The following is a 54,691-nucleotide window of genomic DNA, read 5'->3' as shown; positions in this document are numbered from 1 at the left end:
TGGCAACCGCATGCCCCTTGCCGTTGAAAACATGGATGCCGTCCTCGGCGGTCATGATGCGGAAGTTGGCGTCGCGCACCTCCGCAGCAAGTGCTGCGATATCCTCGGTCGAGGCGGTGAACGGCTTGCGGTCGTGGACCTGCAGCAGCCCTGGATGGTAACTCCGCGGCAGCGCACCGTCACTCTTCGCGGCAAACAGAATGCGGCGGGCAATATCGTGCTCCTCGATGGTTCGCAGCGTGTGCGGGCTGACATGCACGGCAAGCACGTTTCGGATCTGAAGTTCCGAGCAGAGCCCGGCCAGAACCGCGGTAACGCCGGAACTGTCGGCGTCGGTCAATTCGGTGAGATTGCCGGTGCCCATCAGCAGTTCGACCTCAGGCCAGCGGCGGCGCGCCTCGATGAAACGCCCGAGTGAGGCGGCAAAGCCGAAATGGATCGGGTCGAGCACGGGATCGGCGATGAAGGCGACGCCGGCCTTCTGTGCCGCTTCGATGGCCCGGCCGAGCGAATCCAGGTCGCCGGGCGTGGACGGGATCAGCACTGGTACGGCCTTGTGGTCGAAGGCCAGCGGCAGCGAGTTCTCATCGAGGCTGAGAAGATAGTCCGCACCGGCGCGCGCGCCGATCGACAGTTCGTCGGTGCTGGCCGAATCGACACTGACCAGAAATCCTTGTGCCTTCAGCTCGCGCACCGCCTCTTCCAGCAACGGAAACGGCGTTTCCGGCAAGCAGCCGAGATCGACGACGTCGGCGCCGGCCGCGGCCAGCGTCCGTGCCCTCGCCACCAGCGCCTCGACCGACAGCATCGGCGCATCGACGATTTCGGCGAAGATGCGCATGTCGTGACGCGAAAGGTCAGGCGGCTCGCCCGCCCGGCCGAGAAAGCCCGGCAGATCGGCGATCTCGTCGGGGCCGCGCACGAAGGGTACGCCGAAATGGTCCGATAGATGCTCGATGTCACCGCGATAGCGGCCGGGCAGGATGACGCGATCGGCGGCGCCTGCCAGGCTAAGCCGCCGCTTGATGATGTCTTCGCTCATCAGCGCCGCGACCTTGACGCCGATGTCGATGATCTCCCAGGCAAATTCGGTTTCGCCCAGTCCGGCCAGCAGCCTTTCCAGCCGGACCTTGGCCAGATGGCCGGTAAGAAAGACCAGCCGCTCAGCCATGGCTTGCGAGTTCGGCGTGGCGCCGTCTGACCGAGGCTTCGAGATCGGCAAGCGACTCGACCACCTGGGTTCGCTCAAAACTCTTCAGCTGGTTGGTATTCTCCAGGTCGATCCTGCGCGGATAGACCTTGACCAGCCCATGCGGCGCCATGGTTTCGAGTTCCGGCGCGGTGTCGCAGGCAAAGACGATGGCCGGCACCCGGCATTTTCCGGCCTGGGCAAAAACGTTGGTGGCGAGCGTGTCGGAAATGCCGTGCACGCATTTGGCGACCGTGTTGGAACTGGCCGGCGCCACCACCACCGTATGATAGACACCGTGATAGAATTCTCCGACCGGGATCGCGCTCGCCGTCTTGTCGTGCAGCACGCGCGTCGTCTCCGGGAAATCCAGCTTGAGCTTGTACATGCGCAGCACTTCGTTGGCGGCTTTCGACACGAAGACATCGCAATGCTCGAGCTGGTGAATGAGTGCAAAACTCTCCGTAAAAAAATGACCGGAACCGGTCAAAACCCATGCCCAGCGCGGCGTATGCAGCGTCGCCATCGCCTACCCTGCTTTTCTTGCCGACCGGATCGGAGCCGCGATCGCAATGCCGGGCAGATTGCCCGCTGCGAGCAGCGCCCCGGCCTCGACGGCATCTTTCGGGCCGGCGAGATGGACATCGACACCGTCGGGCAGCATGGCGGCGAAGCCGGCGTCGACGATGCCTCTGACTGCCAGGCTGTCGATCGTGTCGCTGCCGGAGAAGGCGACGGTCTGCTTGATCAAGAGCAGCGCATTTGCGCCGAGCTTGCCGGCAAGCCAGGCGGCAAGGGAATCGGAGGTAACGTCCCAGGACGCCGGAATGTCCGGCGCCGGCAGCGCCAACGACGACGGCAGCCACACCGGGACCTTCCCCGCGTCCAGCGCCCGCCCCATTTCTTCCAGCGACCGTGCCGGCGCCAGCCTTTCGTCTCGGTCGAGGATGACCTGGCCGAACTGCTCCATGGCGAGGATCGCCATGGCGTGGGCGGCGGTGTCGGAAAAATCCATGTAAATCTGCGTCTCGCGCACCTGGTCGGCAAAACGGCCGCCGCCGGGCACGATGACGATCGGCAGCTTGGAGCCCGCCAGCGCCGCGATCCAGCTTTCCAGTTCCGCCGCATGGACGGTGCTGCCGCCAAGCTTGACGACGGACGGCTTGACGACGGCTCGCCTGACGGCGTCGGGCCTTTCCGGTCGCGGCCGGGAAACGGCGCTTTGGTCTTTTCGGCCGGCAGGGCCGGAGGCAACGCCGCGGCCTGCAGATTGGCGCTTGCGTTCGATCTCGACGCCGACGCCGCCCGGGCCGAGTTCGAGTTTTTCCACCCTTACCGTGACGCGCACGACGCGCGGGTTCTCCAGGATGTAGGTCGCCACCTGCTCGGCCAAGGCCTCGCTAAGCTGGATATGGCCCCGTGCGACGATGGTGCGAATGCCGTCCATGATGATGTCGTAGGAGAACACATGGCGCATGTCTTCGGGATGGTCGGTGACCTGCAGCACGTCGGCGATCACGTCGAAACGCACTTTTTGGGTATGGCCGTGCTCAAAACTGTAGGCGCCGATCTGGACCGGCAGGACAAAGTCGCGCACGAAGATCTTGTCGGTGCCCAGTGTCGGGTCGGTGCCCGGCGAATAGCCCCTCGCCGCCAGCAGGCGGTAGTCGACGCTCGACGCGCCGCCGGCCCGGGATGCTTCCGGGATCAAGTCGCGGATCTGCGCAACCGCCTCGGCGCTGATCGAACCCACGCGGCCGGAATGGCCGCACAGCGCCCCGCGAAAGCCGAGAAAATCGGGAGCGAAGGGCAGTAGGCGCGGAATATCAGGGGCTTCCAGCGATCCGCTCAGCCCAACCATGAGGCCGAGCGATTTCGCTCGATCGATGAATCCCGGGATACGCTCGGGCGGCAGATGGTCGAGCAGCCGCCCGTTGTCCTTGTTCGCCGTGTCCACCATGGCGCCATGGAAGCGATGTTTGGCAAGCATCGGCAGAAGCTCGAAATCCGGCGCCAGGTCGGCGAAAAGCACCGCGATCAGTTTCGTTCGCGCGGCGAGCGGCGCGAGCGCTGCAGCACAGGCCGCGACATCTGCCGACGGAAACAAGCCTATCTTGACGTAATCGACGCCGGTTGCGGCGATCTCTTCGGCCTTGGCGCGGATCGTCTCGGGTTCCATCGGCAGGTCGCCGCAGACCGCGCTGACCGGCGCCCGGCCGGCGATCAGTGAAATCGTCCGGCGGATGGTCTGCGTGGACACCGCGCCCAGCGCTCCCGCCTTCGGATCCTTCAGGTCGACGATGTCGGCACCGCCAGAAAGCGCGATCTCCGCCTCGTCGGCGCCGGTGACGCTGGCCAGCATTCTGGTCATTGACGGACTTTCTCCGGCATGAGGAAAAGGACGCTTTTGGGCCCGAATACCGAGTTCCGCTCGGTTGCCGTTCCGGCGAGCAGGCATGGCACTAAAGCAGACGTGAGAAGTCCACTTTCAGGGTTTGATAAAATTTGCCGGTCAGCTAAGCTCATCACGGGCACCTTGACTTCGCGCCGCTCCGACAACAATCGGACTTTAGCGCAAGAACGGGTAATTTCATCGATGACGAGCGCGGTGCCGGGCACTCTGGCGGCCTTTTTGTGCTTTTTTTCCCTGACCGTCAACGTTCCGGGCGCGCTCGCCCAGGAAGCGACGGGCAGGCAGCCGGCCGCAACGGCCAAGCCGGAAAAAAAGCTGACCGAGATCAAGATAGGCTATTTGCGCGCCTATGCGCCGCGGCTGGCCTTGTCGGTGCTCGACGTCCCGCCGCGCGATGAAGGCGTTGCCGGCGGCAATGTGGCGATTGCCGACAACAACACGACCGGCAGCTTCCTCGGCCAGAAATTCAGCCTCGACGTGACCGAGGTGAAGCCGGATGACGATGTCGTCCCGGCCTTCAAGGAGATGATCGCCAAAGGCAACCGCTATGTGGTCGCGGACCTCTCGGCCAGGCAGTTGCTGTCGATCGTCGATCTTGCCCGCGACAACGGCGTCTTGATCTTCAACGCCGGCGCCACCGACGACAGACTTCGCGAGGAGGAATGCCGCGCCAACATCTTCCACACCATCCCGACGCGCAGCATGCTGGCCGACGGGCTGGCGCAATATCTCATCTGGAAGCAATGGCGGCGCTGGGTGCTGATCTACGGCTCGCACGAGCGCGACCAGCTTTTTGCCGAGGCGCTGCGCCGGGCGGCGACGCGCTTCGGCGGCGAGATCGTCGGCGAAAAGCTGTTCGAGGATACCGGCACGGCACGACGGACCGATTCCGGCGTCGTCCAGATCCAGCGGCAGATGCCTGTCTTCACCCAGGACCTGCCGGAGCACGATGTGCTGCTGGTCGCCGACGAAAGCGAGGTGTTCGGCACCTACGTTCCGTTCCGCACCTGGATTCCGCGGCCGGTCGCCGGCACCGCCGGCCTCACCCCGTTGGCCTGGCATCCGGCCAGCGAGCAATGGGGCGGCACCCAGATCCAGAACCGCTTCGCCAAGGCAAACGGCCGCCGCATGGTGTCGAAGGACATGGCGGCGTGGACCGCGGTGCGCATCCTCGGCGAGGCGGCGACCCGCACGCAGGGCGCCGACCCGCGCAAGATGGCCGATTTCATCCGCTCCGACGATTTTTCGATCGCCGCCTTCAAAGGGCAGAAACTGACCTTCCGCAAATGGAACCAGCAGTTGCGGCAGCCGATCTTCCTCGGCGACACTAGGTCGGTCGTCTCGACATCGCCGCAGGAGGGATTTTTGCACCAGCTGTCGGAGCTCGATACGCTCGGGGTCGACGAGCCGGAAACAAAATGCGTGCTTAAGTAGAAAAGTTTGGGAGGAATTTCAGTGCAGAGACGAGCTTGCGCACTCGCCATAGTTGCGACCGGCTTCATGGCCGGTCCGGCGTCGGCCTACATGGCCTATGTCTCCAACGAGAAAGACAACACGATGTCCGTCGTCGACACCGCGACGATGCAGGTGGTGAAGACGGTTAATGTCGGGCAACGTCCGCGCGGCATCACCATCTCGCATGACGGCAAGCACATTTATCTCTGCGCCAGCGACGACGATTCGATCGAGGTCATCGACACGGCAACCCTGGAGATCGTCGATACCTTGCCCTCCGGGCCTGACCCGGAGCTCTTCGTGCTCTCGCCTGACGGCAAGACGCTCTATGTCGCCAATGAGGACGACAATCTCGTCACCGTCATCGACATAGACAGTAAGAAGGTGCTGTCTGAGATTCCGGTCGGCGTCGAACCGGAAGGCATGGGCGTCAGCCCGGACGGCAAGACCATGGTCAATACGTCGGAAACGACAAACATGGCGCATTTCATCGATACGACGACCCACGAGATCACCGACAACGTGCTGGTGGATACGCGTCCGCGCTTCGTCGAGTTCACCCCCGACGGCAAGCAGGCCTGGGTGAGCGCCGAGATCGGTGGCACGGTTTCGGTGATCGACAATCAAACGCGCGAAGTCGTCCAGAAGATCACCTTCGAGGTTGCCGGCCTGAGGCCCGAATCCATCCAGCCGGTCGGTGTGCGCATCACCGCCGACGGCAAGAAGGCCTATGTGGCGCTCGGACCGGCCAACCGCGTCGCGGTGATCAACACGCAGACGTATGAGGTCGAGAAATACATGCTGGTCGGCCAACGCGTCTGGCAGCTCGCTTTCACCCCGGACCAGAAGACCATCATCTCGACCAACGGCGTGTCGAACGACATCACCTTCATCGACGTGGCGACCGACGAGCCGGTGCAGTCGGTGACCGTCGGCGCCTTGCCGTGGGGGGTCGTCGTCTCTCCCAAATGAATTCCGCCAAATGAACCATTGAATAAACCAAGTGAATCAAGCAGGCAGAAAAACAGCACAAGGGCAGGAAATCATGCGGAAATTTCGGGCAGTCGCTTTCGCCGCGCTGGTGGGCATGGCGCTCACCCAGGGTCAGGTCTCGGCGCAGGACGGCGACGACGATGACGATAACGCCGCCGCCGGCGCGGCCGCCAGCACGGAGGCCAGTCCGCAGGCCGAGAAAGCGACCCGGGCCAGCAAGGACGTGCCGGAACTTATCCTCGGCAGCAAGCAAGACCAGTTCTCCGCCAGCCAGAAAGACTTCCAGCTGATCGCCGGCCAGGGCTATCGTTGGAAGATCACCGCGGCGGGCGGGCTGGAATACAAATTCCACACCGACCTGTTCCGCAATGTGTGGAACAACCAGATCGTCATCAACGATCTCGAGGTGCACATGGACGGCGCACCCGCATGGCTCGAATTCGACGCCGACGGCACCATCCAGGTACAGTTCAGCACCGTGAGGCCCGGCATCTACACATGGTCGGTGCCCGACCTCGCCGACAAGGGCATGAAGGGCACGATCACGATCAAGTAAGGTCACTTTGAAAGCAGGACCCTGCGCGATCGCGCCCCGAGGGCCAGACTTGGGCTAGACTATTGTCGACGACAAGGGAGCCAGACGGCGTGCAGCATGTGAGGACAAGCGGACCGGGAGATCAGGTGGCGGCGCTCGACGTCGCCGCCGTCAGCCACTCCTATGGTTCGAAGCCGGCGCTCAACGACGTCTCGTTCTCGATCGCGCCGGCGACGTTCACCGTTCTTCTCGGTCTCAACGGCGCCGGCAAGACAACCCTGTTCTCGCTGATCAGCCATCTCTACGACACCCGCCGCGGATCGATCCGCATCTTCGGCCATGACGTCAGCCGCGCCTCGGGCGAAGCGCTGAGGCGTGTCGGCATCGTGTTCCAGGCGCGCACGCTCGACCTCGATCTCAGCGTCCACCAGAACCTCTCCTACCACGCCGCGCTGCATGGCATCGGCGGACGCGAAGCCCGGCAGCGCATTGCCGCGCTGCTCGATATCGTCGACATGCCAGGTCGGCAGCATGACAAGGCGCGCAGTCTTTCCGGCGGCCAGATGCGGCGCATCGAGATCGCCAGGGCACTGCTCCACCGCCCTTCGCTGCTGCTGCTCGACGAGGCGACGGTCGGTCTCGACATCCAGTCGCGCGCCGGCATTCTCGCCACCATCCGCAAGCTCGTCGAAACCGAGGGCATCGGCGTGCTGTGGGCAACGCATCTGATCGACGAGGTTGACGACGGCGACCATGTCGTCGTGCTGCGGCAGGGCGAACTGGTCGCCAAGGGCAAGGTGGCCGATGTCGTCAGGACGAGCGGCGCCGGCTCGATCCGCGACGCCTTTTCGAGGCTGAGCGGCATCGAGGCGGCCGGCACCGCGGAGCTATCGCCATGAGCGCTCCGGCAATGCCTGACAAAGTCGCCGGCGTCATTCCGGTGAAGTTCGAGAAATTCGGCCTGCGCCACTATCTCATTTGCCTCAAAGGCGTCGTCCTGCGGGAGTGCCTGCGCTTCCTGCACCAGCGCGAGCGCTTCATTTCCTCGCTGGTTCGGCCGCTCATCTGGCTGTTCATCTTTGCCGCCGGATTCCGGCAGGTGCTCGGCGTGTCGATCATCCCGCCCTACAAGACCTACGTGCTCTACGAGGTCTACATCACGCCGGGCTTGTGCGGCATGATCCTGCTGTTCTCAGGCATGCAGTCTTCGCTGTCGATGGTTTATGACCGCGAGATGGGCAACATGCGCACCCTGTTGGTCAGCCCCTTCCCACGCTGGTTCCTGCTGGTGTCGAAGATGCTCGCCGGCGTCTCCGTATCGATCGCGCAGGTCTATGCGTTCCTGATCGTTGCCTGGTTCTGGGGCGTCAAGGCGCCGCCGATCGGCTATCTCACGGTGCTGCCGGCGCTGTTCCTGTCGGGCATGATGCTTTGCGCGCTCGGCATGCTTTTGTCGTCGATGATCAAGCAGCTCGAAAATTTCGCCGGCATCATGAACTTCGTCATCTTTCCCGGCTATTTCGCCTCTCCGGCGCTCTATCCGTTGTGGCGCATCCAGGAGGCGAGCCCGCTGCTCCACAAGATCTGCCTCGCCAATCCGTTCACCTATGCCGTCGAACTGATCCGTTTCGCCTTCTACGGCCAGATTGAGTGGCTGTCGCTGGGCGTCGTTGCCGGCTGCACTGTTCTGTTCCTTGCCGCCGCCATCATCGCCTACGACCCTTCGCGCGGCCTGGTGACCCGCAAACAAGACACCGGAGGAAATGGCTGATGGCACGAATGAGCCTTGTTCGCAGCCTGGCTGTGGTTGCCATGCTCGCGCCGGGCGTGAACGCCAGGGCGGCGAATACCGATCCGGACTGGCCCTGCATACAGCGCAAGGTGCCGCAACTCTCGCTCGGCCAGATCTGGAACGGGCCGGAGCTTCCGCCAGCGGCGAAGGATTTTTTGAAGGACCCTGCGGTCTCCGGCCTGGTCGAGGAGGTGGCGGCACGGCGGATGCCGATTGCCGACGCCAAGAAGAAGATCAAGGATTTCGCCGCCTCGCTGCCAGCCGAGCAGCTTGCGCCGAAAATGGCGATGCTGGTGCAAGGCATGTTCGATCACATGGACGCCGAGCGTTCGCATGTGATCTCAGGCATTTCCCGTTACGCCCACAAGCAGCTCGAAATGGCCGCCGCGTTGCGCAAGGAAGCGTCCGCCGTCGATGCGTTGCGGGCAAAGCCGGATGCGAACCCCGACGAGGTCGAGCGGCGAACCGAACAGTTGAAATTCGCAACGCGAATTTTCAACGAACGCGTCCAATCACTGACTTACGTCTGTGAAGTGCCGACGATCATCGAGCAGCGGCTTTATCAATTGTCCAAGGTCGTCTCGGAAACGCTCGCCGCGAAGAAGTAGAACCTCATTCGCTCTTCGCGGCGGATCTCACGATCCCCGGCCGGGCAGCACGCGCCAGCGCTGCACGAAATAACCGGGATGCGTCTCGATCCAGTGGGCGACCAGCGGCTGCGCCTGCATGAAGGCGGTCCCGGGATTCATTGCCAGGCCGTCCACCATCTGTTCGCGTTGTTCACAGGTCTGCGGCACATCCGTCAGGCAGACCATCATAACCAGCGTGTAAAGCATTACCCCTTGTCCCCATCGAATCCCGAACCCCATGCCCGGGAGTTTCAGTGATACCGACCAGATTGCAGGGGTCGCACATACAGATTGCTTACGGGTTTGAAAGGACGTGGCCCCCGCTCTTTCGCACTGCAACATAACATATCGGTTATCTAACGCCAACAACCGCCGGCCGTTTTCCAGAGCAATCGCGTCAGGTTGCGCCGCGCCAACGTGGCGCCGATGTTTCCAGCGCCGATCATTCCGATCTTCACGGGGTGTCGTCGATGTCGTCAGACCGGCAACCCGTTCTGCTTACGCAGGCTCTTGTCGAATGCGGATGCGGGGACGAAACGGCGCAGGAGACTGACTTGGCGGGCCATTTTTCCCGCCGCATAGCGCCTCTTCGGAGCGCGATCGGTCGCAGCCACCAAAACCGTCTTGGCTACCACTTCGGGTGAATCGCCTTTTTCCATTGCTTTCCGCACGACTGCGTTCATGCCAGCGCGCGCAGCGTCATAGATATCAAGCAACTGGTCCGGCTTGGCGAGATTATCTTCGAAGGACGTGCGGGTATAGGCGGGTTCGACCAATGCAACGCGAATCCCGAACGGGCGCAGTTCATGGTCGAGCGATTCGGAATAGCCTTCGATGGCATGTTTGGTCGACGCATAAAGCGCGAAATAGGGAGCTGGAATGAACCCCTGCACCGAACTCAAATTGACGATTCTACCCCTGCCCTGGCGGCGCATTATCGGCAGGACCGCGTTGGTCACGCGGAGCACGCCGAAGACGTTCACATCGAACAGTGCCTGAGCCTGGACCATTGACGACTCTTCCGCGCCACCAAACAGACCCACGCCGGCATTGTTGACGAGCAGGTCGATGCGCCCGGTTTCGGCCAGCACGTCATCGACCAGTTTCGCCACGGACGCGTCATCGGTCACGTCACAGGCCAGCATGCTCAGGCCGTCGGAGTTTTTGGCTGCGCGACGGCTGGTGCCGAACACGCGGAAACCAGCGCTTTGCAAAGCTATAGCCGTCGCGCGCCCGATGCCGGAGGACGCCCCGGTCACCAAGGCGACGCCAGGATTGGTCTTGTTCATGGAAATCATCTCTTTCTCTGGGGTTGGACTGATTTTGGATTGGCATGGAAGAAGCACGAAAGGTCGGAGTCAGTGATGAGCGCCTCTGGCGTTCGCACCGGCCGACTCGTCCGTCCAGCGCTGGAATAGCGCGCTGGCGTTGACGCCGCCAAAGCCGAAGCCGTTTGATATCGCGTAGTCCATTGCCATCGGCCGGGCCTGGTTGGCGACGAAGTCGATGCCGTCGCCGGCTGGATCCGGCGCGCCCAGATTGAGGCTTGGCGGCGCCACCTGATCCCTGAGCGCCAAAATTGCGAAGATGGCTCCAAGCCCGCCGGCGGCTCCGAGCAGGTGTCCGGTCGCCGATTTCGTTGCGCTGACGGCGATGGTGGAATCTGCGCCGAAGAGTGTTTTGATCGCCGCGATTTCCCCGAGATCACCAATCGGCGTGGAGGTCGCGTGCGCATTGAGGTGGCGAACCTCACGCGGCGAAATGCCGGCTTGGTCAATTGCGATCTGCATGGCACGGCGCGCCCCGGCGCCGTCCTCGGGACCGGAGGTGACGTGATGCGCATCCGCCGTCGTGCCGTAGCCGACGAGTTCGGCGAGCGGTTTCGCACCGCGCGCCAGCGCGTGGCTCAACGCCTCGATGACCAGCATGCCGGCCCCTTCGCCCATGACGAAGCCGTCCCGCGACACGTCGAAAGGCCGTGACGCCTGAGCCGGCGCCCAATTGAAACCGGTTGAAAGAGAGCGTGCGGCAGCAAACCCACCGAGACTGACGATGTTCATGCAGGCTTCCGTTCCGCCGCACACGGCGATATCGGCTTCGTTGGCGCGGATGAGGCGAGCCGCATCGCCGATCGCCTGGATGCCGGCTGCGCACGCCGTCACCGGCGCGCCGAGCGGCCCCTTGAAGCCATGGCGGATCGAGATGTGGCCCGCCGCGAGATTCACCAGGAAGGACGGTATCGTAAACGGCGAAAGACGCCGGACGCCGCGCTGGTCGACCGTGCGCACCGCCTCGGTTATGGCGGGGAAACCGCCGATGCCGGAGGCGATGATCGTGGCCGTGCGCAGGCGATCCGCTTTCGAGACGGGCGCCCACCCTGCTTGCGCGAGGGCCTCTTGTGCAGCGGCGAGCCCGAAGATGATGAACCGGTCTACCTTGCGCTGGTCCTTTGGCGCCAGGACGGCATCCGGATCGAAACCAGCGGCCGGATCGTCTTCCAGCGAGGGAACCACCCCGCCGATCTTGGCCGGGAGGTCTCCCACCACATCGTCCGGAAGCCTGCGGATGCCTGAGCGACCGGCCAGCAGCCGCGACCACGACGCTTCGACATCGGCAGCAAGGGGCGTGACCGCTCCCATGCCTGTAACAACAATCCGTCGCATCTATTTTCCTATCGATTTGGCTGCGCCGCCGGCGCTGCGCACGCCGTTCAAGCGGCGGCTGCTTCGCGAACCTGTTCGGTCGCCGCGTCCAGGAAGGCCTGGGCGAGGTCCGGATCGTTGACCACGCGCGATAGCGTCAGCGCGCCGACCATCGTCGAGAGAATGGCCATGGCCTTTCTATCGGGCTGCTCAGCATTGGCCTCGGCAATGAAACGGCTGAGGATTTCAAGATGCTCCTTGATCCCGGCTTCGAACGACGCTTTGACGTCGCTGCCCTGCCTGGCGGCATCCGAGCCGAGCGCGACAATCGGGCAGCCGTCCATCTTTTCTCCGCGATGGTCCATACTGAGGTAGAATGCGATCACCGCGCCAAGCGGATCCTCGGATTTTGCCGCAGTCGCGGCCGACCACCGCAGCGTGGCGCTCTCCATCGCCCGCTTCGACGCCTGCACCGCCAGATCGTCCTTCGAGGCGAACTGCTTGTAGAACGCGCCCTGGGTCAGCCCGGCAGCCTGCATCAGGTCTTTTAGGCCGATGCCGTCAAAGCCGCGCTCCCGAAAAAGCCGGCTTGCCACATTGATCACGGTTTCGCGGTTTTCCGCCGCCTGAACGCGACTCACACGCATGTCGACCTCCTTAAATTAGCTTGCGTTCGACATCTATAGCAGCTATAGAATTCGAACGCAATCTAATTTGGCTGCGCGCGGTGGCCTCGGTCACGCATCGAACAAATTTGGAGGAGAGATGAAATGCTATATAGTTATATCGTCGAGAAATCGATCCGGCAGAGCTTCGACCACGTCAACAACCATCGCTGGGATGAGGCGGTGAAAGCACTCGTGCCGCATGTCCATCACCGCGTTTCCGGCGCCCACGCGCTTGGTGGTGAGCGCCACGACAAGCAAGCCGTGCGCCGCTGGTTTGAGCGCCTCGGCCGCGTCCTGCCCAATCTCCATCTCACGATCAACCACGTCTGGGTGAAGGGCTGGCCGTGGCACACCACCGTATTCGCCCAGTGGGACGGCACCGCGACGCTGCTCAACGGCGACGCGTCCTACGTCAACAGTGGTCTGCACGTTTTCACCCTGCGATGGGGCAAGGTCTATGCACTTGAGGAATTTTACGATTCACAAGCAGCGGCCCGCGGTCTTGCCGCCCAGGCGGCAACTGGCCTCGAAGAAGCTGTCGCCGAACCAATTGCAGGCTAGCAGAAGCGCAGTCAGCGGCCGCAGCGTAACCGCGGGTACGCCAGCTCGTGGCCATGCCGGGCATCGCCCGCAGACGACACCATCAGCACGCTCTCGCCGCTTGCAGGAACCGCTTCGACAGCCGCTCGTCGGTGACGGTCCGCGAGACCACCGGCGGGTGGCGCTCTCCATCGCCCGCCTGGACGCCTGCGCCGCCAGATCGTGCTTGGATGCGAACTGCTTGTAAAACGCGCCCGATTGACCGCCGTTTCGCAGTTTTCTGCAGCGCCTCCCACGCATCATAAGTTTTTTCATTTTTTAGATTGCATTCATAATCTAAGTGATATAGAGTTCGAATGCAATCTAAACAAAGGAGATACGAGATGATCCGCAAAACCCTGAGCGCCTCGGTTTTGGCCGCGCTGTTTCTTGCCGCCCCGGCGTTTGCCGAGGACGCCACCATAGGACGCCCTATCGAAGCCGGCAGCCTGCACGAGGGACACCTCGACTTGGTCGTCTACTACGTCCCGGTCGAGGGCGACCTCCTGGAGGTCACCGCCACCTTCGCGCCAAAAATCGGCGGCGATCCGCAGCGCGTCGTCATGGGCCTCGCCGACGGCGATTCCGTCGCCTTTTCGATGCCGGGCCACCGTGGCCCGCTCTACGCGTTCTCGAGGTCCGGCGACGAGGTGACGGTGTCGTCCGAGACCGGCATGCGCGCCGACGCCAATGCACTGACCCGCCTTGCAGACGGCAGCCTGCTTGCTGCTGGCCAAGAGCTCGCCGTGGGGCCGATGTAAAGGTCGAACGCAATCTTTTTTGAGAGGCGACGAACGTGAAAAAGAGACCCGCTGTTGTGCTGGGGGGCGTGCTGATAGCGATGTCAGGAGCGGCGGCATTCGCCACACTTGCCATTCCTACGCAGGGGGCCTCCGCCGTAGGCGACCCGAGGCAGGAACCGCTGATCGTCAGACTGGTGAAGGCAGCGCCGGTGAAAGTATCCGAACGCGGGTTCACCGGTATTGTCGGGGCAAGGGTGCAGAGCGATCTCGGCTTTCGCGTCCCCGGCAAAATCGTGGAGCGGCTCGTGGATGTGGGTCAGGAGGTCAAAGCTGGTCAGCCACTGATGCGCATCGACGACACCGACCTTCGCCTCGCGCTCACGGCGAAGCGCAACGCCGTTGCCGCAGCGCGCGCAACAGTCGTTCAGACGGAACCGGATGAACGGCGATACGCCAGTTTGCTCAAGGATGGATGGGTCCCCCGACAGCGCTACGAGCAGGCGAAGGCCGCGGTCGATACGGCCGAGGCGCAACTCGCCGCCGCCGAAGCCGACGCACGGGTCGCCGAGAACGAAGCGATCTACGCGGTCCTGCTGGCGGACGCGGATGGAACGGTGGTCGAAACGCTTAGCGAGCCGGGACAGGTCGTCTCCGCCGGCCAGACAGTGGTCCGGATCGCCAAGGCCGGCTCGCGCGAAGCGGTGGTCGCGCTTCCCGAAACGATCCGGCCGGCGATTGGGTCGGCGGCCGAGGCCAGCGTGTATGGCGGCGATGGGCGTCGTTATACGGCACATCTCCGGCAATTATCGAACTCCGCCGATGCCCAGACCCGTACCTATGAGGCCCGTTATGTGCTCAACGGTGAGGCCGCGGCAGCACCGCTTGGTGCGACGGTAACCATTCGGCTTGCGGGCCAGGCACGCCAGCGGGAAGTCCAGGTGCCGCTGGGAGCCGTGCTCGATGACGGCGAGAAGACTGGCGTTTGGGTCCTGGACAGCGCCACCTCGACCGTACAGTTTCAGCCCGTCAAGCTTGTTCGTGTGACCAGCGAAACCGCTGTGGTCTCCGGACTGAACTCCAGCGATCCGATTGTTTCGCTCGGCGCCCATCTCCTGCACGAGGGCGCTCGCGTCAGGACTGCGTCCGAAAGCGGGGGCAACTGATGATGAACCTAAATCTCTCCGCGATCGCCGTTCGCGAACGCGCCGTTACCCTGTTCTTCATCCTCCTGCTGGTGGCCGCCGGCGCCTACGCTTTCGTCATGCTCGGGCGGGCGGAGGACCCCAACTTCACCATCAAGACCCTGACGGTCACGACGGCATGGCCGGGCGCAACGGCGCGCGAGATGCAGGACCTCGTCGCCGAACCGTTGGAGAAGCGGCTTCAGGAGATGACCTGGTACGACCGGGTCGAGACGACCACACGTCCGGGTTACGCGTATATGACGGTCACGCTGAAGGACAGCACACCGCCATCTGTCGTGCAGGAGGAGTTCTACCAGGCTCGCAAGAAGCTCGGGGATGAAGCCCGCAACCTGCCGTCCGGCGTGTTCGGGCCCTTCGTCAACGACGAATATTCGGATGTAAGCTTCGCCCTTTACGCGCTGAAGGCCAAGGGCATGCCGATGCGTGAGTTGGCGAGACAGGCCGAGGCGATCCGCCAGGACCTCCTGCACGTCCCCGGCGTCAAGAAGATCAACATCCTTGGTGAACGTCCCGAACAGATATTCGTCGAATTTTCCTACGCCAAGCTGGCTACCCTCGGCGTGTCGGCACAGGACATCGTCGCCGCCTTGCAGCGGCAGAACACCCTCACGCCGGCAGGCTCGATCGACACCCAGGGGCCGCGGGTCTTCATCCGGGTCGACGGCGCTTATGACAGCGTACAGGCGATCGCCGACACGCCGATTGCCGCGGCGGGGCGGACGCTGAAGCTCTCCGATATCGCCGAAGTCCGGCGCGGCTATGAAGATCCTCCCACCTACCTCATCCGACGTCAGGGTGAGCCCACCATCATGCTCGCGGCTGTCATGCAGGAGGGCTGGGATGGTCTCGCGCTCGGCAAGGCGCTGGAGGACAGGACAGCAGCCATCACACAGACACTGCCACTTGGGATGACGCTCGACAAGGTCACCGACCAGGCCGTCAACATCACCTCTGCGGTCGACGAATTCATGATGAAGTTTGCGATGGCGCTCGGTGTGGTGCTCTTGGTGAGCCTGTTGAGCCTCGGCTGGCGCGTCGGCATCGTCGTGGCGGCTGCCGTCCCTCTGACGCTAGCCGTCGTGTTCCTCATCATGCTGGAGACCGGCCGGTTCTTCGACCGCATCACGCTCGGCGCCCTCATCCTGGCGCTCGGTCTTCTCGTGGACGACGCCATCATTGCCATCGAGGTGATGGTGGTGAAGATGGAAGAAGGCATGGACCGCATCAAGGCGGCGGCCTATGCGTGGAGCCACACTGCGGCGCCGATGCTGTCCGGAACGCTCGTGACGATCGCCGGCTTCCTGCCGGTGGGCTTCGCGCGCTCGACCGCCGGCGAATACGCCGGCAACATCTTTTGGGTCGTAGGGTTCGCCCTCATCGTCTCCTGGATCGTCGCGGTGGTGTTCACACCTTACCTCGGCGTCAAGATGCTGCCCACGATCAAACCGGTCGAAGGCGGTCACCACGCGATCTATGACACACCCAATTATCGGCGCTTGCGGCGCCTCATCATCTTCGCCGTGCGCCACAAGTTCATAATCAGCGGTATCGTCGGCATCGCCTTCGTGCTTTCCGTTGTCGGCATGGGGTCTCTCAAACAGCAGTTCTTTCCGACATCCGACCGCCCCGAAGTGCTGGTGGAGGTTCGCCTGCCGGAAGGCACCAGCATCGAGACGACGACCGCTACGGTCGAGAAGCTCGAAGGCTGGCTGGACGACCAAGCCGAGGCCAAGATCGTCACCAGCTATGTCGGTCAGGGCGCACCCCGCTTCTTTTTCGCAATGGCGCCGGAACTGCCTGATCCTGCCTTCGCCAAGATCGTCGTGCTGACCAAGGACGCCGAGGCGCGTGAGGTGTTGAAGCACCGCCTGCGCGAGGCGGTGGCAGAGGGGCTTGCACCCGAGGCCAATGTCCGCGTCACGCAACTGGTGTTCGGCCCCTACACGCCATTCCCGGTCGAGTTCCGGATCATCGGACCTGATCCCGCGCAACTCTACAGCATATCCGAGAAGGCGCTCGACATCATGCGGGGCGTCCCGGACGTGCGTCAGGCCAACCGCGATTGGGGCAATCGCACACCCGTGCTCCGCTTCGTCCCGGATCAGGATCGACTGAACCTGATCGGCCTGTCGCCGGCGGAGGTAGGCCAGCAACTCCAGTTCTTGCTCACTGGCATCCCCGTTACGCAGGTTCGCGAGGACATCCGCAACGTCCCCATCGTCGCACGCAGCGCCGGCGGCGAGCGGCTGGATCCGACACGTTTGGCGGATTTCTCACTGATGAGCCGCGACGGTCGCCCGATTCCGCTCGACCAGATCGGCCATTCGGAAATCCGTCTGGAAGAGCCGATCCTGAAGCGCCGCGATCGCACGCCTGTCATCACGATCCGCTCGGATGTCAACGAAGCGACTCAGCCTCCAGAGGTTTCCAAGGAGATCGTGAAGGCCCTTCAGCCGCTGATTGCATCCCTTCCAGCCGGCTATCGCATCGAATTGGGCGGATCGATCGAGGAGGCCGAAAAGGCCAATACCGCGCTGACTAAAGTCTTTCCGGCAATGATAGCCGCCATGCTGATTGTTATCATGCTGCAGGTGCGATCCTTCTCAACGATGTCCATGGTGATGCTGACGGCACCGCTTGGTCTTGTCGGCGTCGTGCCGATGCTGCTCACCTTCAACCAGCCCTTCGGATTCAACGCCATTCTGGGCATGATAGGACTGGCCGGCATCCTGATGCGCAACACGCTGATCCTGACCGAACAGATCAAGGAGAACCGAGCTGCCGGCCTTGACGACTATCACGCCGTGATCGAGGCCACGGTGCAACGCACGAGACCCGTGATCCTGACAGCACTCGCCGCCGTGCTGGCCTTCATCCCGCTCACGCACTCCGTCTTCTGGGGATCGATGGCCTATACGCTGATCGGCGGCACGGCGGTCGGCACGGTGCTGATCCTGCTCTTCCTTCCCGCGCTCTACGCCGCGTGGTTCGGCATCAAGCCGACTGCTGACGAGGTCCGTGAGGGCGCGGCGGAGGAACTGGAAATGCACCCGGCAATTGCTGCTGAATAGGGCCCTGTTGCCGAGCAGGCGGATCAAGATTTCGCCGCTGGCTTTGCCTGAACATACGCAGGGCCAGTCGCACGACCTTACCGCTTGCAAATGATCCTGAAAGCTCTCGGCAAATCGGACTAGGCGTCCTGGTAGGTGGCTGCCAGCGGCATTCCGCCCTCGATTCAGGCGCGACCTCCAATGTCCGGTCCTTCGTGCGGATAGAGCTTGCCGAACAGGGGCAGGTACATCGCGCCCTTGCGCATCAGGAAATCGTGGAACGTCGCCATCGCCGGCGAGATCGCGTGATCGCTGCGCATCACCGAAAACCATTGCCGGCGGATCGGCATGCCGACGACGTCGAGGATGACCAGCCGGCCGGCTTCGGTTTCGGCGGCGATGGTGTGGGCAGAGATGAAGGCAATGCCGAGCCCGGCCATCACCGCCTGCTTGATCGTCTCGTTCGAGCCCATCTCGACGCCGAGATCGTCGATGCGGCCGGGCACGTCGCTGAGGAATATTTCCAGCGAGATGCGCGTGCCGGAGCCGGGCTCGCGGATGAGGAAATGCTCTTCGGCGATCCGCTCCTTGGATATCTCGCGCACTGAGGCCAGCTTGTGGTCGGGCGGCGCGATGATGACCAGCGGGTGATCGCCGAACACCGACGCACGCACCGGGACTTCCCTCGCCGGGCGTCCCATCAGCGCGATGTCGATGTCGTGGTTCTTCAGACTGTTGATGGTTTCGGCGCGGTTGCCGATGGCGAGCCGCATGTCGATGTCGGGATGTTCCTTCATGAAGCCGGCCATCAGCCGCGGCGCAAAGTATTTGGCCGTGGAAACGACGCCGAGCCGCAAGCTGCCGATGCGCACGCCCTTGATCGCATCCATCTTGTCTTCGAGCAGGCGAAGCCGCTCCTCGATCGCCTGCGCCGTCTCGACGAAGGCCAGACCTGCGGCAGTCGGACGCATGCCGTCCGACGTCCGGTCGAACAAGGCCAGCTGGAACTCCTCCTCGACCTGCCGCAACTGGATCGTCACCGCTGGAGGAGACAAGCCTAACACCTTGGCCGCGCTAACAATTTTTCCATGGCTGATGATGGCCTGAACGGTCTTGAATTGCTTGAGCGTGAGGTTTCTCATACGCCATACTAAATTTTTTTTAGCATGAAAGTAAAGTTATTGAATTTTACTTATCCAGCGCCGTTTGTTCTCATTCCCCAATCCGGCCGGAGGAGTTGCGGCTGGTTCGGGAGGTTACGATGCCAGCGGCAACGCTCGACGCATTTCTGAATTCCTATCTCGGCCCGCCCGACGAACTGCGTTCGGCAGTCGTCGCCACCGTCCGTCAGCTGACGCAGGCCGCCACCAAGGTCCGCAACACCATCAATCAGGGGGTGCTCGGCACGGCCTTTGCCGGGACGCGCAGCGCCAATGCCGACGGCGACATCCAGAAGGATCTCGACATCTTCGCCGACGACATCTTCCTCGATGCCATGCGCCACGCTCCGGTCGCGCTCTACGCCTCCGAGGAACTGGAGCAGCCGGTCCTGCTCGACAGCCAGGCGCCTCTCGCCATCGCCATCGACCCGCTCGACGGCTCTTCCAACATCGACACCAACGTGTCGATCGGAACCATTTTCTCGCTCCTCCCTGCAACTGGCGCGCCGGATGCGAATCCGGCCGCCGCTTTTTTGCAGGCGGGCGTGAACCAGCTGGGCGCCGGTTTCTTCATCTACGGGCCGCAGCTGGCGCTGGTTCTGTCGCTCGGCAGCGGCACGCATGTCTTCGTTCTCTCGACCAGGCTCGGCACCTTCGTCCAGGCCTACGAGAGCCGGATCATCCCGCAGCGTACCCAGGAGTTCGCCATCAACGCCGCCAACTACCGGCATTGGGACGAGGCGGTGCGGCTCTACATCGACGATTGCCTCGAAGGCACTGAAGGCCCACGCGGAAAGGACTTCAACATGCGCTGGATCGCCTCCCTGGTCGCCGACTGCTACCGCATATTGATGCGCGGCGGCGTATTCCTGTATCCAGGCGACAAGCGCAAGGGTTACCGCCAGGGACGGCTGCGCCTCGTCTACGAGGCCAACCCGATCGCCTATCTCATCGAACAGGCGGGCGGCGCCGCCACCGACACCATCACCCGCATCCTCGAAATCGAACCCGAGAGCCTGCACCAGCGCGTGCCCGTGGTGTTCGGATCGGCGCGCGAAGTCGCACGCATCACCCGCTACCACACCGAGCCCAGCGCGATCGGCGAGCGTGCACCGCTGTTCAGCCGCCGCGGCCTGTTCAGGGCCTGAGCATCATGTCGGCAAAGCACCCCATCATCACCATCACCGGGTCGTCAGGCGCCGGCACCACCTCGGTCAAGCGCATCTTCGAGCTGATCTTCCGGCGCGAGAACATCGACGCCGCCTTCATCGAGGGCGATGCCTTTCACCGCTACGACCGCGCCACGATGAAGGTCAAGGTGGCCGAGCAGGAGAAGGCCGGAAATCCGAACTTCACCCACTTCCATGCCGAGGCCAACGAGCTCGCAATCCTCGAAGAGGTGTTTGAGGAATATGGCCGCCGTGGAACCGGCAAGACCCGCACCTACATCCATGACGAGGACGAGGAGAAGCAGTACGGCACGCCGCCGGGACAATTCACCGAATGGCGCGAATTCCCGCCGAGCGACCTGCTCTTCTACGAGGGCCTGCATGGCTGCGTCGTCACTGACAAGATAGACCTGGCCAGGCACGCTGACCTCAGGATCGGCGTGGTGCCGGTCATCAATCTCGAATGGATCCAGAAGATCCATCGTGACCGGGCAACCCGCGGCTATTCCACCGAGGCGGTGATGGACGTCATCCTGCGCCGCATGCCGGACTATGTCCGCTACATCGTCCCGCAGTTCTCGCAGACCGCCATCAACTTCCAGCGCGTGCCGATCGTCGACACGTCCAACCCGTTCATCGCCCGCTGGATCCCGACGCCCGACGAATCGATGCTGGTCATCCGCTTCGCCAATCCGCGCGGCATCGATTTCCCTTACCTGCTTTCGATGATCCACGACTCCTTCATGTCGCGGCCGAATTCCATAGTGGTGCCAGGCAACAAGCTCGATCTTGCCATGCAGCTGATCCTGACGCCGCTCATCCTGCAATTGATCGAACGCAAGAACCGAGTGTCGTGAGGAGGACGCCATGAACAGCCAAGCAGCAGCCCTGAAGCCCGTCGCCGCCGTCTCGGAGCGCGATATGGCAAATGCCATTCGCGCATTGGCGATGGACAGCGTCCAAAAGGCCAATTCCGGCCATCCGGGCATGCCGATGGGCATGGCCGACGTCGCGACGGTGCTGTTCGGCCGCTTCATCAACATCGATCCGTCGGCGCCCAACTGGCCTGATCGCGACCGCTTCGTGCTTTCGGCCGGGCACGGCTCGATGCTGCAATATGCGCTGCATTACCTGCTCGGCTACGAAGACATGCCGATCGAGCAATTGCAGCGGTTTCGCCAGCTGGGCAGCCGCACCGCCGGACATCCCGAATATGGCCATGCGCTTGGCATCGAGACGACGACCGGTCCGCTTGGACAAGGCATCTCGACCGCCGTCGGCATGGCGCTGGCCGAGCGCATGCTTGCTGCCCGCCACGGCGCCGATCTCGTCGACCATTTCACCTACGCGATCGCCGGCGACGGCTGCCTGCAGGAAGGCATCAGCCACGAGGCGATCGACCTTGCCGGTCACCTGAAGCTCGCCCGGCTGATCGTCTTCTGGGACGACAATGCGATCTCGATCGACGGACCGACTTCGCTGTCGACATCGATGGACCAGCCGGCCCGGTTCGAAGCCGCTGGATGGCATGTCCAGTCGGTGGACGGCCACGACACCGAAGCCGTCGCTGCGGCAATCGAATCCGCGCAGCAGTCGGACCGGCCGTCGCTGATCGCCTGCCGCACGGTGATCGGCAAGGGCGCGCCCAATCTGGGCGGCTCGGAAAAGACGCATGGCGCGCCGCTGGGCGATGCCGAGATCGCCGCGACGCGCGAGAACATCGGCTGGGCCTGCGCGCCGTTCGAGGTGCCGGACGACATCCTTTTCGCCTGGCGCGAAATTGCCGAGCGCGGGCAAGCGGCGCGGCACGCCTGGGAGCAGCGGCTTGCCGCTTCGCCGCAGCGCGAGGCCTTCGAGCGTGCGGTCGCCGGCGCCCTGCCCGACGCGGTCTTCGAAGCGCTCGGCGCTTTCCGCAAGGAGCATGTCGAAAAGGCGACCAAGGTCGCAACGCGAAAAGCCTCCGAAATGGCGCTCGCCGCCATCAACGCCGCAACCGAGCTGACCGTCGGTGGCTCCGCCGATCTGACGCATTCGAACCTGACGATCACCAAGGGGATGGATCGCATAGCGCCTGGTGCCTATGCCGGCCGCTACATCCACTACGGCATCCGCGAGCATGGCATGGCCGCGGCCATGAACGGCATCGCGCTGCATGGCGGCTTCGTGCCTTATGGCGGCACCTTCCTGTGCTTCGCCGACTATGCGCGCGGCGCGATGCGGCTTTCGGCGCTGATGGGCCAGCGCGTCATCTATGTGATGACCCATGATTCCATCGGTCTCGGCGAGGACGGCCCGACCCATCAGCCGATCGAGCACCTGGCGATGCTGCGGGCGACGCCCAACCTCAACGTCTTCCGTCCGGCCGACATCATCGAGACGGCGGAGTGCTGGGAACTGGCGCTGAAGAGCAAGAACCGGCCGAGCGTGCTGGTGCTCTCGCGGCAGAACCTGCCGATGCTGCGCCACACACATAGCGACGAGAACCGGTCGAGCCAGGGCGCCTACATCCTGCGCGAGCCAGCCGGCCACCGCGCCGTGACGCTGATCGCCACCGGCTCGGAGGTCGAGATCGCCGTTGCCGCCGCCGAACGGCTGGAGGCCGAGCACGGCATCGCCGCCGCGGTCGTCTCGATGCCGTGCTGGGAGCTGTTTGAGGAACAGGATGCCAGCACCCGCAAGGCCGTCCTCGGCTCGGCGCCGCGCATCGCCGTCGAAGCCGCAGCACGGCTCGGCTGGGACCGCTGGATCGGCGATACCGGCGTGTTCGTCGGCATGGCCGGTTTCGGCGCCAGCGCCCCTGCCCCGGATCTCTACCGGCATTTCGACATCACGCCCGAAGCCGTCGCCGCAGCGGCGCTGAAGCTCATCATCTAGGAAGGACCCCAAAAATGGCCCGCATCACCCTTCGCCAGCTTCTCGACCATGCCGCCGAGCACGGCTACGGCGTTCCGGCATTCAACATCAACAACATGGAACAGGGCCTCGCCATCATGGAGGCGGCCAGGGCCTGCGACGCGCCGGTCATCATCCAGGCCTCGCGCGGCGCCCGCTCCTATGCCAACGACATCATGCTGGCCAAGATGATGGAGGCGTTGACCGAAATGCATCCGGCCATACCGCTCTGCATCCATCAGGACCACGGCAACAACGAAGCCACCTGTCTTTCGGCGATCCGCCACGGCTTCACCTCGGTGATGATGGACGGCTCGTTGATGGCGGACGCCAAGACGCCGGCGAGCTACGACTACAACGTCGCCATCACCGAACGTGTCGCACGCATGGCGCATTGGGTCGGCGCTTCCGTCGAAGGCGAGCTCGGCGTGCTCGGCTCGCTGGAAACCGGCCAGGGCGAGGCCGAGGATGGGCATGGCGCCGAAGGTGTGCTTTCCCACGACCAGCTTTTGACCGATCCCGATCAGGCGGTCGACTTCGTCACCGCCACCCAGGTCGACGCGCTGGCGATCGCCTGCGGCACCTCGCACGGCGCCTACAAATTCAGCCGCAAGCCCGACGGCGGCATCCTCGCCATGCAGGTGATCGAGGCGATCCACGAAAAGCTGCCCAACACGCATCTGGTCATGCATGGCTCTTCCTCGGTGCCGCAGGAACTGCAGGACGTCATCAACCGATATGGCGGCGAGATGCCCCAGACCTTTGGCGTTCCGGTCGAGGAGATCGAGCGCGGCATCCGCTACGGCGTGCGCAAGGTCAACATCGACACCGATTGCCGCATGGCCATGGCCGGGCAGTTCCGCCGCGTCGCGACGGAGGACCCGCGCGAATTCGATCCGCGCAAATTCCTGAAACCCGCCATGGATGCCCTGCGCGACCTTTGCCGCGATCGCTTCGAGCGCTTCGGCACCGCCGGCAACGCCTCGAAGATCAGGGTCATCGCCATGGACGAGATGGCCAAACGTTACGCCGCGGGAAAACTCGATCCGCAAATCGCAACCGCGAAAGCCGCCTGAGCGGCAAACAGGAGACCTGCCATGAACAAGATCGACATGCCGTCAGCTGGCACGCTCAAGGAAGGCAAGGAACGCTACAAGTCGGGCGTCATCCCCTACAAGAAGATGGGCTACTGGGAGCCGGACTACCGGCCCAAGGAGACCGACCTGATCGCCATGTTTCGGATCACGCCGCAGCCAGGCGTCGACCACGAGGAGGCGGCGGCCGCCATCGCCGGTGAATCCTCCACCGCGACATGGACCGTGGTGTGGACCGACAGGCTGACCGCCTGCGAGCTCTACCGCGCCAAGGCGTTCAGATCCGAGCCGGTGCCGAACACCGGTCCCGGCACCAAGACCGAGCAGCAGTACTTCGCCTACATCGCCTACGACCTCGACCTGTTCGAGCCGGGCTCGATCGCCAACCTGACGGCATCGATCATCGGCAACGTGTTCGGCTTCAAGGCAGTCAAGGCCTTGCGGCTCGAGGACATGCGCATTCCGGTGGCTTACCTGAAAACCTTCCAGGGCCCGGCGACCGGCATCGTGGTGGAACGCGAGCGGCTCGACAAGTTCGGCCGGCCGCTGCTCGGTGCGACGACGAAGCCGAAGCTTGGCCTGTCAGGCCGCAACTATGGCCGCGTCGTCTACGAGGCGCTGAAGGGTGGCCTCGACTTCGTCAAGGACGACGAGAACATCAACTCGCAGCCCTTCATGCACTGGCGCGACCGCTTCCTCTACTGCATGGAGGCCGTGAACAAGGCGTCGGCCGCCACCGGCGAGGTCAAGGGCCATTATCTCAACGTCACCGCCGGCACGATGGAGGAGATGTACGAGCGCGCCGAATTCGCAAAACAGCTTGGCTCCTGCATCGTCATGATCGACCTGGTCATTGGCTACACGGCGATCCAGTCGATGGCCAAATGGGCACGCCGCAACGACATGATCTTGCACCTGCACCGCGCCGGCAACTCGACCTATTCGCGCCAGAAGAACCACGGCATGAATTTTCGCGTCATCTGCAAATGGATGCGGATGGCCGGCGTCGACCACATCCATGCCGGCACGGTGGTCGGCAAGCTGGAAGGCGACCCACTGATGATCAAGGGGTTTTATGACACGCTGCGCGAGGAGCGCACGCCGCAGAACCTCGAAACCGGGCTGTTCTTCGACCAGGACTGGGCCTCGCTCAACAAGGTGATGCCCGTCGCCTCGGGCGGCATCCATGCCGGCCAGATGCACCAGTTGATCCATTATCTCGGCGAGGACGTCATCCTGCAGTTCGGCGGCGGCACGATCGGCCATCCGGACGGCATCCAGGCCGGTGCGACGGCCAATCGCGTCGCCTTGGAGGCAATGATCCTCGCCCGCAACGAAGGCCGCGACTATCTCCGCGAAGGGACCAAAATCCTCGAACAGGCGGCCAGATGGTGCACGCCGCTGAAGGCGGCCCTGGAGACCTGGAAGGACGTCACCTTCAACTACGAATCGACCGACACGGCCGACTTCGTGCCAACCGCAACGCCCAGCTTCTAGACGAAAGGAACCGTCGCCATGATGACCAATCCGGGAAACAAGGTCACGCAGGGACAGTTTTCGTTCCTGCCCGACCTGACCGATGAGCAGATTTCGGCGCAGATCAAATACGCGCTGAAAAACCACTGGGCGGTCAGCGTCGAGTACACCGACGATCCGCATCCGCGAAATACCTATTGGGAAATGTACGGCAACCCGATGTTCGACCTGAAGGACCCGGCGGGCATCCTGCTTGAAGTCAACAACTGCCGCAAAGCCATGCCCAACATGTATGTCCGGGTCACCGCCTTCGATTCGAGCAAGGGCTGGGAAGCGCCGCGCATGTCGTTCATCGTCAACCGGCCGCCCAACGAACCCGGGTTCCGGCTGCTGCGCCAGGAGCGCGACGGCCGCAGCCAGGGCTATTCGATCGTGCCTTATGCGACCGACAGGCCCGAAGGCGAGCGGAGCTAGCCGAAACCATGCTGGACGCGATAGCAAAGGACACTGCCGCGCCGGACGCGCCAGTCGATCTGCAGGCCGAGTTCGAGGCGTCCAACATCGATGAGGTGCTGGGCAAGCTCGACCGCGAACTCGTTGGCCTGAAGCCGGTCAAGACCCGCATCCGCGAGATCGCGGCGCTGCTCCTGGTCGACCGGCTTCGCCGCAAGTTCGGCCTGGTCTCGGGCGCGCCGACGCTGCACATGAACTTCACCGGAAATCCCGGTACCGGAAAGACCACCGTGGCGCTGAGGATGGCCGAAATCCTGCATCGTCTCGGCTATGTCCGCGAAGGCCACATGGTCGCGGTGACGCGAGACGATCTCGTCGGCCAGTATGTCGGCCACACCGCGCCCAAAACCCGCGAAGTGATCAAGCGCGCCATGGGCGGGGTGCTTTTCATCGACGAGGCCTACTATCTCTACAAGCCCGAGAACGAACGCGACTACGGCCAGGAATCGATCGAAATCCTGCTGCAATGCATGGAAAACAACCGTGACGATCTGGTTGTGATCCTTGCCGGCTACAAGGACAAGATGGACCGCTTCTTCAACAGCAATCCCGGCATGCGCTCGCGCATCGCCCACCACCTCGATTTTCCCGACTACGGCGTCGGCGAGCTCAAATCGATCGCCGAGATCATGCTGGCGGAACAGAATTATCGTCTCAGCGAGGCGGCGGCCAAGGCGCTCGAAGAGTATCTCCCGATCCGCATGCGGCTGCCGCATTTCTCCAACGCTCGCTCGGTCCGCAATGGGCTCGACCGGGCGCGGCTTCGCCAGGCCAACCGGCTTTTCACGTCGCGCGACCGGGTGTTGACGAAGACCGACCTTATCACCATTGAGGAATCCGATATTCGCGGCAGCCGCGTATTCGCGGAAGGCAAGCTCGAAGGCGAACCGGAAACGAAGGCGCGCTGACAAGATGACGCCGGTTGGTGTGCAGCGACCGGAAACCGAAGACGGAATGGAGCCGACGACCATGGGTACCAAGACAATCATCGCCCCCTCGGTGCTTTCTGCGGATTTCTCGCGGCTCGGCGACGAGGTCGAAGCGGTCGTCCGGGCGGGCGCCGACTGGATCCATCTCGACGTGATGGACGGTCATTTCGTGCCCAACATCACCTTCGGTCCGCCGGTGATCAAGGCGATCCGCGATCGAACCGACAAGGTCTTCGACTGTCACCTGATGATTGCGCCGGCCGACGCCTATCTCGCCGCCTTCGCCGATGCCGGCTGCGACATCATCACCGTGCATGCCGAGGCCGGGCCGCATCTCGACCGTTCGCTGCAGGCGATCAGGAATCTCGGCAAGAAGGCCGGCGTGTCGCTGAACCCGTCGACGCCGGAAAGCGTCATCGAATATGTGCTCGACCGGCTCGATCTGGTGCTTCTGATGACGGTCAATCCGGGCTTCGGCGGCCAGGCGTTCATTCCGGCGGTCGTCGACAAGGTCAGGCGGGTCAAGGCGCTGATCGGCAATCGCCCGATCGACATCGAGATCGACGGCGGCGTCACCCCCGAGACCGCTCCGCTGGTCACCGCGGCCGGCGCCAATGTGCTGGTCGCCGGCTCGGCCATCTTCAAGGGCGGCGCCGAGGCGGCCTATCGCGCCAATATCGGCGCCATCAGGCAGGCAGCCGACGGCGCGATCCGGAAAGCCGCGTAAACCATTTCATCGGAGGACAATATGGGGGCAATCCCACCTGTCTGCGATTTCGGCTGGCAAGCCATCGATGCCGTCTTGCCCGGCGTCGACGGCAAATCGCATTCGATCTTCAGCCACGCCGGTCCGAACGGGCTGGTGGTGGCCTTCATCTGCAACCACTGCCCTTACGTGAAGGCGGTGATTTCCCGCATCGTCCGCGATGCCAACGACCTCAAGCCCGAAGGCATCGGCTTTGTCGCGATCAACTCCAACGATGCCGACGCCTATCCGGATGATTCCTTCGACAACATGAAGCTCTTCGCCAGGGCGAACGGCTTCACTTTCCCCTACCTCCACGACGAGCGCCAGACGGTGGCGCGTGCCTATGGAGCCGTTTGCACTCCGGATTTCTTCGGGCTCAACAGTGAATTGACGCTGCAATATCGCGGCCGGCTGGACGCGGCGCGACGCGACGCCGGACCGCCCGGACTAAGACGCGACCTTTTCGAGGCGATGAGACAAATTGCCCGAACCGGCGACGGACCGCTGGACCAGATCGCTTCGATCGGCTGCTCGATCAAGTGGAAGGATGCTGCATGAACGTCGGCGCAGGCAGGCGGTTTCGATCGCCGAAAGCGATCCTGTTCGACCTCGACGGCACGCTGGTCGATTCGGCGCCTGACATAACCGCCGCCGTCAACGAGCTGCTGGCCGGCCGCGATCTGCCGCCGCTGCGCCTGGAACAGGTCAGGGCGATGATCGGCGGCGGCGTCAGGAAACTGATCGAGCGCGCCTTCGCGGCATCCGGCGCGCCGCTTCTCGGCAGCGCGCTCGATGAAGCCAACCGCGTCATGGCGCCGATCTACCGCAGACATCTGACCGGCCTGACAAGGCTGATGCCCGGCGTCAGGGAGGTTCTCACCCACTTCCATTTGAGCGGAATAGCCATGGGCGTGGTGACCAACAAGCCGCAGCTGGCGGCTCGCGAAATCCTGCTGCATTTCGGGCTGACGGAGCATCTCGGCGCGATCGTCGGCGGAGACGCGGTAACTTGCCTGAAACCGGCGCCCGACGCTCTGCTGCTGGCGCTCGACCAGCTCCAGGTCGAACCTCGCGACACGCTGATGGTCGGAGACAGCGGCGCCGACGTGGCCGCCGCCCGCGCCGCCGGCATGCCGGTCATTCTGCTGCGTGGCGGCTACACCCAAACTCCCGTTGAAGAGCTTGGCGCCGACCTCGTTTGCGACAGCCTGCTTGATCTGCCTTCCGCCATGCTGCAAGACGCCACTTGACCGGCGCCCAACCGCCCAGGGCGGGCGCCGGCCGAACGCAGTTTCGAACGGCCGGCGAAGTCGGGCTACTTCCTGCGGAAGAACCGGTTACTTCCTGCGGAAGAACCGGGCTATTTGGAGAATTGCTTCAGATAGGCGATGACGTTGGCGAGATCCTCGTCCTTCTTGAGACCGGGAAACGCCATCTTCGTGCCTTTGATCATGGCCTTGGGATCGCGAAGATAGGTCGTCAGCGTGGCTTCGTCCCATTTGACGCCGGATTTACCCGCCTCGGTCATCGGTTTGGAATATTTGAACCCCGGATGCGTGCCGGCCGTCCGGCCGATAACGCCGCTCAATGACGGACCGATCTTGTTCTTGTCCTCGTCGACGACGTGGCAGGCCTTGCATTTGGCGAAGACCTTCTCACCCGCGGCGGCATCCTGTGCCTGCGATTGGTTTGTCATGAACGTCGCAACGGACACGACGGCGAAAAATGCGACTGCACGCATGGCATTTCCTCATTGATCGTCAAGGTGCCCTGGACGATTTGCGCATGCCTTTGTCTGATCATCGGCATGCGTCGTTTTATGCAGAGCGAAAACGTCTCCCTTGTGGAGTTGCAGCGCCTGCATCCTGGAAGCTACCCAGCAGATGAGCGATGTCAACCATGCAGCGGTTCGCACAGGCAATCGCTTCGGACAAAGGAGCGCGTCCAAGTCGTATTGGCGACTGTCGACGTCGGCGCTGCCCCTCATCCGCCTGCCGGCACCTTCTCCCCGTATAGTGACGGGGCGAAGGGGGCTGGCCGCAACGCCGGCGCCCTTTCTGCAGCGCTGGAGATTGGCGAAATCCAATGCGAAGGCGTCTTTCTCCCCGTCACTATACGGGGAGAAATGCCCGGCAGGGCAATGAGGGGCAGCGCAAACGGAAGCGATTGTCTTGCGGCCGCTCACGCCCCGCCCCGAGGCGGGTTTTGTTTCAGGTATCGGCGACCTCCCCCGAAGTTCAGAGCGCGGTCGGCTCCGGTAGACCCAATCCATTCGCCTTTGTTGACGGCCATCGGGCGAACGCGTAGCCTCAACCATTCCGGTTTTCCATGGGCACCTCGGGACTCCGGCAGTTGGCGATTTTGTCCAGGTTCGCGGATCGGGCCGGATTTCGCCAAAGCGGGCGTCTTCAAGCGCGCAAGAGGTGCTGAATGGATATGGTCGACCTCATCTTGATGGTTTGCCTGATTGCCAATCCGGGCAATTGCCGAGACGAACATCTCTATTTCGAGAGCCGCGGCTCTCTGTTCCAATGCATGATGCTGGCGCCCACCGAAATCGCGAAATGGTCGCAGGAACACCCGACCCTCAAGGTCAGGCGCTGGAAATGCGCTTTCCCGAACAAAGACCGTGCGATCTGATCGGCGCCCGGCCTGTTATGGCCCCGGGAGGAGACATCATGATGATTTCGCGTCGAGGAACGCTCCGGCTGGCAGCTCTTGGAACAGCCGCAGCGGTTGTCCCAAAGCCCTCCTTCGCCACGAACAGGGTTCGCATCGGTGTGCTAAAATTCGGCACCGTGAGCTGGGCGCTTGACACGCTGAAGCACCACAGATTCGACGCAGCCAACGGCATCGATCTGGAGGTCGTCGATTTCGCCGGCGAGGATGCGACCAACGTCGCCATGCTGGCCGGCGCGATCGACATGATCGTCTCCGACTGGCTGTGGGTCTCGCGCCAGCGCTCCGAAGGCGTCGACCTCACATTGGTCCCCTATTCGACCGCCGTCGGGGCGATCATGGTGAAGGAGGGAGTGCCGATCCGGACGATCACCGATCTCAGGGGAAAAAAGCTCGGCGTCGCCGGCGGACCTCTCGATAAAAGCTGGCTGCTGATCCAGGCGCTGGCCAGACGCGATCACGGCCTCGACCTGCCGGCAACCAGCGACATCGTCTTTGGCGCGCCGCCGCTGATTTCGGAAAAGGCGATGCAGGGCGAGCTCGATGCGGTGCTCAATTTCTGGCATTTTTGCGCCCGGCTCGAGGCCAACGGCTTTCGTCGGCTGATCGGCGCCGATGCTGCGGCGAAAGCGCTCGGGGCCTCGGGCGCCGTATCGGCGCTCGGCTATGTCTTTCATGACAAATGGGCGAACGAACATCCGGACGCTATCGGGGGCTTCATCAAGGCTTCGGCGCAGTCCAAGGACTTGCTGGCCAGATCCGACGATGAGTGGCTGCGCCTTGCGCCTGTCATCCGCGCGCAAGGCGAGGAACTGGCAAAACTGCGTGACCGCTATCGCGGGGGCATTCCCAGACGCCCCGTCGCCGAGGATGCGGCCGACGCCGGCAAGCTCTACCGCGTGCTGGCCGAGATCGGCGGCGAAAAGCTGGTCGGCCGCGCGCCCGAGATGGCGCCCGGAACGTTCTGGCAGGTACCCCCGCAATGAGCGCACCTGATATCGGCGATCGCCCGCCTGGCGCTGCGGTCGGCATGTCCAGCCAATCCGGCCTGGCAGCGGCGCTGACACCGGTGCTGACGGTCGCGGCCTCTCTGTTCGGGCTAGGCCTGCTGTGGGGCCTTGCGGCAAATGCCTGGCCGAGCCGTGCCTTTCCAGGGCCGGGACTGGTCTGGCAGGTGCTGCTCGCAGAGGCGGCGAACGGCGATCTTTTCTACCATCTCGGCGCGACGCTCGGCCGGGTTGCCGCGGCATATGTCGTCGCGATGGTTGCTGGCTCGGTCATCGGCGTGCTCCTCGGTAGCCACCGCCGCGCAGACCGGTTCTTCTCTCCCTGGGTGGTCCTGTTCCTCAACATTCCCGCGCTGGTCGTCATCGTGCTCGCCTACATCTGGTTCGGCCTCAACGAAGCGGCGGCGATTGGCGCGGTTGCCGTCAACAAGATCCCGAATGTCGTGGTGACGATGCGCGAAGGCGCCAGGGCGCTTGATCCGAGTTACGCCGAAATGGCCGCCGTCTACCGCTTTGGTCTCCTCGACCGCATTCGCCATGTCCTGCTGCCGCAACTGCAGCCCTATCTTGCCGCCGCCTCACGATCCGGCATCGCTCTCATCTGGAAGATCGTCCTGGTGGTCGAACTGCTCGGCCGCTCCAACGGCGTCGGCTTCCAGATCTATCTTTATTTCCAGCTCTTCGACGTCGCCGCCATCCTTGCCTACACCCTGGCTTTCGTGGCGGTGATGCTTGTCATCGAACTCTTTCTGGTGCAGCCCGTTGAACGACATGCAACCCGTTGGCGGCGTCGTCCCGCTTAGGGTCGACATCGCCGAAAAGACCTTCAGGTCCGCGCAAGGCGTCTCGATCAAGGCGCTCCAGGACCTCTCCTTCGAGGTCCGGCAAGGCGAATTCGCCTGCTTGCTGGGGCCGTCCGGCTGCGGCAAGACCACGACGCTGCGCATCCTGCTTGGGTTGGACAAGGACTTTTCCGGCTCGTTCCAACTGCCCGAAGGCGGCTCCGACCGGATCGCCGCCGTATTCCAGGAGCCGGTCTTGCTGCCGTGGCGGACGGTAGAGCAGAATGTCAGGCTGGCGCTGCCGAAAAGCCTGAGGACGAAAAAACTCGATGGGCTGTTCGACACGCTCGGCCTCGCCGGCATGCGCTCGCTCTATCCGGCCGAGCTTTCGCTTGGCCTTGCGCGCAGGGCAGCGCTTGCCAGGGCCTTCGCCACCGAACCGGCGGTGCTGTTCCTGGACGAACCCTTTGCCTCACTCGACGAACGGACCGCCGAGCGGCTTCGGCACCTGCTTTTGACCGTGTGGTCGGCGCGGCCCACGACCGCCCTGATGGTAACCCACAATCTGCGCGAGGCCCTGATGCTGTCGGACCGCATCATCGTGCTCGCGCAACGGCCGGCCCATGTGCTCGGCATGTTCGACGTAAAGCTGCCGCGGCACTATCGCAATCCACAGGTGATGAGCGACCTTTTGCGGTCGTTCCAGCAAAAATTTCCGGGCGTGGCCTGATCGCCTTGCAGTTCGGAATCGGGAGGAAGCCATGCCGATCGACAGGATACGACGCAAGCTTGTGAACGGCTTCGCCTGCACCGCGGTCAGCGCCGCGATGCTGCCCTGTTGCCTCGGGCGATCCGCTCTCGCCGCAGCCTACGGCCTTGAATTCAAGCTCAGGAAAGTCGCCGACGGCGTCTTCGCTTTCCAGGGCGTCGATGAATTGATGAGCGCCGCCAACCAGGGCGCGATCTCCAACCTCGGCGTCGTCGTCGGCACCGACGCCGTCGCCGTCATCGACAGCGGCGGCAGCCTGATCGAGGCGAACGCCCTCATCGCCGCGATCGGCAAGATAAGCGCCAGCCCGGTCCGCTACCTGATCAACACCCACATGCACCCCGACCATGTCTTCGGCAACGCGGCGTTCCGGCAAATCAGCGCCACCATCGTCGGCCACCACAATCTGCCGCGCGCGTTCGAGGCGCGCGGCGCCTTCTACCTGCAGAGCTTTCGCGAACAGATCGGCGACGCGCTCATCAAGGGGATCGAGATCATACCGCCGACGATACTGGTCGACGACCGCCTGCAGCTCGACCTTGGCGGACGCGTGCTCGAATTGCAGGCATGGAAGGCGGCTCACACCGACAACGACCTGACCGTCTTCGACAGCGCGACCCGCACGCTGTTTGCCGGCGATCTGGTTTTCATCGGTTCCGTGCCGACGCTGGACGGATCGCTGCTCGGCTGGCTTCGCCAGATGGATGCGCTCGCCGCGATCGGCGCAGTGCGCGTCGTGCCGGGTCATGGCCCGGTGCCGGCCGACTGGCCGGCGGCGCTGACGGCGCAGCGGCGCTATTTCGAAATTCTGGCGCGCGATATTCGCAAGGCGATTGCCGACGGGATGCCGCTCCGCGACGCCGTCAAGACCGCCGGCGCAAGCGAACGGGGCAATTGGCATCTGTTCGACGACTACAACGAGCGCAATGCAACAGCCGCCTTTGCCGAACTCGAATGGGAATAGATCACAGCGACAAGCGCTGTGGATCGATTTGCCAACGCATCGTCAAGGGTCTATCCTCGACTTCGGCCTGGGCACCACCTCTTTGACATTGGTGGAGGCATCGAAATGCAGAACCACGCTTACCGGAGCCGGCAGCTCGGCTTGCCGCTTGCAACCGTCTTTGCCGCGATTCTCGTGGCCGTCGGCGCGCTCATTGGCGCCTCCGGCGCCGCCAACGCCCAGCAGACAACCGCCTCTTCGGACAGGATCTGGCAGGATCTGAAAGGCGACGTGTTCGGCGATCGGGCAATTCTGGTCGATAGCGGCGTCGTCAGGATCGAGGCGCCGAAGCGGGCGCAGGATGCCGCCATCGTGCCCGTCGACATCTATATCGACCCGGCCAAGGCGCCCGCCGGCATCAAATCCGTCACCTTGATCATCGACGTCAATCCAGCGCCGGTGGCGGCGACGTTCGAGATCGGCAAGGACGCCGGCGTGACGCATCTGTCGACGCGCGTGCGCGTCGATGACTATTCCTATCTGCGCGCCATAGCAGAGACACAGGGCGGCGAGCTTCACATGGCCCAGACCTTCGTCAAGGCGTCGGGCGGATGCTCCGCCCCGGCGCTCAAGAACCAGGACGAGGCGATGGCGACAATGGGGCAGATGAAGCTGCGCCAATTCCCGCCGCAAGAGACGATGACAAAGGCGCAGGAATTGCAGCTGATGATCCGCCACCCGAACAATTCGGGCCTGCAGCGCAACCCGCTGACCCAGTATTTCATCCCCGCGCATTTCGTTCAGAAACTGTCGATCTCGCAGGCAGACCGGCTGATCCTGTCGATGGAAGGGGGGATATCGATTTCGGAAGATCCCAATTTCCGGTTCGATTTCACCGCGCACGGCACTGGCCAAATCCAGGTCGAAGCGATCGATACGGATGGCAAGGTATTTCGCAATCAATGGCCGCTGGAGGCTACGGGACTCTGAAGCCTCGAAACCGTATGCAGCTGCTGTCGGCGGTCTTATACGGCGTCTAAAAGCAGCGCACGTCGGCTTCCGCCTGCGCGCGCTTCAGTTCCGTGCCTGCGGCTTTTGCCGGCGCGCTTTCGCGGAACAGTCCCGAACGCTCCCCTGTCGTCAGGGACATGCTCTTGAAGGTCTCGGCCCTTTCATAATCCTCGAATGGAAGGATCGAGGCGATGACGTCGATCGAGCAGGAACAGCTCTCCAGCGCCTGACGTGTCTGGCCATTCGTCTGCATGCAGCCGAGCACATAGTCGACAACCGTCACCGTCGGATAATCTGAGGCGGCGCCGGCCGGATTGGCGAAGGCCAGGGCCGACGTGAACAACAGCGGCAAGCTCGAAAAGCCGACGAATCTGATCATGGGGAACCTCCGATTGGCCCGGAACGTGACAGATCGAGCCCGCTGGATCGAGACGGATCACCGCACCAGTTGGCCTCGCGAAACCTAGCCAGTCAAGTTCTCATGCAGGCCATATAGTACCAAAGGACAGGGCCGTCCCGGCCGGCAAAAGGCCACCCCGACAGCACGAACATCGGCTCCGAATCCTGGTGCTGAGATTGATTTCAGGTCTCCTCCACTATCGCCAGAGGGAGCGACGCGCGCATACTTAAAATCATACGCTACAACTAATATTCCCAAATAAAAATCAATACATTTCGCCCAAAAAATACGCAAAATTTAACCACTTATATAAATCTCGCTTCATCCACAGTCGATCAATAGCTTTCTGTTCGGGTTTTTTCATATCTATTTCTCTATATTGCAGTGCAACATAGACGGAAGTGATTTTTCTTGCCTTCCGTCTGGGGATGACATAGCTTCATCCTGTTTCCGGCTTCAAGGGCGTCACCGTCATTAGGGAGCGGCGACAGTCTTTCGTAGGCCAAGTGGGATGGGCAGTAACGGTGCCCTCTGCTCATTCGGCTTAGGTCGTGACACGCTGCCGGAAATACTTCCCCCACATGAATCGCTTGGGCAAGCCCTGGTGGGCTCAACGGACGATTCGTCATTGTGCACCCTGGGAGGACTTTGATGCGTGTATTAGCGAAAACTGCCTACCTACTAACGACCGCGGCGCTCATGTCGTTCGGCGCGGTCCACATGACGTCGGCCAATGAAGAACTGATGAAAATGGCCGAAAACCCCAAGGACTGGGTGATGCAGACGGGTGACTACGCCAACACCCGCTTTTCCAAGCTCAACCAGATCACCAAGGACAATGTGAAGAACCTGCAGGTCAAGTGGACCTTCTCCACTGGCGTGCTGCGCGGCCATGAAGGCGGGCCGCTGGTCATCGGCGATGTGATGTATGTCCACGCGCCGTTCCCGAACACCGTCTATGCTCTCGATCTCAAGAATGACGGAAAGATCCTCTGGAAATACGAGCCCAAGCAAGACCCGAATGTTATTGGCATCATGTGCTGCGACACGGTCAACCGTGGCGTCGCCTATGGTGACGGCAAGATCATCCTCAACCAGGCCGACACCACCGTCGTGGCGCTCGATGCCAAGTCCGGCAAAGTCGCCTGGACGGTCAAGAACGGCGATCAGATCGACGGCGGAAAGGGCGAATCCGGCACGTCGGCGCCTGTGGTCGTCAAGGACAAGGTTATCGTCGGCATCTCTGGCGCCGAATATGGTGTTCGCGGCCACATCTCGGCCTACAATCTGTCGGATGGCAAGCTTGCCTGGCGGGCCTATTCGACGGGACCCGATGCAGAAACCCTGATCGATCCCGAAAAGACTACCCATCTCGGCAAACCAGTCGGCGCGGACTCGGGCACGAACACCTGGGAAGGCGAGCAGTGGAAGACCGGTGGCGGCACGACTTGGGGATGGTACGCCTATGATCCCAAGCTTAACCTGATCTACTACGGCACCGGCAATCCATCGACCTGGAACCCGGTCCAGAGGCCGGGCGACAATCGCTGGTCGATGACGATCATGGCTCGCGATGCGGATACCGGGATGGCCAAGTGGCTCTACCAGATGACCCCGCATGACGAGTGGGATTTTGACGGCGTCAACGAGATGATCCTTGTCGACGGCATGGACATCAAGGGAGCCAAGCGCGATGTGCTGGTGCACTTCGACCGCAATGGCTTTGCCTACACCATGGATCGCGCCAATGGCGAGCTTCTCGTCGCCAAGAAATACGATCCGGCGGTGAACTGGGCGACGGAAGTCAACATGGACCCCAGCAGCGACCAGTACGGCCGCCCGCAGGTCGTGGCCAAATATTCGACCCAGCAGAACGGCGAAGACACCAACTCGACGGGCATCTGCCCGGCCGCGCTTGGAACCAAGGACCAGCAACCGGCGACCTATTCGCCGAAGACCGGTCTGTTCTACGTGCCGACAAACCATGTCTGCATGGACTATGAGCCCTACAAGGTGAGCTACACCGCCGGTCAGCCTTACGTGGGCGCCACCGTGTCGATGTATCCTCCCCCTGGAGCCGACCACATGGGCAACTTCATTGCCTGGGATGCTGCCAAGGGCGAGATCGTCTGGTCCAAGCCCGAGAAGTTCTCGGTCTGGTCGGGCGCGCTGGCGACCGACGGCGACGTCGTCTTCTACGGCACGCTCGAGGGCTACATCAAGGCGGTCGATCATGACGGCAATGAACTCTACAAGTTCAAGACCCCGTCCGGCATCATCGGCAACATCAACGCCTACGAGCATGGCGGCAAGCAATACATCGCCGTTCTGTCCGGCGTCGGCGGATGGGCGGGTATCGGTCTGGCAGGCGGACTGCTTTCGCCCGACAACGCCGCTGCCTGGCATGGCGCCGTCGATCAGGGCCGTGCGCAAGGCGACGAGGCTGCGGTCGTTGGGACTGCCGGTCTGGGCGCGGTCGGTGGCTACGCAGCACTTGCCGACTACACGACGCTGGGCGGCCAGCTCACCGTCTTCGGTCTCCCGGACTGATATACGGGAGCACGCCTCGGGCTTGTGAGAAGACCAAGGCTTGAAAAGCGAGAGCCCGGATCACCGGAAAGGCCAGGACCGGGCTCTCCACTTCGCCGCGCACTCAAACATCGATCAATGCCGCTTCACGACAGCAAGACCGTGTGCAGGCGAAATCAAGAAATGAAGGAAGTACCTGAATGTCCGTTCGCATTGTAATTTCCGCTCTCGCTCTGGCGCTGCCTCTGGCGTGTTCAAGCCTCGCACAAGCCCAGGACAGCGCGGAAAAAGCCAAGGCAGTGACGGAAGAAGGCGGCAAGCATTTCGACGCGGAGGGAAACCCGACCTTCAAGATCGAAAACGGAGCCGTCGACTGGTACACGTTCAGCGGTTACCGCCGGTATCACTCCGATTGCCATGTCTGTCACGGACCGGACGGCACCGGTTCGAGCTATGCACCGGCCCTGCTCAACAGCCTGAAAACAATGGATTACGCCACCTTCATCTCGATCGTCGCCGAGGGCCGCAAGAATGTCGGCGGCGGCAAGGAAAATGTCATGCCTGCCTTTGGCGAAAACAAGAACGTCTATTGCTACATGGATGATCTCTACGTCTATCTGCGTGCCCGCGCCGACGGCGCGGCGCCCCGCGGCAGGCCGCCGAAGAAAGCAGACAAGCCACAGGCAGCGAAGGATGCCGAAGCATCCTGTATGGGTGGATGATATGATTGGCCGTGACGCGTTGAAGCTGTGTTTTGTCCTGCCGATGCTCGGCGCACTCGCCTTGCTGCCTCCGAACGCCCAGGCGCAGGACGCCGGCCTTGGTGCCGCGGGCGAACTGGTCGACCCGGACATCCTGCGCGTCTGCGCCGATCCTTCGAACATGCCCTTCACCGACAAGAGCGGCGAAGGCTTCGAAAACCGGCTGGCCGACCTGGTTGCCGCGAAAACCGGCCGAAAGTCCGTCGCCTATACATGGTTTCCTGTTGTCGCCGGCTTCGTGCGCAACACGCTGGCCGCCAACCGATGCGACATCATCATGGGCTATGCCCAGGGCGATGAACTGGTGCAGAACACCAACGCCTACTATCGCTCGTCCTATGTGCTGGTGCACCCGAAGGGCAACGGCATGGAAGGCGTCGAGACCATCGAGGATCCGAAACTCACCGGCAAGAGGATCGGCGTCGTCGAAAGCACACCGCCGACTGCCAACATGGCCGCCAACAAGCTCATGCGAACGGCAAAAATCTATCCGCTGGCGGTGGATACCCGCCTCACCCCTTCGATGGGGGAAGTCATGATCAAGGACATGCTCGCCGGCAAGATCGATGCGGCGGTCATGTGGGGACCGATGGCAGGCTACTATGCCAAGCAACTCGGCGCCGATCTCACGATCGTTCCGCTGGTGAAGGAGAAAACCGGCTCGCGCATGTCATACCGCATCACCATGGGCGTGCGTCCATCCGACCAGGAATGGAAGCGGACGCTCAACCGGGTGATCAGTGAAAACCAGGCGGAGATCACCAGGATCCTGCTGGACTACGATGTGCCGCTGATCGACGAACACGACAATCCGATCACGCAATGACGAGAAACGTATGAAGGGTATTAAGGGAAAGGAGACGATTTTGCTGGTCGCCGCGGGCCTTCTGGGGCTGACCGAACCGATGTGGGCTGGCGATATCGCCGAGCCCGGCGGCTACCGGATGGACGAATATCGGGCGCCGGTGCCGCAGACGCTGCAGGGCGCGAGGGTCGTGACGACGGTGGAGGCGGAGGCGCTGTGGCGGGAGAAGAAGGCGGTGTTCTTCGACGTCATGCCGAACACGCCGAAGCCGGCCAATTTGCCGGCAGGAACGATTTGGAGAGCCAAGGTCAGAAAGGACATCCCAGGCAGCACCTGGCTGGCCAATGTCGGTTACGGCGCTATCTCCGAGGAAACCGCCAACTATTTTCGCCAAGGCCTCGCGGCCGCAGCCGGTCCCGACAAGTCGCGTGCCATTCTGTTCTATTGCATGACGAATTGCTGGATGTCGTGGAATGCCGCGAAACGGGCCATCGAATGGGGCTACAGTTCGGTGATCTGGTATCCGCCCGGCGCCGATGGATGGGAAGCTGCAAACCTTCCGCTGGAGGAAAGGAAGCCTTATGTGATTAGCAATTGAGCATGAGCATTGTTATTTTCTTGTTTTTCGACTTTTCAGAACCTGCCGTTTCATTTGTCCATTTTGAGAGCTGATGGACGAGCCATTGCAATGGTGCCCAGCAATGGTTGACTGAGAAAAGGATCGGCCCCTTCGGGCTGGTAGAAGAGGAGATATGCCATGAAGAAGAGCTGGACGAAACCGACCATGTGCCAGGTTGCTGCGGGCTTCGAGATTTCGCGGTATCTGCCTGCTGAAATTACTCCCAAGAAGTAGGCCGCAGAGGTGCGTGTCCCCGGCAACGGGGACACGCACTGTCTTGCCGCGCGAGGTCTTGGTGAAAGGCTTTGACGCGTTCAATGCGGGCGCGAAGCCATTCGTGGTCGAAGATTTGCTGTTGGTTGAACAGGCCGCAGAGCGGGCATTGCAATGCGCTTGAAGATCATCGGCTCGGCGGCAGGCGGCGGCTTTCCGCAGTGGAATTGCAACTATCGCCTGAGCCGCGCGGCTCGCACCGGGATGGCTGGCGTGCATTCGCGAACCCAATCAAGCATCGCCGCCTCAGTGGATGGGGCCGGCTGGGTTCTCTTCAACGCCTCGCCCGATATTCGCCAGCAGATTGCGCAAACGCCTGAATTGCAGCCCGCGCATGATGCGCCGTTGCGTTCGACGCCCATCCGCGCGGTGGTGCTGACCAATGCCGATGTCGATCATGTCGCCGGCCTGCTCAGCCTGCGTGAGCGGCAGCCCTTCGCTATCTACGCAACGACACAGGTTCTGGCGACGCTGGAGGCGAATTCGATCTTCAATGTCCTCGATCCGGCGCTCGTGCCGCGACGCATCTTGCCGCCGGCTGAAGAACTGGCGATCTGCGACGCAGACGGCCACGACACTGGCGTGACTGTCGAGAGTTTTCCCGTGCCCGGCAAGATAGCCCTCTATCTCGAGGAAAGAAGCCGGCCGGATGCCAATTTCAATTCCGACGCCGGCGACACGATCGGCGTCCGAATCGGCGGTGCCGGCAGTCGCGGCTCCGTCTTCTACATCCCGGGCTGCGCGCGCATCGATGCGGCCCTGCGCACGCGCCTGGCCGATGCCGCCTGTGTCCTGTTCGATGGCACGGTCTACAGCGACGACGAGATGATTGCCGCCGGCGTCGGCCAAAAGACCGGTGCGCGCATGGGGCATCTGGCCATGTCGGGAGACGATGGGTCGATCGCCGGCCTGGCCGAGTTGAGGATCGGCCGCCGTGTCTTCGTCCACATCAACAACACCAATCCGGTTCTGGACGAGAATTCCGCCGAACACGCAGCGGTCAAAGCGGCTGGCTGGGAAGTCGCCCGCGACGGCATGGAGATGGAATTTTGAGCGATTTCCACGACGCGGCCAGGAACGGCCTGTCCTCCAGCGAGCTCGAAGCCGTGCTGCGGCAGGTCGGTGCCGAGCGCTATCACAACCGCCACCCTTTCCATCACAGGATGACCAGCGGCGCGCTGTCGAGGACCGAGATGCAGGCCTGGGCGCTGAACCGCTATTGCTACCAGGCCGTCATCCCGCGCAAGGATGCCATGATCCTCGCACATGCGCAGGACCCGGCGTTTCGCGCCGCCTGGCGCAAACGCATCGAGGACCATGACGGCGAGGACGGCTGGAGCGGCGGCATCGCGCGCTGGCTGCATCTGGCGACCTCGCTCGGCCTCGATGCCGATGACGTGAAGAGCGAAAGGCTGGCGCTGCCGGCAACACGTTTTGCGGTCGGCGCCTACCTCGCCTTTTGCACGAACCGGACGCTGTTCGAGGCTGTCGCCTCGTCGCTGACCGAGATGTTCTCGCCACTCATCATCGGTGAGCGGGTCCCGGCGATGCTGGCCAAATACGATTACATTACCGAGGATACGCTGGCCTATTTCAGCCGACGGCCCGAACAAGCCTCGCGCGACGCCGACTTCGCCCTCGCCTACGTGCTCAGCCATGCCGACACTGCGGAACGCCAGCAGCAGGCGATCGATGCGCTGGTGTTCAAATGCGATATACTGTGGGCCATGCTCGACGCGCTTCAACACGCTTATGGCGAGCCGGGAAACATACCGCCCGGCGCCTTCCGTCCGGAGCCAGCCCGATGATGGCGCTGCGCGAAAGAGCCCTGGTATCACCGCGATCGGTGCCATCGCTGCCGAAGCACGTGCGCATACAGTACGACCCCGTGCGGCAGGCGTTCGCCGTGCTTTCGCCGGAAAAAATATTTTGGCCGAACGATATCAGCCTCGATATATTGCGCCGCTGCGATGGACGATCCACGGTCGGCCACATCATTGCCGGCCTTGCCGCGGATTATGACGCCGAACAGGAGGCGGTGGCGGCCGACGTCGTCGCTTTCCTGCAAGAATGGTCGGACAAGCTGCTGGTAAAACTATGAGCGAGCCCCTTCTTCCTCCGATCGGCATGCTGGCGGAACTGACGCATCGCTGCCCGCTGCAATGCCCGTATTGCTCCAATCCGCTCGAATTGCTGAAAGCCAATCGCGAACTCGATACACAGACCTGGCTTGGCCTGTTCTCGCAGGCCGCCGATCTCGGCGTTCTCCAGGTGCATCTGTCGGGCGGTGAACCGACGCTGCGCCGCGACCTCGAGCAATTGATCGCCGGGCTTTCGGCGCGCGGCGTCTACACCAACCTGATCACCGCCGGCGTCGGCATTGCCGAAGGCCGCATCGAGGCATTTGCCGAAGCCGGGCTCGACCATCTGCAACTGAGCTTTCAAGGCGCACGGCCGGCGACCACCGACCGCATCGGCAATCACAAAGGCGGCCACGAAAAGAAGCTGGAGACGGCACGCCGCGCCCGCGCGGCCGGCCTGCCGCTTACCATCAACGCGCCGATCCATCGCCACAACATCGAGGAAGTGCCGGAATTCATCGAGCTGGCGCTTTCGCTGGGCGCGGAGCGGCTCGAGATCGCCAACGTGCAGTATGCCGGCTGGGCGCTGACCAATCGCGATCAACTGATGCCCGAGCGTGCTGCGGTCGACCGTCAGGCGGAGATCGTCGCGGCGGCGCGCGAACGGCTCACCGGCATCATGAACATCGATTTCGTCACGCCGGATTATTTCGCCATCTACCCCAAGCCGTGCATGGGCGGCTGGGCGCGCGACGCGTTCATGGTGGCGCCGGACGGCACCGTGCTGCCATGCCATGCCGCACAGACCATCCCGTCGCTCAGTTTTGAGCGTTTCGGCCCGCGCAGCCTGGCCGAAATCTGGACCGACTCGCCGGCATTCAACGCCTTTCGCGGCACCGACTGGATGCAGCAGCCCTGTCGCAGCTGCGAACGGCGTGAGATCGACTGGGGCGGCTGCCGCTGCCAGGCGATGGCGATTGCCGGCGACGCCGCCGCGACGGACCCGGCTTGCGCGAAATCGCCGATCCATGCGCGCATGGCCATGCTGATCGACGAAGCCCAGCGTGCTGCGGCAATTCCTTCGAACGACGAACAATTCGTCTACCGGCGGATCGGCGTCGTCACCGAGCCCGCCTGATCTCTTCCCCGGTTTCGCGCTGGCGCACCGCGTCGGCGAAGGCCAGTGCGTCGCGATTGACGGCAACGTTGTGGACGCGAAAGATCGAAGCGCCCTTCAGCCGCAGGATGACGCTTGTTGCCGCTGTGCCGACGTCTCGCCCCTCGTCACTTTCGCCGACCAGGCGACGGGCAAGGCGCTTGCGTGACGTGCCGACGAGCAATGGAAAACCGAGCGCGCGCAATTCACCGAAGCGAGCCATGAGCTCGAGGTTTTCTTCGCCGTCCTTGGCGAAAGCAAAGCCGGGGTCGAGCACGATCCGCTCGTCCGGGATGCCGGCGTCGCGCGCGATCTCCAGCGATCTGTTCAGGAACAGGAACTGGTCGGCGATCACATCCGCCAGTTTTTCGCGGCCGCGCCCGGTGTGCATGATGACCAGGCCGGCGCCGGTTTCCGCCGCAACCTGCGCGATGTCGGGTTCGCGCTGCAGGCCATGCACGTCGTTGACGATATGCGCGCCCGCGGCGACCGCCAGCCGCGCCGTCTCGGCCCTGTAGGTGTCGACCGAAACCAGGCTGCCGCCGTCGGACGACAGCGCCTCGACGACCGGCAGGATGCGCGCTTGTTCCTCGCGCGCCGAAACGGCACCGGCGCCGGGCCGGGTGGATTCGCCGCCGACGTCGATGATCGCCGCGCCCTCGCCGATCATGCGCCGCGCCTGCTGCAGCGCCCGCTCCGGCCGGTCGAATTCTCCCCCGTCGGAAAAACTGTCCGGCGTGACGTTCAAAATCCCCATGAGCAACGATTTCGCGCCAAGATCGAGATGCCGTCCATGAGCAAGCTGCCAGCGCGTCATGCGTCAACCTTTTTTCATATCAGATGCAATTCGCGACAAGATTGTCACTCACACGAACCCGGTTTCCCCATCTACCTATGCTCGCGAAACAAAAGGAGCGTAGCAATGACCAAGGAAACGATCAGCTTTATCTATACGACCTATATTGTCTCGACACCGGGAAAGGTGTTCGAGGCGATAACCAAACCGGACCTCGCACGGCGCTACTGGGGCCACGAGAACGTCTCCGACTGGAAGCCCGGCTCGAGCTGGGAGCACATCCGCGCCAATGACGAACGGACCGTCGAGCTCGTCGGCAAGGTCGTCGAGGTGTCGCCGCCGGCCCGTCTCGTCATCACCTGGGCAAACGCTTCGCAGGCGTCCGATCCGGCGAGCTACAGCCGAGTGACCTTCGAGCTCGAGGAATACGAGGCCATGGTCCGGCTGACCGTCAGCCATGACGACCTCGAAGCCGGCAGCGGCATGGCGAACGGCATCAAAAAGGGTTGGCCGATCGTCCTCTCCAGCCTGAAATCCTTCCTCGAAACAGGTCAGGCGATCGATGTCTTCGCCAAGCCGCGCGCGTCCGAACTGGCGGCCTGACCCAGGACAGAGGACCGAGCAGATGAGCACTCTCTACACCGGCGGATGCGCGTGCGGCGCGGTCCGCTACGAGGCAAAGGCAGCCCCGATTTTCGAAAACCACTGCCAATGCCGCGATTGCCAGAAAAGAAGCGGCACCGGTCACCAATCCTATCTGACGTTTCCGTCGCGGGCAGACGTCACGATCACCGGCACGGCGACGGACTGGCGCATTGCAGGCGACAGCGGCAACGATAACATCCATTCGTTCTGCCCGGTCTGCGGAACGCCGGTCTACCTGACATTCGCCGCCATGCCGGAGCCGATCGCGGTCTATGCCGGAAGTCTCGACGATCCGAGCCGGTTCAATCCGACCGTGGTGACCTACGGTATCCGGGCCCTCCCCTGGGACAGGATGGAAACCGGGCTGACGACCTTCGAGAAGATGCCATCAGGCTGACCGGCCCGGCGGCAGGGCGGACGCGCACGATCGTCAGGAGGCGGATCTGCGCCCACCGCGGCATTACGGATCGAAGGCACGGCAGAAAGGAAAATGCCGTTTCTCCGCCTCGAGCAGTGCGAGCCGCGCTCCGAGCCATTCCTCGCGTGTTCCGGTCTTGTGTTTCGTCATCGCTCCTGTCTCCTTCCTCGGGGTTTCCTTTCCGTTTCTCGAAACAACTTGTTGCGTCAGGCGTTAAACTTAACGCCGGAGGCGAAACATGGTAGCCAGATGTGGGGCGGTTTCCGATGGACTGCCTGATCCCTGCCCGCTTGTTGCGGCGCCCGTTGCGGGCGCGGGCGCCTCGTCGAACCACCTGTGTCGCTTGGAGGGCAGCATGAAATCGCCGACAGTGAGGGTTATGGCCGCGGTCGATGAAGACCCGGCGATCGGAACAATCGTGCTGGCGTTTGCAGCCGATCCCATGGCGCGATGGACCTGGCCGCATGCACACCAGTACCTTGCGGCCATGCCGCGACTGGTCCGCGCCTTCGGGGCCAGGGCATTCTCAAACGGAAGCGGCTTTTGCACCGATGGCTATGTCGGGACGGCGCTGTGGCTGTCGCCCGGTGTGCATCCCGACGAGGAAGGGCTTGGTGCGGTAGTCGAGAGCACGGTTGCGCCCTCTCTTGCCCCTGAAGTCGCCGCTATATTCGAGCAGATGGCCAAGTATCATCCGGCCGAACCGCATTGGTACTTGCCCGTGATCGGCGTCGACCCGGCGCATCAGGGCGAAGGTCTCGGCGACGCCTTGATGGTATACGCGCTCGCGCAGTGCGATCGCGATCACGCGCCCGCCTATCTGGAATCCTCGAACCCGCGCAACATTCCGTTCTACCAGCGCCACGGCTTCGAACCGCTCGGCGCGATCCAGATCGGTTCATCGCCGACGCTCGTCCCGATGCTGCGGCGACCGCGTTGAGCCAGGCAGGGCAGACGAGCGAAACGTCAGCCGCCCGGCTAACTGGACGGCGCCATGGGACGCGCTCCACGACATTCCGGCTCCCGGCTTCCGCCCAGCGCCGGCGCGGTCGTCAGCCGGCTCAGTCGGTGAACGCGACGGGTGTAAGCGGTTTCCGGCTGATCGACAGCGAGAAAATATCCGGCCGGGAATAGTGCCCGGCGACGTCGAGCGACCGCCGGGCGCGGCCGACCGCCTCCCGATCAATTTCGGCGAACAGGATTCCCTTGTCGCGGTTCAACGGTCCGGCCGCGATTGCGCCGCCCGGCTTCACGACGACGGCGTCGCCGTCGTTGATCCACTCTTCGGCCTTGAACAGTCGGTCGCGATCGGGAAAGTCGGCTGGCAGATCGCTGCCCTGCATTGCCGTCGCGGTTCCGATGACCCAGCATCCGCCCTCGCGGGCGATGTGACGCAATGTGGCGAGGCAGAGTTCACCATTGTCCCACGTCGGATTGACGAGAATGTCGATGTTCTGGGCGTAGAGAGCGTAGCGCGCAAGCGGCATATAGCTTTCCCAGCAGATCAGGCACCCCAGGCGGCCGACCGGCGTGTCGACAACTCTAAGGCCGCTCGCGTCACCCGTCCCCCAGACCATGCGCTCGGGGTTGGTCGGCATCAACTTGCGATGTCGGTTTAGGAGCGTGCCATCCGGTCCAATCACGACCACGGTGTTAAACAGCGTTGTGCCCGAGAATCGACTATCGATCTCGTTCAGGCCGACGACAATCGTCACCGCACGCTGGCTGGCGGCCTGCTGCAGAGGCTCAAGATCATCTCGCTCGATATCGACGGCGTTGCTGCGCAGCCTGGCGTGAAGCTCGCTTGACAACGCCATATCCGTGCCGGGCTTCAGCCGCCAGACCCACGTCGGATATCCGGGTATCCATGCTTCAGGGAAGATCACCAGGGTGGCGCCGGCATCGGCGGCTTCGTCGATCGCCTCGACGGCTCTGGCGATGGTCGCCTCGCGATCGAGAAAGACCGGCGGTTTCTGAACGACGGCAATTTTTGCTTGCATGGCGGTTTCCTCTACTCCCGATGCGTGTTCCCACTACCAGCCTTCGCACCCCAGTCGGATATCCCGGTATCCATGCTTAGCGAAAGACGACCAGTGTGGCGCCACATTCGCGGCTTCGATCGCTTTGCTGATGGTGGCTTCGCGGTTGGCGGCGGCGGCCCGCCATCGGTCGTGGGTCGTCTCCTTGTATTGGGCAGGATCGAATGGTTTCGTCGCCGTTGTCGTTGTCATCGGCTGGCTCCTCAAGGCTGTTTCGCAAGACCGTGTTCACAGCTAAACTTGCCGACAATCGTGGAAGCGCCCGTGGAAACCGGCGTCGAATTATCTCAAGGCAGAGCAGGCAGGCCAGGAATGCAACGTCCTATCCCGCTCCGGGTACGTCTGCTCGGCGAACTCCAGCTTGTCGGCGCCGACGGGAAGGCCCTTGCTTTACCCGCCTCCCGCAAAACTCGCGCGCTTCTTGGCTATCTCATTGCCACCGGTCAAGTGCACCGGCGTGAACGGCTCTGCGATCTGTTCTGGGACGGACCGGACGATCCGCGAGCCGAGTTGCGCTGGAGCCTCAGCAAGATCCGCGCGCTGCTCGGCGACGGCAGCAGGGCTCGGCTCGTGGCGGATCGTGAGCGGGTCGGCATCGAGCTTGGCGATGCGCTGGTCGACCATGCGGTCGTGCGCTCGCTTGCCGCAAGCAGCGTCGCCGCCGCGACCACCGAGGTGCTGACCGAGACTGTGGCGCTGTTTGGAGGCGAGTTCCTCGACGGGCTCGATCTGCCGCTCTGCTACCGCTACCAGGAATGGTGCATAGCGGAGCGGGAGGCGATGAGCCAGCTCCGGTTCAGGGTCCTCGCCGCGCTTGTCGCGCGTCTGGAAGACGTCCCGACGGATGCCCTGCCCTATGCCTACGCATTTGTTGCGGCCGACCCGCTATCCGAAGCCGGTCATGCTGCGGTGGTCCGGCTGCTTGGGAAGATGGGCCGGACCAACGACGCGCTCGTTCATTACGAGCGGGCGCGTCGCATATTCGAAGCCGAGCTTGGCGCGCCGCCAGGCGAAGAACTGAAGGCGGCGAGGCAGGCGCTGCGACCGAGCCCAATCGCAGGTGCCCGAGCCGCACCTTCCGGTGCAGCCAGGGGAACCCTGGATGACGCCCCGCGGCCTGCGGCTTCCAGGCCCATGGTTGGGCGCGACGCCGAGCGCACAACCATCGATCGCCTCGTCGGGATGGCAGCCGACAGCGGCCCGGATGTCATCCTCGTGACTGGAGAGCCCGGCATCGGCAAGAGCCACATGCTAGGCTATTTCAGCGAACGGATGGCCGCTGCCGGCGGGCACGCCTTCAGCGCACGCGCCTTCGAAGCCGAGACGGCACGATCCTATGGCATCTGGATCGATCTCCTGCGCTCGGTCCAGCGGCAGCGACCGCGCCATGGATTGCCTTCGCTTCTCGGCCCGCTGCTCCCCGAGCTTGGAGGCGGCGAAGGCGTGGTCGGGGATCGCACTCAGCTGTTCGACGCCATTGTCGACGTGTTTTGCGGGCTCGCCGCCGAGGCGCCGGTGGGTATTGCCCTCGACGACGTCCAGTGGCTCGACGATGCGTCCGCGTCGCTGCTTCACTATGTTGCTCGCCGGACCGAGGCAGCCCCCGGTCTTGTCATCGCCTGCGCAGCCCGTTCTGGAGAAGTCGAGGACAACATTGCAGTATCGCGGGTGCTGCGCTCGCTCGCCCGCGATGGCCGACTGACAGAGATCGAGCTCGATACGTTGAGCGCCGAGCACACGGCAGAGCTCGTCCGGCGGCTCGACCCGGCTCTCGACGCAGCTCAAATCATCGCCGCGAGCGATGGCAATCCGCTGTTTGCGCTTGAACTTGCCCGCGCTCACCTGCGCGGGGACCCCGGCCCCGGCCGTACCGTGAAAGCCCTGATAGAAGGACAACTGGCTGGGCTGACCGACCCGGTGCGCGAAACCCTGGTCTGGGCTGCAGCGCATGGCCGCACCTTCACGCCGCAGGATCTCGCGCGCTTGGCGCCATTTGATGCTGCCGGGCTGCTGATGGCACTGGGGGAGCTTGAGCGGCGCGGGCTGGTGCGGCCGGCAGGCGGCGACGCCTATGACTTCACCCACGATCTCGTCCGGCAAGTCACCTACCGCAGCTTGTCCCATCCCAGGCGCAAGCTGCTGCATCGGCATATCGCGCGCGCGCTTCGACCGGCGGCGGAGCGCGGCGGTGATGCTGCGGCCGATCTCGTTCATCACGCCGTGCTCGCCGAAGATGACGAGATGGCCGCACGAGCTTGCATCGTTGCGGGCGAGCGGGCCCTTCGGCTCTTCGCCAATACCGAGGCCGCCGGCCTGGCCGAACGAGGGCTGCGGCATGTCGCGCGGCTGCCGGATGCGCCGGAGAAGCTGGTTTCCCGGATTGAACTGCTCAAGATCCACGTTCTTGCCGCGACTGGTCCCGGATTGCGATCACTTCCGCCCATCGAAGAGGCGATCGCCGACGCGACCACCGCAGCGGAGGAACAGGGGCTGCAGGCTGCCGCGGCGACAGGGCATTATCTGCTTTCCATTCTCCATCAGCAGGCCGGACAAATAGAGCAGGCCGAGGCAAGCACCCTTCGTGCGGCCGAGATAGGGCGCAACGCTGACCGCAAGATCCAGGCGCATCAGCTCGCCAACACGGCTCGCTGCCTGCTTGAGCTGGAGACAGAAATTGCTCGCGCGCGCGAATTGATCGCAGAGGCCGGCGATATCGCGCAGTCGCTTGGTGCAGAGTTGTGCGAACTGCATTGGGCCAGCGGACTGCTGGAGCGATGGGACGGTCGGCAGGATCAAGCCGCCGTTTATCTTGCTCGCTCTCTTGCCCTGGCGCGCCGAAGCGAGGACCGCTGGCGCGAGTACAAATGCCTGACCTGGCTGGCGACGCTTCATTTCGAAATGGGACGATATGCCGACATGCACGCCCGCTGTGAGGAGCTACGGTCGGTTGCCGCACGGATTGGCGAGGAGACGCCTTTCGTCGATACCCTGCAGGCGCTTGCTGCCCTCATGACGGCGGATGATGCAGCCGACGAGGCGCTGGAGAGCGCCTTGGCGCGGCTTCGCGCCGCCGACGATAAGTCTTACCTGGCTTACGCTCTCAACAGCGCCGCGAGTTTTTACTGTCGTGCCGGCCGAATGGAGCAAGTCCGACTCCACGCCAGCGAGGCACTGACAGTCGCCTGCAAAATCCGCCGGCGCTGCGAGATCGCCATTGCCAAGGCCCTGCTCAGCGCGGCCGCGAACAGTTCTTCGGCGCCGGAAATCGACGACGATTGCCGGATATCGATCGAGCTTGAGGATTTCAGCGCCAGGGCGCGAGCAGTTTTGCGCCATCCTGCCGAACCGGCGCGCAGCGTTCCAACGGCGGCACCCACGCCGGGCCTTCAGACTTGAACGAGCCATCGAACAGGAGAGCACCATGCCTCGCATAATCGTCGAGCGGACTTTTGAAGCCGCGTTCACCCAGCAAGAACTCGACGCGGTAGAGGCGCGGATGGCGCCGTGCCTCGACCTCTACGATGTACGCTGGATCCGTAGCTACTGGTCATCCGACCGGCTGCGCATGATCTGCGAATACGAAGCCGCTGACATCGCCAGCGTTCGAAACGTCCAGCACGAGGCTGAAGCCAGGTTTGAGCGGGCCTGGGCTGCCGATGTACTGGGCGAGCCGTGAGGCCTTGCACGATCACACGATGCCCCGAAACCCTCCTCTCCCCGTCACCTCGCGAAGGCCGAGTACGCCGATAAGATTGAGCGCGCCCTGCTCCGGTCTTGCTCCTTCAGCCCCACGAGTACGCCCCATGGATCGCAACGACTGCGTTCCTTGGCGATCTCTGTGGGAACGAAGTCGTTACCAGGGCTGAGTGCTAGTCAAGAAATCGTTCTTAGCGCCAGTGGACGGTCGCCAAGGCGCAACAGGTGCGTCAGCGCGGCGCGCTGCAGCGGCCCAGGAATTACGATCCTGACGCCAGACCAAGCGTTTGGCGCGCCTCGTTGACGGTGGCCACGCGCCGGCCAAACCTCTCGACCGAGGCCGCCGCGAGTTCGACAAGCTCGGCGTTGCTGCGCGCCAGGCGTTCCCTGGTGATCCTGATATTATCCTCAAGCCCGGTGCGCACTGCGTCTGCTCCGCGCGCCAACGCCCATTGCATTACGATCGTCTGGTTGCGGCCTATTCCGGCGGCTGTCCAGGTGGACTGTGGAAACAGGAGTTTCGCTTCCCTGAGGAGCACATCGAGCAATCTCTCCTCCGCAGGCAATGCGTTTTGCACGCCCATGACAAACTGGATGTGCGGGCGCTCACCTAAAAGTCCCGCGTCGGAAAGCCGCCTGGCAGTGTGAAGGTGCGAGAGGTCGAAGATCTCGATCTCCGGCAGCACGCCATTTGCCTTCATCGCGGCTGCGAGATCACCGATCAGGGCGGGATGGTTCTCGTAGACCATGGATGGGAAGTTGACCGAACCGGTCGAGAGCGAGGCCATGTCCGGCTTCAGATATAGCGCCGAGCCACGCGCGGCAGGATCACGACCGCGCCCGCCGGTCGAAAACTGGACGATCATACCGGGGCAGTGCCTACGCACCCCCGCCTGGACGGCAGCGAAGCGCGTTGGTTCAGACGATGAACTCTGATCGTCGTTGCGCACGTGGATGTGCACCAGCGACGCACCTGCTTCAAAGGCTTCCTGGGTCGACGCGATCTGTTCGGCCACGCTGATTGGCACCGCAGGATTGTTTTCCTTGCGCGGCAGCGAGCCGGTGATCGCAACAGCGATGATACAGGGTTCAGGCATGGCGATAAACTATCGGTCGACCTGTTCGATGAGCCAGCGGATCGCGAGCGGATAGCCCTCGGCGCCGAGCCCCGCGATCACGCCGGTGGCGACCTTCGATACCAGCGACCGATGATAGATCTCCTCGCGGCGATGGATGTTCGAGATATGCAGTTCGACGATCGGGCCCGCAAACATTTTGAGCGCATCGAGCACCGGGATCGAAATAAAACTCAAACCCGCGGGATTGATCAGAATGCCCGCGCCGTCGTCGATCGCCTCATGCACCCAGTTGACGATTTCGCCCTCAATGTTCGACTGGTGAAAACGGATCGGATGGTCGCCGGCGGCGTCACGGCACATCACCTCGATTTCTGCGAGTGTCGTCCTGCCATAGATCTCCGGCTCGCGCATGCCGAGCCGGTTGAGATTTGGGCCGTTGAGAACGAAGATTGGCTTGGTCATGGTCCTATCCTTGATAGCCCAGCAGGCGCGGCAGCCACAGCACCAGCGATGGGAAGAAGGTGATCAGCATCAGGGCGGCAATCATGGCGTAGAGAAACGGCATTACGTCGCGCACCAGGTCACGCAGCGGCACCTCTGCGATGCGGGTCATGATGAACAGCAGCAAGCCGTAGGGCGGGGTGACGAGCCCGAGCATGATGTTGACGACGACCATTACGCCGAAATGCACCATGTCGACACCGAGCGTCTCCGCCGTCGGAATCAGCACCGGCACGATTACCAGCAGGATAGTCGTGCCCTCCAGCACGCAGCCCAGGATCAGCAGCAGGATGTTGACCAGGATCAGGAAACCCATCGGCGAAAGATCCCAGGACTTCAGGATCACCGACAGCGACTGCGGAATGTTCTCGACCGTAACAACGTAGTTGAACACCAGGGCGCCGGCGATGAGCATCCCGATCGAGGCCGTGGTGCGGGCGCTGTTGAGAAGCGCATGGTAGAGCTGACCCGGCGTCACGCTGCGATAGATCGCGACCGAGATGAGCAGCGCGTAGCCGGCGGCGACCGCCGCGGCCTCGGTCGGGGTCATCACGCCGCCCCTTATGCCGACCAGCAGAACGACCGGCAGCATCAGCGCCGGAAATGCGCGCAAGGTGATCCCCGGAAGTTCCCTGAGCGGCACCGGCTTCTCGACCGGAAAGTTCTTCCGGCGCGCGTCGATGGCGACGATGATCATCTGCGTCAGGGCGAGAAGAAGGCCCGGCACGATACCGGCAATGAAGAGGTAGCCGATGGATGCATCCGAGATCAGCGCGAAAATGACCAGCGGAATTGACGGAGGAATGATCGGGCCGATGACCGAGGTGACGGCTGTCAGCGCAGCGGCATAGCTCGCCGGGTACTTGCCATCCCTGGTCATGAGTTGCTGCATCATCTTGCCGGTGCCCGCAGCGTCGGCGATGGCCGAGCCGGACATGCCGGCGAAGATGATCGACTGCAGCACGTTGACTTGCGCCAGGCCACCGCGGAAACGGCCGACAACGGCGTTGCAGAATTGCAGCAGCCGGTCGGTCATAGTGCCAGCGTTCATCAACTCCGCGGCGAGAATGAACATCGGTACGGCAAGCAGAATGTAGCTCGTGTAGAGCCCGTTGAGGAGCTGCTCGGCGGAGGTGCCCATGTCCAGCCCTGCAAGCCAGAGATAGAGGATCGACCCGGCGATCATCGAGTGACCGATCGGCAGGCCAAGCAGGGCCAGCGCTGTGATCGCAACGACTGACAGCGAAAAGGGACTCGCGAGATTCATACGCCGGAGCTCGCTTTCGTCGGGTCAAATTCCGCCGGTGCTTCGCCGCGCAGAGCCCGCCACGCCAGCCACAGGTAGCGGGCGATCACGGCGACCACGAAGACGAGATAGATCGAGAACAGCCAGTCGAAGCGTATCTTGAGGTAGGCGGTGCTCTCGACCTTCATGAAGGTCACGTAGTCGAAGACGGCCGGAAAGGACCAGCCATAGAGCGCGACGAGAGCGATTGCGAAGGCAAGCGTCATTACCCGCCTGATGTCCGGACCGACTGTGGCGTAGAGGAGATCAAAACGGATTTCCTCTTCTTCACGAACGACGAACGCTGCGCCGAACAGCACAACCCAGATCCAGAGCACGACGGTGAGCTCGTTGCTCCAGCCGGTCGGCCAGTTGAGAAGGTAGCGAAAAGCAACCTGCAGCAGAAACGCGGCGAACATGGCGCCGATTGCGATGGCGATTGCGTTCTCGGCGCGCCGGTAGAGCCAGCCGCCGACCTTTCTCAATCCCGGGTTCATGATGCCTCCCTGCCTGGCCAAACCGGCCAGCCGGTCGCAAGCTGAC

The 54,691-nt window shown here is 63.0% G+C and carries 58 protein-coding genes and 1 pseudogene (1 of these 59 cut by a window edge); 39 read left to right on the top strand and 20 right to left on the bottom strand.

The window, feature by feature from the left end; all coding sequences use genetic code 11:
• The 3 genes in view from BQ8794_RS05020 to BQ8794_RS36250 are tightly spaced (at most 3 nt apart) and all read right to left on the bottom strand, a layout consistent with a single transcriptional unit that may run on beyond the window.
• Positions 1-1,171, bottom strand: the 5' portion of a protein-coding gene (locus BQ8794_RS05020; RefSeq protein WP_077373921.1) for a DUF6513 domain-containing protein. 224 nt of this gene lie to the left of the window's left edge; only the first 1,171 of its 1,395 coding nucleotides appear in the window; the start codon lies at positions 1,169-1,171; its stop codon lies beyond the left edge, outside the window.
• On the bottom strand, positions 1,164-1,715 hold the full coding sequence (locus BQ8794_RS05015) for a flavoprotein (protein WP_077373918.1): 552 nt from the start codon (positions 1,713-1,715) through the stop codon (positions 1,164-1,166). Before BQ8794_RS05015 ends, BQ8794_RS05020 begins: the two co-directional genes overlap by 8 nt.
• A 3-nt stretch (positions 1,716-1,718) precedes the next feature.
• Positions 1,719-3,560, bottom strand: a complete 1,842-nt coding sequence (locus tag BQ8794_RS36250) for a (5-formylfuran-3-yl)methyl phosphate synthase (RefSeq protein WP_077373915.1) — start codon at positions 3,558-3,560, stop codon at positions 1,719-1,721.
• Between the two features lie 225 nt (positions 3,561-3,785).
• Between BQ8794_RS36250 and BQ8794_RS05005 the strand changes: the two genes are divergently transcribed.
• The 6 genes from BQ8794_RS05005 (at position 3,786) to BQ8794_RS04980 (ending at position 8,985) form a co-directional block, all read left to right on the top strand.
• The gene (locus BQ8794_RS05005; protein WP_077373912.1) at positions 3,786-5,036 is read left to right on the top strand and encodes an ABC transporter substrate-binding protein; all 1,251 of its coding nucleotides are present in this window, start codon (positions 3,786-3,788) and stop codon (positions 5,034-5,036) included.
• A 66-nt stretch (positions 5,037-5,102) separates the two neighbouring features.
• Entirely contained in the window at positions 5,103-6,029 is a 927-nt protein-coding gene (locus BQ8794_RS05000; RefSeq protein WP_167378646.1) for a YVTN family beta-propeller repeat protein, read from the top strand.
• 73 nt (positions 6,030-6,102) lie between these two features.
• Positions 6,103-6,606, top strand: coding sequence for a cupredoxin domain-containing protein (locus BQ8794_RS04995; RefSeq protein ID WP_077374294.1), 504 nt, complete (start codon positions 6,103-6,105; stop codon positions 6,604-6,606).
• 89 nt (positions 6,607-6,695) lie between these two features.
• Entirely contained in the window at positions 6,696-7,484 is a 789-nt protein-coding gene (locus BQ8794_RS04990; protein ID WP_077373905.1) for an ATP-binding cassette domain-containing protein, read from the top strand.
• Complete coding sequence (locus tag BQ8794_RS04985) at positions 7,481-8,356, top strand: ABC transporter permease (protein ID WP_077373903.1); 876 nt, start codon at positions 7,481-7,483, stop codon at positions 8,354-8,356. The genes BQ8794_RS04990 and BQ8794_RS04985 overlap by 4 nt, the downstream gene beginning before the upstream one ends.
• Positions 8,356-8,985 (top strand): hypothetical protein, encoded by a 630-nt coding sequence (locus BQ8794_RS04980; RefSeq protein ID WP_077373900.1) that lies wholly within the window; start codon positions 8,356-8,358, stop codon positions 8,983-8,985. Before BQ8794_RS04985 ends, BQ8794_RS04980 begins: the two co-directional genes overlap by 1 nt.
• Positions 8,986-9,012: 27 nt before the next feature.
• Here BQ8794_RS04980 and BQ8794_RS04975 read toward each other — a convergent pair whose 3' ends face one another.
• The 4 genes from BQ8794_RS04975 to BQ8794_RS04960 all read right to left on the bottom strand — a co-directional run bounded on the left by BQ8794_RS04975 (position 9,013) and on the right by BQ8794_RS04960 (position 12,295).
• Positions 9,013-9,213 (bottom strand): hypothetical protein, encoded by a 201-nt coding sequence (locus BQ8794_RS04975; RefSeq protein ID WP_077373897.1) that lies wholly within the window; start codon positions 9,211-9,213, stop codon positions 9,013-9,015.
• Positions 9,214-9,482: 269 nt separating this feature from the next.
• On the bottom strand, positions 9,483-10,295 hold the full coding sequence (locus BQ8794_RS04970) for an oxidoreductase (protein ID WP_077373895.1): 813 nt from the start codon (positions 10,293-10,295) through the stop codon (positions 9,483-9,485).
• Between the two features lie 69 nt (positions 10,296-10,364).
• Positions 10,365-11,669 carry a beta-ketoacyl-ACP synthase II gene (gene fabF / locus BQ8794_RS04965; RefSeq protein WP_077373892.1) on the bottom strand — a complete coding sequence of 435 codons (1,305 nt, stop codon included), beginning with the start codon at positions 11,667-11,669 and terminating at the stop codon, positions 10,365-10,367.
• A gap of 47 nt (positions 11,670-11,716) precedes the next feature.
• Positions 11,717-12,295, bottom strand: a complete 579-nt coding sequence (locus tag BQ8794_RS04960) for a TetR/AcrR family transcriptional regulator (RefSeq protein ID WP_077373889.1) — start codon at positions 12,293-12,295, stop codon at positions 11,717-11,719.
• A gap of 123 nt (positions 12,296-12,418) precedes the next feature.
• Between BQ8794_RS04960 and BQ8794_RS04955 the strand changes: the two genes are divergently transcribed.
• Entirely contained in the window at positions 12,419-12,877 is a 459-nt protein-coding gene (locus tag BQ8794_RS04955; protein ID WP_077373886.1) for a nuclear transport factor 2 family protein, read from the top strand.
• Positions 12,878-13,000: 123 nt separating this feature from the next.
• Here the strand turns inward: BQ8794_RS04955 and BQ8794_RS36245 are convergent.
• Positions 13,001-13,123, bottom strand: a pseudogene (locus tag BQ8794_RS36245) (TetR/AcrR family transcriptional regulator); the annotation flags it as partial.
• 116 nt (positions 13,124-13,239) lie between these two features.
• Between BQ8794_RS36245 and BQ8794_RS04945 the strand changes: the two are divergent.
• Genes BQ8794_RS04945 through BQ8794_RS04935 form a run of 3 tightly spaced genes read left to right on the top strand, consistent with a single transcriptional unit; the run spans position 13,240 to position 17,914 of the window.
• Entirely contained in the window at positions 13,240-13,656 is a 417-nt protein-coding gene (locus BQ8794_RS04945; protein WP_167378635.1) for a hypothetical protein, read from the top strand.
• 35 nt (positions 13,657-13,691) lie between these two features.
• A complete protein-coding gene (locus tag BQ8794_RS04940; protein WP_077373881.1) occupies positions 13,692-14,801 on the top strand; it encodes an efflux RND transporter periplasmic adaptor subunit in 1,110 nt (369 codons plus the stop codon).
• A 2-nt stretch (positions 14,802-14,803) separates the two neighbouring features.
• Positions 14,804-17,914: an efflux RND transporter permease subunit gene (locus tag BQ8794_RS04935; protein WP_077374292.1), complete on the top strand. Its 3,111-nt coding sequence runs from the start codon at positions 14,804-14,806 to the stop codon at positions 17,912-17,914.
• 164 nt (positions 17,915-18,078) lie between these two features.
• Here the strand turns inward: BQ8794_RS04935 and BQ8794_RS04930 are convergent, their stop codons facing one another.
• A complete protein-coding gene (locus tag BQ8794_RS04930; protein ID WP_077373878.1) occupies positions 18,079-19,035 on the bottom strand; it encodes a LysR family transcriptional regulator in 957 nt (318 codons plus the stop codon).
• A gap of 119 nt (positions 19,036-19,154) precedes the next feature.
• Here BQ8794_RS04930 and BQ8794_RS04925 point away from each other — a divergent pair, with 119 nt between their 5' ends.
• The 10 genes from BQ8794_RS04925 (at position 19,155) to gph (ending at position 29,124) form a co-directional block, all read left to right on the top strand.
• Positions 19,155-20,201: a class 1 fructose-bisphosphatase gene (locus BQ8794_RS04925; protein ID WP_077373875.1), complete on the top strand. Its 1,047-nt coding sequence runs from the start codon at positions 19,155-19,157 to the stop codon at positions 20,199-20,201.
• Positions 20,202-20,206: 5 nt separating this feature from the next.
• Positions 20,207-21,079 carry a phosphoribulokinase gene (locus BQ8794_RS04920; RefSeq protein WP_077373871.1) on the top strand — a complete coding sequence of 291 codons (873 nt, stop codon included), beginning with the start codon at positions 20,207-20,209 and terminating at the stop codon, positions 21,077-21,079.
• A 10-nt stretch (positions 21,080-21,089) separates the two neighbouring features.
• Positions 21,090-23,096, top strand: coding sequence for a transketolase (gene tkt, locus BQ8794_RS04915; RefSeq protein ID WP_077373868.1), 2,007 nt, complete (start codon positions 21,090-21,092; stop codon positions 23,094-23,096).
• Positions 23,097-23,110: 14 nt separating this feature from the next.
• Complete coding sequence (fba, locus tag BQ8794_RS04910; RefSeq protein ID WP_027151308.1) at positions 23,111-24,190, top strand: class II fructose-bisphosphate aldolase; 1,080 nt, start codon at positions 23,111-23,113, stop codon at positions 24,188-24,190.
• A 21-nt stretch (positions 24,191-24,211) separates the two neighbouring features.
• Positions 24,212-25,705 carry a ribulose-bisphosphate carboxylase large subunit gene (locus BQ8794_RS04905; protein ID WP_077373865.1) on the top strand — a complete coding sequence of 498 codons (1,494 nt, stop codon included), beginning with the start codon at positions 24,212-24,214 and terminating at the stop codon, positions 25,703-25,705.
• A gap of 18 nt (positions 25,706-25,723) precedes the next feature.
• Entirely contained in the window at positions 25,724-26,158 is a 435-nt protein-coding gene (locus tag BQ8794_RS04900; protein WP_023797690.1) for a ribulose bisphosphate carboxylase small subunit, read from the top strand.
• Positions 26,159-26,166: 8 nt separating this feature from the next.
• A complete protein-coding gene (gene cbbX, locus BQ8794_RS04895; protein ID WP_077373862.1) occupies positions 26,167-27,105 on the top strand; it encodes a CbbX protein in 939 nt (312 codons plus the stop codon).
• A gap of 61 nt (positions 27,106-27,166) precedes the next feature.
• The gene (gene rpe, locus BQ8794_RS04890; RefSeq protein ID WP_077374289.1) at positions 27,167-27,853 is read left to right on the top strand and encodes a ribulose-phosphate 3-epimerase; all 687 of its coding nucleotides are present in this window, start codon (positions 27,167-27,169) and stop codon (positions 27,851-27,853) included.
• Between the two features lie 21 nt (positions 27,854-27,874).
• On the top strand, positions 27,875-28,432 hold the full coding sequence (locus BQ8794_RS04885) for a thioredoxin family protein (RefSeq protein WP_077373859.1): 558 nt from the start codon (positions 27,875-27,877) through the stop codon (positions 28,430-28,432).
• Positions 28,429-29,124 (top strand): phosphoglycolate phosphatase, encoded by a 696-nt coding sequence (gph, locus tag BQ8794_RS04880; protein WP_077373856.1) that lies wholly within the window; start codon positions 28,429-28,431, stop codon positions 29,122-29,124. The genes BQ8794_RS04885 and gph overlap by 4 nt, the downstream gene beginning before the upstream one ends.
• 110 nt (positions 29,125-29,234) lie before the next feature.
• Here gph and BQ8794_RS04875 read toward each other — a convergent pair whose 3' ends face one another.
• Positions 29,235-29,615 carry a c-type cytochrome gene (locus tag BQ8794_RS04875; RefSeq protein ID WP_077373853.1) on the bottom strand — a complete coding sequence of 127 codons (381 nt, stop codon included), beginning with the start codon at positions 29,613-29,615 and terminating at the stop codon, positions 29,235-29,237.
• Between the two features lie 689 nt (positions 29,616-30,304).
• On the opposite strand from BQ8794_RS04875, the gene BQ8794_RS04865 reads away from it, so the two are divergent.
• The 6 genes from BQ8794_RS04865 (at position 30,305) to BQ8794_RS35505 (ending at position 35,044) form a co-directional block, all read left to right on the top strand.
• Positions 30,305-30,514 carry a hypothetical protein gene (locus tag BQ8794_RS04865; protein ID WP_077373850.1) on the top strand — a complete coding sequence of 70 codons (210 nt, stop codon included), beginning with the start codon at positions 30,305-30,307 and terminating at the stop codon, positions 30,512-30,514.
• Positions 30,515-30,552: 38 nt separating this feature from the next.
• Positions 30,553-31,539 carry an ABC transporter substrate-binding protein gene (locus tag BQ8794_RS04860; protein ID WP_077373848.1) on the top strand — a complete coding sequence of 329 codons (987 nt, stop codon included), beginning with the start codon at positions 30,553-30,555 and terminating at the stop codon, positions 31,537-31,539.
• A 44-nt stretch (positions 31,540-31,583) separates the two neighbouring features.
• On the top strand, positions 31,584-32,363 hold the full coding sequence (locus tag BQ8794_RS04855) for an ABC transporter permease (RefSeq protein ID WP_077374286.1): 780 nt from the start codon (positions 31,584-31,586) through the stop codon (positions 32,361-32,363).
• Positions 32,332-33,072 carry an ABC transporter ATP-binding protein gene (locus BQ8794_RS04850; RefSeq protein WP_077373845.1) on the top strand — a complete coding sequence of 247 codons (741 nt, stop codon included), beginning with the start codon at positions 32,332-32,334 and terminating at the stop codon, positions 33,070-33,072. The genes BQ8794_RS04855 and BQ8794_RS04850 overlap by 32 nt, the downstream gene beginning before the upstream one ends.
• A 31-nt stretch (positions 33,073-33,103) precedes the next feature.
• Positions 33,104-34,075, top strand: coding sequence for a quinoprotein relay system zinc metallohydrolase 2 (locus BQ8794_RS04845; protein ID WP_077373843.1), 972 nt, complete (start codon positions 33,104-33,106; stop codon positions 34,073-34,075).
• A gap of 105 nt (positions 34,076-34,180) precedes the next feature.
• Positions 34,181-35,044: a quinoprotein dehydrogenase-associated SoxYZ-like carrier gene (locus BQ8794_RS35505; protein ID WP_077373840.1), complete on the top strand. Its 864-nt coding sequence runs from the start codon at positions 34,181-34,183 to the stop codon at positions 35,042-35,044.
• A 46-nt stretch (positions 35,045-35,090) separates the two neighbouring features.
• Here the strand turns inward: BQ8794_RS35505 and BQ8794_RS04830 are convergent, their stop codons facing one another.
• Positions 35,091-35,444, bottom strand: coding sequence for a hypothetical protein (locus BQ8794_RS04830; RefSeq protein ID WP_077373837.1), 354 nt, complete (start codon positions 35,442-35,444; stop codon positions 35,091-35,093).
• A 672-nt stretch (positions 35,445-36,116) separates the two neighbouring features.
• On the opposite strand from BQ8794_RS04830, the gene BQ8794_RS04825 reads away from it, so the two are divergent.
• The 4 genes from BQ8794_RS04825 to BQ8794_RS04810 all read left to right on the top strand — a co-directional run bounded on the left by BQ8794_RS04825 (position 36,117) and on the right by BQ8794_RS04810 (position 40,158).
• Positions 36,117-38,015, top strand: a complete 1,899-nt coding sequence (locus BQ8794_RS04825) for a methanol/ethanol family PQQ-dependent dehydrogenase (protein WP_077373835.1) — start codon at positions 36,117-36,119, stop codon at positions 38,013-38,015.
• A gap of 179 nt (positions 38,016-38,194) precedes the next feature.
• Positions 38,195-38,716: a c-type cytochrome, methanol metabolism-related gene (locus BQ8794_RS04820; protein WP_077373832.1), complete on the top strand. Its 522-nt coding sequence runs from the start codon at positions 38,195-38,197 to the stop codon at positions 38,714-38,716.
• 1 nt (position 38,717) lies between these two features.
• Positions 38,718-39,581 (top strand): quinoprotein dehydrogenase-associated putative ABC transporter substrate-binding protein, encoded by an 864-nt coding sequence (locus BQ8794_RS04815; protein ID WP_244554857.1) that lies wholly within the window; start codon positions 38,718-38,720, stop codon positions 39,579-39,581.
• A 10-nt stretch (positions 39,582-39,591) separates the two neighbouring features.
• Positions 39,592-40,158, top strand: a complete 567-nt coding sequence (locus BQ8794_RS04810; RefSeq protein WP_167378634.1) for a PQQ-dependent catabolism-associated CXXCW motif protein — start codon at positions 39,592-39,594, stop codon at positions 40,156-40,158.
• A gap of 50 nt (positions 40,159-40,208) precedes the next feature.
• Here BQ8794_RS04810 and BQ8794_RS35500 read toward each other — a convergent pair whose 3' ends face one another.
• Complete coding sequence (locus BQ8794_RS35500; RefSeq protein WP_023797673.1) at positions 40,209-40,346, bottom strand: hypothetical protein; 138 nt, start codon at positions 40,344-40,346, stop codon at positions 40,209-40,211.
• A 220-nt stretch (positions 40,347-40,566) separates the two neighbouring features.
• Here BQ8794_RS35500 and pqqB point away from each other — a divergent pair, with 220 nt between their 5' ends.
• The 4 genes from pqqB to pqqE are packed head-to-tail and all read left to right on the top strand — an operon-like array spanning position 40,567 to position 43,671.
• Entirely contained in the window at positions 40,567-41,505 is a 939-nt protein-coding gene (pqqB, locus tag BQ8794_RS04805) for a pyrroloquinoline quinone biosynthesis protein PqqB (RefSeq protein ID WP_077373827.1), read from the top strand.
• Complete coding sequence (pqqC, locus tag BQ8794_RS04800) at positions 41,502-42,260, top strand: pyrroloquinoline-quinone synthase PqqC (protein WP_077373825.1); 759 nt, start codon at positions 41,502-41,504, stop codon at positions 42,258-42,260. The genes pqqB and pqqC overlap by 4 nt, the downstream gene beginning before the upstream one ends.
• Entirely contained in the window at positions 42,260-42,553 is a 294-nt protein-coding gene (pqqD, locus tag BQ8794_RS04795) for a pyrroloquinoline quinone biosynthesis peptide chaperone PqqD (protein WP_244554856.1), read from the top strand. The genes pqqC and pqqD overlap by 1 nt, the downstream gene beginning before the upstream one ends.
• Positions 42,550-43,671 (top strand): pyrroloquinoline quinone biosynthesis protein PqqE, encoded by a 1,122-nt coding sequence (gene pqqE / locus BQ8794_RS04790; RefSeq protein ID WP_077373819.1) that lies wholly within the window; start codon positions 42,550-42,552, stop codon positions 43,669-43,671. Before pqqD ends, pqqE begins: the two co-directional genes overlap by 4 nt.
• On the opposite strand, the gene folP is transcribed toward pqqE, so the two are convergent.
• The gene (gene folP, locus BQ8794_RS04785; RefSeq protein WP_077373816.1) at positions 43,655-44,506 is read right to left on the bottom strand and encodes a dihydropteroate synthase; all 852 of its coding nucleotides are present in this window, start codon (positions 44,504-44,506) and stop codon (positions 43,655-43,657) included. The genes pqqE and folP overlap by 17 nt on opposite strands.
• 105 nt (positions 44,507-44,611) lie before the next feature.
• Here folP and BQ8794_RS04780 point away from each other — a divergent pair, with 105 nt between their 5' ends.
• The 3 genes from BQ8794_RS04780 (at position 44,612) to BQ8794_RS04770 (ending at position 46,488) form a co-directional block, all read left to right on the top strand.
• Positions 44,612-45,088 carry an SRPBCC family protein gene (locus tag BQ8794_RS04780; protein ID WP_077373813.1) on the top strand — a complete coding sequence of 159 codons (477 nt, stop codon included), beginning with the start codon at positions 44,612-44,614 and terminating at the stop codon, positions 45,086-45,088.
• A 22-nt stretch (positions 45,089-45,110) separates the two neighbouring features.
• Positions 45,111-45,527 (top strand): GFA family protein, encoded by a 417-nt coding sequence (locus BQ8794_RS04775; protein ID WP_077373810.1) that lies wholly within the window; start codon positions 45,111-45,113, stop codon positions 45,525-45,527.
• A 376-nt stretch (positions 45,528-45,903) separates the two neighbouring features.
• The gene (locus tag BQ8794_RS04770; protein WP_077373807.1) at positions 45,904-46,488 is read left to right on the top strand and encodes a GNAT family N-acetyltransferase; all 585 of its coding nucleotides are present in this window, start codon (positions 45,904-45,906) and stop codon (positions 46,486-46,488) included.
• Positions 46,489-46,609: 121 nt separating this feature from the next.
• Here BQ8794_RS04770 and BQ8794_RS04765 read toward each other — a convergent pair whose 3' ends face one another.
• Together BQ8794_RS04765 and BQ8794_RS35495 are read right to left on the bottom strand one after the other, a co-directional pair.
• Entirely contained in the window at positions 46,610-47,548 is a 939-nt protein-coding gene (locus tag BQ8794_RS04765) for a carbon-nitrogen hydrolase family protein (protein WP_077373804.1), read from the bottom strand.
• Between the two features lie 33 nt (positions 47,549-47,581).
• Complete coding sequence (locus tag BQ8794_RS35495) at positions 47,582-47,779, bottom strand: hypothetical protein (protein ID WP_167378633.1); 198 nt, start codon at positions 47,777-47,779, stop codon at positions 47,582-47,584.
• 120 nt (positions 47,780-47,899) lie between these two features.
• On the opposite strand from BQ8794_RS35495, the gene BQ8794_RS04760 reads away from it, so the two are divergent.
• Together BQ8794_RS04760 and BQ8794_RS04755 are read left to right on the top strand one after the other, a co-directional pair.
• The gene (locus BQ8794_RS04760) at positions 47,900-50,983 is read left to right on the top strand and encodes an ATP-binding protein (protein WP_167378632.1); all 3,084 of its coding nucleotides are present in this window, start codon (positions 47,900-47,902) and stop codon (positions 50,981-50,983) included.
• Between the two features lie 25 nt (positions 50,984-51,008).
• Positions 51,009-51,263, top strand: a complete 255-nt coding sequence (locus BQ8794_RS04755) for a nickel-binding protein (RefSeq protein WP_077373798.1) — start codon at positions 51,009-51,011, stop codon at positions 51,261-51,263.
• A gap of 12 nt (positions 51,264-51,275) precedes the next feature.
• Here the strand turns inward: BQ8794_RS04755 and BQ8794_RS37275 are convergent, their stop codons facing one another.
• The 5 genes from BQ8794_RS37275 to BQ8794_RS04730 form a co-directional block, all read right to left on the bottom strand.
• Positions 51,276-51,392, bottom strand: a complete 117-nt coding sequence (locus BQ8794_RS37275; RefSeq protein ID WP_077373795.1) for a helix-turn-helix domain-containing protein — start codon at positions 51,390-51,392, stop codon at positions 51,276-51,278.
• A 151-nt stretch (positions 51,393-51,543) separates the two neighbouring features.
• Positions 51,544-52,380: a 3-oxoadipate:acetyl-CoA acetyltransferase gene (locus tag BQ8794_RS04745; protein ID WP_077373792.1), complete on the bottom strand. Its 837-nt coding sequence runs from the start codon at positions 52,378-52,380 to the stop codon at positions 51,544-51,546.
• 9 nt (positions 52,381-52,389) lie between these two features.
• Complete coding sequence (locus tag BQ8794_RS04740; protein WP_077373789.1) at positions 52,390-52,824, bottom strand: type II 3-dehydroquinate dehydratase; 435 nt, start codon at positions 52,822-52,824, stop codon at positions 52,390-52,392.
• A gap of 4 nt (positions 52,825-52,828) precedes the next feature.
• A complete protein-coding gene (locus BQ8794_RS04735; protein ID WP_077373788.1) occupies positions 52,829-54,130 on the bottom strand; it encodes a TRAP transporter large permease in 1,302 nt (433 codons plus the stop codon).
• The gene (locus tag BQ8794_RS04730; RefSeq protein ID WP_065010956.1) at positions 54,127-54,645 is read right to left on the bottom strand and encodes a TRAP transporter small permease; all 519 of its coding nucleotides are present in this window, start codon (positions 54,643-54,645) and stop codon (positions 54,127-54,129) included. The genes BQ8794_RS04735 and BQ8794_RS04730 overlap by 4 nt, the downstream gene beginning before the upstream one ends.
• Positions 54,646-54,691 lie beyond the last annotated feature (46 nt).

This window comes from Mesorhizobium prunaredense, from assembly GCF_900156895.1.
GTDB lineage: Bacteria > Pseudomonadota > Alphaproteobacteria > Rhizobiales > Rhizobiaceae > Mesorhizobium > Mesorhizobium prunaredense.
The sequence above is the reverse complement of the archived record's forward strand: the minus strand, read 5'-3'. Positions and strand labels throughout refer to the sequence as shown.

Coding starts and splice junctions, on each gene's coding strand:
- BQ8794_RS05015 (WP_077373918.1), bottom strand. CDS start 1,715: ATGGCGACGCTGCATACGCCGCGCTGGGCATGGGTTTTGACCGGTTCC.
- BQ8794_RS36250 (WP_077373915.1), bottom strand. CDS start 3,560: ATGACCAGAATGCTGGCCAGCGTCACCGGCGCCGACGAGGCGGAGATC.
- BQ8794_RS05005 (WP_077373912.1), top strand. CDS start 3,786: ATGACGAGCGCGGTGCCGGGCACTCTGGCGGCCTTTTTGTGCTTTTTT.
- BQ8794_RS05000 (WP_167378646.1), top strand. CDS start 5,103: ATGGCCGGTCCGGCGTCGGCCTACATGGCCTATGTCTCCAACGAGAAA.
- BQ8794_RS04995 (WP_077374294.1), top strand. CDS start 6,103: ATGCGGAAATTTCGGGCAGTCGCTTTCGCCGCGCTGGTGGGCATGGCG.
- BQ8794_RS04985 (WP_077373903.1), top strand. CDS start 7,481: ATGAGCGCTCCGGCAATGCCTGACAAAGTCGCCGGCGTCATTCCGGTG.
- BQ8794_RS04980 (WP_077373900.1), top strand. CDS start 8,356: ATGGCACGAATGAGCCTTGTTCGCAGCCTGGCTGTGGTTGCCATGCTC.
- BQ8794_RS04975 (WP_077373897.1), bottom strand. CDS start 9,213: ATGCTTTACACGCTGGTTATGATGGTCTGCCTGACGGATGTGCCGCAG.
- BQ8794_RS04970 (WP_077373895.1), bottom strand. CDS start 10,295: ATGAACAAGACCAATCCTGGCGTCGCCTTGGTGACCGGGGCGTCCTCC.
- fabF (WP_077373892.1), bottom strand. CDS start 11,669: ATGCGACGGATTGTTGTTACAGGCATGGGAGCGGTCACGCCCCTTGCT.
- BQ8794_RS04960 (WP_077373889.1), bottom strand. CDS start 12,295: ATGCGTGTGAGTCGCGTTCAGGCGGCGGAAAACCGCGAAACCGTGATC.
- BQ8794_RS04955 (WP_077373886.1), top strand. CDS start 12,419: ATGCTATATAGTTATATCGTCGAGAAATCGATCCGGCAGAGCTTCGAC.
- BQ8794_RS04945 (WP_167378635.1), top strand. CDS start 13,240: ATGATCCGCAAAACCCTGAGCGCCTCGGTTTTGGCCGCGCTGTTTCTT.
- BQ8794_RS04935 (WP_077374292.1), top strand. CDS start 14,804: ATGAACCTAAATCTCTCCGCGATCGCCGTTCGCGAACGCGCCGTTACC.
- BQ8794_RS04930 (WP_077373878.1), bottom strand. CDS start 19,035: ATGAGAAACCTCACGCTCAAGCAATTCAAGACCGTTCAGGCCATCATC.
- BQ8794_RS04925 (WP_077373875.1), top strand. CDS start 19,155: ATGCCAGCGGCAACGCTCGACGCATTTCTGAATTCCTATCTCGGCCCG.
- BQ8794_RS04920 (WP_077373871.1), top strand. CDS start 20,207: ATGTCGGCAAAGCACCCCATCATCACCATCACCGGGTCGTCAGGCGCC.
- tkt (WP_077373868.1), top strand. CDS start 21,090: ATGAACAGCCAAGCAGCAGCCCTGAAGCCCGTCGCCGCCGTCTCGGAG.
- fba (WP_027151308.1), top strand. CDS start 23,111: ATGGCCCGCATCACCCTTCGCCAGCTTCTCGACCATGCCGCCGAGCAC.
- BQ8794_RS04905 (WP_077373865.1), top strand. CDS start 24,212: ATGAACAAGATCGACATGCCGTCAGCTGGCACGCTCAAGGAAGGCAAG.
- BQ8794_RS04900 (WP_023797690.1), top strand. CDS start 25,724: ATGATGACCAATCCGGGAAACAAGGTCACGCAGGGACAGTTTTCGTTC.
- cbbX (WP_077373862.1), top strand. CDS start 26,167: ATGCTGGACGCGATAGCAAAGGACACTGCCGCGCCGGACGCGCCAGTC.
- rpe (WP_077374289.1), top strand. CDS start 27,167: ATGGGTACCAAGACAATCATCGCCCCCTCGGTGCTTTCTGCGGATTTC.
- BQ8794_RS04885 (WP_077373859.1), top strand. CDS start 27,875: ATGGGGGCAATCCCACCTGTCTGCGATTTCGGCTGGCAAGCCATCGAT.
- gph (WP_077373856.1), top strand. CDS start 28,429: ATGAACGTCGGCGCAGGCAGGCGGTTTCGATCGCCGAAAGCGATCCTG.
- BQ8794_RS04875 (WP_077373853.1), bottom strand. CDS start 29,615: ATGCGTGCAGTCGCATTTTTCGCCGTCGTGTCCGTTGCGACGTTCATG.
- BQ8794_RS04865 (WP_077373850.1), top strand. CDS start 30,305: ATGGATATGGTCGACCTCATCTTGATGGTTTGCCTGATTGCCAATCCG.
- BQ8794_RS04860 (WP_077373848.1), top strand. CDS start 30,553: ATGATGATTTCGCGTCGAGGAACGCTCCGGCTGGCAGCTCTTGGAACA.
- BQ8794_RS04855 (WP_077374286.1), top strand. CDS start 31,584: ATGTCCAGCCAATCCGGCCTGGCAGCGGCGCTGACACCGGTGCTGACG.
- BQ8794_RS04850 (WP_077373845.1), top strand. CDS start 32,332: ATGCAACCCGTTGGCGGCGTCGTCCCGCTTAGGGTCGACATCGCCGAA.
- BQ8794_RS04845 (WP_077373843.1), top strand. CDS start 33,104: ATGCCGATCGACAGGATACGACGCAAGCTTGTGAACGGCTTCGCCTGC.
- BQ8794_RS35505 (WP_077373840.1), top strand. CDS start 34,181: ATGCAGAACCACGCTTACCGGAGCCGGCAGCTCGGCTTGCCGCTTGCA.
- BQ8794_RS04830 (WP_077373837.1), bottom strand. CDS start 35,444: ATGATCAGATTCGTCGGCTTTTCGAGCTTGCCGCTGTTGTTCACGTCG.
- BQ8794_RS04825 (WP_077373835.1), top strand. CDS start 36,117: ATGCGTGTATTAGCGAAAACTGCCTACCTACTAACGACCGCGGCGCTC.
- BQ8794_RS04820 (WP_077373832.1), top strand. CDS start 38,195: ATGTCCGTTCGCATTGTAATTTCCGCTCTCGCTCTGGCGCTGCCTCTG.
- BQ8794_RS04815 (WP_244554857.1), top strand. CDS start 38,718: ATGATTGGCCGTGACGCGTTGAAGCTGTGTTTTGTCCTGCCGATGCTC.
- BQ8794_RS04810 (WP_167378634.1), top strand. CDS start 39,592: ATGAAGGGTATTAAGGGAAAGGAGACGATTTTGCTGGTCGCCGCGGGC.
- BQ8794_RS35500 (WP_023797673.1), bottom strand. CDS start 40,346: ATGGTCGGTTTCGTCCAGCTCTTCTTCATGGCATATCTCCTCTTCTAC.
- pqqB (WP_077373827.1), top strand. CDS start 40,567: ATGCGCTTGAAGATCATCGGCTCGGCGGCAGGCGGCGGCTTTCCGCAG.
- pqqD (WP_244554856.1), top strand. CDS start 42,260: ATGGCGCTGCGCGAAAGAGCCCTGGTATCACCGCGATCGGTGCCATCG.
- pqqE (WP_077373819.1), top strand. CDS start 42,550: ATGAGCGAGCCCCTTCTTCCTCCGATCGGCATGCTGGCGGAACTGACG.
- folP (WP_077373816.1), bottom strand. CDS start 44,506: ATGACGCGCTGGCAGCTTGCTCATGGACGGCATCTCGATCTTGGCGCG.
- BQ8794_RS04780 (WP_077373813.1), top strand. CDS start 44,612: ATGACCAAGGAAACGATCAGCTTTATCTATACGACCTATATTGTCTCG.
- BQ8794_RS04775 (WP_077373810.1), top strand. CDS start 45,111: ATGAGCACTCTCTACACCGGCGGATGCGCGTGCGGCGCGGTCCGCTAC.
- BQ8794_RS04770 (WP_077373807.1), top strand. CDS start 45,904: ATGAAATCGCCGACAGTGAGGGTTATGGCCGCGGTCGATGAAGACCCG.
- BQ8794_RS04765 (WP_077373804.1), bottom strand. CDS start 47,548: ATGCAAGCAAAAATTGCCGTCGTTCAGAAACCGCCGGTCTTTCTCGAT.
- BQ8794_RS35495 (WP_167378633.1), bottom strand. CDS start 47,779: ATGACAACGACAACGGCGACGAAACCATTCGATCCTGCCCAATACAAG.
- BQ8794_RS04760 (WP_167378632.1), top strand. CDS start 47,900: ATGCAACGTCCTATCCCGCTCCGGGTACGTCTGCTCGGCGAACTCCAG.
- BQ8794_RS04755 (WP_077373798.1), top strand. CDS start 51,009: ATGCCTCGCATAATCGTCGAGCGGACTTTTGAAGCCGCGTTCACCCAG.
- BQ8794_RS37275 (WP_077373795.1), bottom strand. CDS start 51,392: ATGGGGCGTACTCGTGGGGCTGAAGGAGCAAGACCGGAGCAGGGCGCG.
- BQ8794_RS04745 (WP_077373792.1), bottom strand. CDS start 52,380: ATGCCTGAACCCTGTATCATCGCTGTTGCGATCACCGGCTCGCTGCCG.
- BQ8794_RS04740 (WP_077373789.1), bottom strand. CDS start 52,824: ATGACCAAGCCAATCTTCGTTCTCAACGGCCCAAATCTCAACCGGCTC.
- BQ8794_RS04735 (WP_077373788.1), bottom strand. CDS start 54,130: ATGAATCTCGCGAGTCCCTTTTCGCTGTCAGTCGTTGCGATCACAGCG.
- BQ8794_RS04730 (WP_065010956.1), bottom strand. CDS start 54,645: ATGAACCCGGGATTGAGAAAGGTCGGCGGCTGGCTCTACCGGCGCGCC.